Here is a 57,671-nt window from a genome sequence, read left to right on the forward strand (position 1 = left end):
TGATGAAAGAAACTTGAGGAGATTTATTTTTTCAGTGCCAAAGTCAGTGTATGAAAAGAAGGGGCTTACATTACACTATGGAGCAGCTATAGGACAAGGATATATGGATATAATTGAAGATATTATTAGCGTACATATAGAAATAGATGTTGTAACGATAATAGGGCATGTGAGCGGTTAAATGGCTATTTAAAAAGGTTGTAGGTGATTTAGCTAGAAGTTATGATAAAGAAGATTACAGACAAGTATAGTGACGAAGGGAGTCTAAAATGAAAATCAAATCAATTTTCTTAGTATGTTTAGTTTCAATTGGTTTAATGGGATGTTCACTAGTAGAGCAAGGTAAGAACTCCATAGATTATGCTCAAAAAGCGACAGACTATGTAAATGAAATAAGTGCATTTGCAAATGATGCACCAGCATTAGCTGAAAAGGCCATTAATGATAGCGAAGCTCGAAAAGAATTAGAAACGAAGCTTAGTGAAATAAAACAAGATATACCTGCATTCAATGAATTAACGCCACCGGATGTAGCAAAGGATCTTCATCAGCAAATCGTCGGATATAACGAAAAATTAAATACATTAATTGATACGGCGATGACAAAGATAGAAGAAGGGAAAGTGGATGTAGAGCAATTTAAAAACTCTGAGCTTATGCAGACGATAGATCAAGTTCGTGATTTGAAAGACAAGGTTCAAAATTTAGGACAATAATAAAAAAGGCTCCGTGATGAACGGAGCCTTTTTTATGTTCCCTAATGGAAAAGTTTATAACATGTTCTTCCTATAATATAAGCGTCGTTTATATCTTCCATTTTTCTAAAATATGTATTGTTTTATTAGTTGCATCCATGTTCACTTGAACACCTATCGGCATAGTGATCATCGGATGGGTATGACAACAATCAAAGTCAGCAAGTAAAGGAATACTTTGGTTTTGCAGTACTTCTAATAATATTTCGTACGGTTTGCGCTTTGTACCACAATCATCAAATTGCTCATGTTTTCCAAGAAGTATACCTGAAACTTTATCAAATACACCGTTAATTTTAAGTAATGAAAAGCTTCTTTCAATAGTAGCTGCATCTTTTGAGCTATCTTCAATGAATAAAATATCACCTTCTTGAATGCTTGGCATATAAGGGCTACCAAAAATTCCTTCTATTGTATTTAAGTTACCGCCAATAACACGTCCGGTAGCTTGTCCATTTGTTACAGAAATCCAACTATTATGTCTACGTTCTTTTTCTTTCGTCTTCTCTTCCCAATTAATAAATTCATCTGACCAAAATAAAGGTTGTTTTATGTTGTAAGGAAGTGAATGATCATGTAGTAATGTTTCTACAAAATAGTTGTATGTATAATCTACAAAAGGCTCAAATTCTCCAAAGGAGGGGATGAGTGCCGGACCATAAAATGTAGGGATTCCTGTTTTGGCATAAATCCCTAGCAGTAAAGCTGTTGCATCTGAATAACCAATCATTATTTTAGGGTTATTTTGAAAAGCGTCGTAATCAATATAAGGTAATAATGAATTAGAATTCATACCGCCAATTGTTGACATAATACAAGATACATTAGGATTTCTTATTAAAGCATTGAGTTCCTCGGCACGCTCTTGTATACTGCCAGAACGATAATAATCATATCGACCTGTTAGTGAACCTTCTAATATGTGAAATCCTTTCTGTTGTAAGTAGGATTTCGCTCGTTCAAATCTTTTTGGAGAAGTGTAGGTTGCTGGTGAAGAGGGTGAATAAATGCCGATTGTGTCTCCGTATTTTAATGTTTTTGGAAGTAGCATCGTAAGAATCCTTTCTATTAAATAGTTAAATTACGATAATGCAACGTTTAATATTCTTATATTTCGGTATGCTGAGTGTAACATAAATGTATGAAATGAATAAATATGCTTTTTGCCTTGACGATATAAAGTAATTGTTGTTATGGTTACATGTGAGTGTATAAATGGTTTGCTAAAGGAGTTTTGAAATGAAGCGGTTAAAATGGGGAAGGCTGACGATCCTAGTAGTCATTATTTTAGGGATATGTTGGTTCTTATTCCAAGGAACTCAAAAGAGTGCAACAAATATAGAGGGACAACCTTTACAGGTGGCAGAACTACCTAAAACAGGATTAGCTGAAAAAGTAGTCCCACCAAAGTACATACCACCGGAAATTGATGCAAAAGCAGCTATGATTATTGATGCGAGTAATGGAGATATTATTTATCAACATAATGAGAATGAAGCTTTTGCACCAGCAAGTATGTCTAAGATGATGACAGCGTATCTTCTATTAGAAAATGTACACAATGGAAAAGTTCGCTGGGAAGATCCGGTGAAAATGAGTGCGAAAGCGGCACAAACAGAGGGTGCGAGAATCCCAGTTCAAGTTAATGATACATTAACTGTTAAAGATTTGTACCATGCATTAATGATTGAATCAGCAAATAATTCGGCTGTGGCTTTAGCTGAGCATATGGCAAAAACAGAGAAAGATTTCGTTCAGCGTATGAATGAAAAAGCAAAGCAGTTTAAAATGTCGGAGTATGCGAAATTCGCAAATGCATCAGGACTACAAGAACCTGATGGAAGTGAGACGAAGATGACAGCTGCTGATGTAGCAAACTTGGCGTATCATCTTGTAAAAGATTATCCAGAAATATTAGAAGTGACTCATTTACGTCAAAGTCAGTTAGCATTTAATAACATTAATGTTATAAGTACAAATGATATGTTAAACAAAAATAATAAAGCTTTATATATAGAAGGAATAGACGGATTAAAAACAGGATTTACAGATAGCGCGGGGTATTGTTTTACGGGTACAGCAAAACAAGGTGATACTCGTATTATTACTGTTGTAATGGGAACGAAAGGTAAAACGAAGCGTTTTACAGAGACGAATAAGCTAATGTCTTATGCATTTGGCTTAGTTAATTAAGTAAAATATTGACTTAGATCATCATTTAAGAAAGGTAATTTGTTGTTACTTATTATAGGTAACCATAAATTGCCTTTTTATTTTTATAATTAGGAAATAAAAAGGTAAAAAATGTGAGTGTTATTATTTGAGTTTATTATTGTTTGTTGATAGTCTAAAGTTAGAAACTTATTAATGATAAGTTTTAAGAGGCAGAATATGATGTGTACATATGAAAAAGCCTCAAATGAAAATTGGAGGGAATTATGATGGCAAAAGATTTTTACTCAGCAATTGAAGACAGAAGATCTATTTACGCGATTAGTAAAGAGCAAGTAGTTTCTGATGAAAAAATTCAAGAAGTGATTTATCATGCTGTAAAACATACACCTTCAGCTTTTAACTCTCAGAGCGCTCGCGTTGTCGTCTTGCTTGGAGAACAACATGATAAGTTATGGGATATTACGAAAGAAACGTTACGAAAAATTGTACCTGAAAATAACTTTGCATCTACTGAAGAAAAAATGAATGCATTTAAAAGTGGTTATGGAACGGTCCTATACTTCGAAGATAGTCAAGTAGTGGAACAACTGCAAGAAAACTTTGCCTTATATAAAGAGAATTTTCCGGTTTGGTCTCAACAATCCTCAGGAATGTTACAATTTGCAATTTGGACGGCTTTAGAAATTGAAGGATTTGGTGCTACATTACAGCATTACAATCCATTAATTGATGGAGAAGTGAGAAAAGAATGGGAAATTCCAGAAAACTGGAAACTTACTGCGCAAATGCCGTTTGGTAAACCGGTGGTAACTGCAGGTGAAAAAGAATACCAACCTTTAGAAAAACGTGTGAAAATTTATAAATAATGTAGGAATGATAAAGTGAAACTTTAATCCCACCCCTAATTTCTTTGCTTTCGCTGAATTTTGGGGTGGGGGTCATACTGTCCGTTAATGCGGGATAAAAGGTGAACAGAAATATAATCTGTTCACCTTTTTATAAGAAGTAAGGATTTTTTTGATAGGAATTTTTCATCTGATTTTTTAATTCGTTTTTACGTGTTTCAATAGTTGATATTTTTTGTAAGGTAATAATTGAAACGAATTGAAAAAAAGCATAGTACAGTTCTATATTTTTATTTATAGGATCATCTATTATGTTTTTCATAAATATACCTCCTTTTTTAATATTAAGACTTCCATATCAAAATTCAATGCTACGTGGAGAATACCGACCCGTAAAAGTTCGATTGGTTTCCCGGTAGGCCGGATAATACATGTATGGATTAAGACGCCACTCTATATATGATAATATAAATATCCTTAAAATTCCATATGTAGCGGAAAATAGTGAGTGGAATGTACATTTTCGTCAAATTAGAACAGAATTTTTGAAGTTAAATCTTACAAATCGTCAAATCTTTTACAAGCGATAGACAGTATCAAAAATAGTTTTCTAAAAATATTATACTATTGATAAAAAAAGTATTTTTTGTCATGATAAGAGTATGCTTCATGGAAGGAACTATACTAGGAAATACATTCTTTGCATTGTATTAGATTAATAGAGTTTTTCGGAGTGGATAGGAAAAATATATTAAGATAAGGAATAGAATGTCGAATTTTCAATGAAATACATAAGGAATTTGAAAAAAGCATTGCAAAAACAGTCAGTTTAATGGTAAAGTTCACATGAAGTTCACACGGAATTCACTTCATTCGTTTAAAATGAACTCTGTGTGAAAAATAAAACTCTTGTTAAAAAATGGAACTTAATGAATATTTTACTTTGATAATATTGTAAAGTATTAAGTTTATAAGTTTTTTTAAGAGGATAGTAGGGAAAGGAAGTAAAGACAACTTATGAAAAAAGTAATTGCAGGTTTAGCAGCAGCTTCAGTAGTGGGTGTTGCAGTTCCAGGTATGGATTCTGCTCAGGCACAAGTTTCAAACGAGGCGCTAAAAGAAATTAATGGACAAAATCAAACTCAAAATCAAACGACTGTAACTGAAACAAAAACTGTAGAAACAAAATCTGACTTAAAATACACAGTAACTGCTGATGTATTAAATGTTCGTTCAGGTGCTGGTACAGGACATAACGTGATTTCTAAAGTGAAATCAGGTCAAGTACTACAAGTAATTGGACAAGAAAACGGTTGGTTCAAAGTAACTGTAAACGGTCAAACTGGTTATGTAAGTGGTGACTTCGTAACGACTGGTGGTAAAACAGGAACTACTGTTCAACAAGGAACTGGTACTTACACAGTAAACGTTTCTTCACTAAACGTACGTACAGGCCCAAGTGCATCTCATACAGTATTAGGCTCTGTAAATAAAGGTAAAACAGTACAAGTTGTTGGAGAAGTACAAGATTGGTTTAAAATCAATTTCAATGGTGGAACTGGATACGTAAGCAAAGACTTCGTAACAAAAGGTGGTTCTGCTGTATCTAACGAAACAAAACAACCAACTACAAACAACAATACTACTACAGTTCAAACTGGTGGTTCTTATGTTGTTAACACTGGTGCATTAAAAGTACGTACAGGCCCAGCTACATACAACGCTGTAATCGGTGGCGTAACACAAGGTAAAGTATTAAACGTTACTGGCGCTGAAAATGGTTGGTACAAAATTAACCATAACGGCCGCACAGGTTATGTAAGTGCAGACTTCGTTAAGTTTGTAAAAGGCGGAGTAAACAACGTTACAAATAACAATAACAATAACAATAACGTTACAAATAACGTTCAACAACCAGGTAAAGACGTACAAAAACCAACAACAGGTGGAGATACATCTTCAATCGCTGGATTCGCTAGATCTTTAAATGGTTCACCATACAGAACTGCTGGTACAACACCTGCTGGTTTTGATTGCAGTGGATTCATTCACTACGTATTAAATCAAACTGGTCATAAAGGCGCTCGTCAAACAGTTGCTGGATACTGGAGCTCTAAAACAAAAACTAGCAATCCACAACCAGGTGATTTAGTATACTTCCAAAATACTTATAAATCAGGTCCTTCTCACATGGGTGTTTACTTAGGAAACGGTCAGTTCATTAGTGCAGAAACAGATGCAACTGGTGTACGTATTAGTTCTGTAAGTAACTCTTACTGGAGCAAGCACATGTTAGGTTACACAAAAGCATACTAAGAAAAAGTAGTTTATATACTTTTTGTATAGAGAAAAGGCTTTCCAGGGAAACTTGGGAAGCCTTTTTATAGTTGAATAAACTAGGAATGTAGTAGCTTTTACTGTAACTTCCCATTTAAAAATCGAGCGTATAGGTCATGGAAATAGTTCGGGCGAAATAAGTTTGCTGCATGTCCTGCAAGCGGTATTTCTTTATATAAAACGTTTGGAAGAATGGACTTTAAATCAAAAAGACAAGATTTATAGAGATGATCATGTTCGCCCATTACCCATAGAATAGGGTGGGGAAGTGATTTTAATTTAGATTTTAAATCGAATTCTAAACGATGCCGTAATGATTGGGCAATAATTGATGAATGTAATTGCAATCCGAAACGGTAATAAATATTTCTTGAAATGACTGCGAACGGATTTGCCTTTAGTATGCCACTTGGAAAAATGGTATTTGCGTATTGAGAGAGCCATTTAGAGTAATCGTCTCCTCGCTTCTCCCAAAACTTTTGAAATACGTTATATAAAAGGGATGGATTATTATAATGTCCACCAATGTGACAAATACTCAATACTTTTTCTGGATGCATTTGTGCAAAAATTGTAGAAATATAACAGCCGTAACTTAGAGCGCAAATATGAGCTTTTTGAATGCCTTCTTTTTCATATAAATTCAATAATTGATCTACGAGGCGCTGTAATGAAAATTCGATATCTGCACCTTTATCATCGCCATGACCTAATAAGTCGTAAGTTATAATATTATAGGTGGCTGAAAATCGTTTATGCTCTTTTTTGAAGGCGCGACGATTGCCGACTAAGCCATGAATAAAAATAATTGTTTCCTTTTCGGAATGTATATTTGTTTGCAAAAAGGATACTCCTTTCAATAACGGGAGATTTATATAGTATCGTAAATTGGTTATTTATAATTCACATAGAATAATATTTAGCACTAGGTAATAATATCAGATGTTTATATCTGTTGTAAAGATGCGTTTGTATGTATATTTTGTAAAAACAGAAAAAGTGTGTTTACATTCAGTTTACATTTGTATTGTATTCTATTTTTAGAAAGAACAGTTTGGTTTAACACGAGGAGATGAACAGGAATGGAAGTTAGAAATGAGATGAAGAAAAAAGGGAGCTGGAGGCAGTTTTTACGCCTTATTCAAGATACAAATCCTCCGAAAGGGATTCTTGCTTTTGCGTTATTAATGAGTTTGCTTTCTACAGGAGCGAGTTTATTTATACCGATGTTAACGAAAGGGTTAGTAGATAATTTCTCACTTTCGTCAATAAGTACAGGACAAATTGTTGGGCTAGTTGCATTCTTTATTATGCAAACTATAGCTGCAGGATTATCTATATATTTATTAAATTATATTGGGCAGAAGATTGTAGCTGGACTGAGAGAACGCTTGTGGAAAAAGGTGCTTATATTACCAGTAACTTATTATGATCAAAATAGAACAGGCGATACAATTAGCCGTATGACAAATGATACAGGAGTTGTGAAAACATTAATTTCTGAGCACTTGTCAAACTTATTAACAGGTGGTATTTCAATTGTTGGATCATTAATTGTATTATTTGTTTTAGATTGGAAAATGACACTTTTACTTTTAACAGTTATTCCATTATCGGTACTTATTTTAGTTCCACTTGGACGAAAAATGTATAAGATTTCAAAAGCACTTCAAGATGAAACGGCTTCTTTTACTAGTGTATTAACGCAAGTATTATCAGAAATTCGTTTAGTAAAATCTTCGAACACAGAAAAAAGGGAATATGAAACTGGAAATAAAGGTATTGAAAAGCTATTACAATTTGGTTTGAAAGAGGGAAAAGTGCAAGCGTTAATTTCACCAGTTATGTCGTTTGTTTTAATGGCATTGCTTGTTATTATCGTAGGATATGGTGGAATGCGAGTTTCTAGCGGTGCATTAACAACAGGAGAACTAGTAGCGTTTATATTATATTTAGTTCAAATTATAATGCCGATGAGTCAATTATCTATGTTCTTTACACAATTCCAAAAGGCAATTGGTGCAACGGAAAGAATTAATACAATTTTAGAATATGAAGTAGAAGATCATGAAACTGGTGTGAAGGTCACAAATGCTAAGCAGTCAATCGTTCTTGAAAATGTACATTTCGAGTATAACGAAGAAGAGCAAGTTTTAAAGAATATTGATTTCACAATTGAATCAGGAAAAGTAACAGCAATCGTAGGACCAAGTGGTAGCGGGAAAACGACGCTATTCTCATTATTAGAACGTTTTTATGAGCCGACTAGCGGTGCCATTAAATTGGGAAAAGATTCAATTAAGAATTACTCACTACAATCATGGCGACGTCAAATTGGTTACGTTTCACAAGATAGTCCGTTAATAGATGGAACGATTCGTGATAACATTTGTTACGGTGTTGAGGGAGAAGTGACAGATGAAGAAATTGAAAAAGTAGCAGCGATGGCGTATGTTGATGCATTTATTCATGATTTGCCAAATGGTTATGCAACAGAAGTTGGCGAACGTGGCGTGAAGCTTTCTGGAGGGCAAAGACAACGAATTGCCATTGCTCGAGCGTTACTTCGAAATCCACAAATCCTTATGTTAGATGAAGCAACTTCAAGTCTAGATAGTAAATCAGAGTCTGTCGTTCAAAAAGCGTTAAATAACTTAATGAAAGGCAGAACAACGTTAGTTATTGCACATAGACTTTCTACTGTTGTAGATGCAGATAAAATTATCTTTATAGAAAAAGGGAATCTTACAGGAAGTGGTACACATGATGAATTGTTACGCACACATGATATGTATCGTGAATTTGCAACGCAACAATTGAAAATTAAAGAGGGTGCATTATAAAATGAATAATCAGTGGGGCTTATACTCCGCTGATTATTCATTTTTAAAAGCTTTATAAAGGATGCTAATTAGAAAGGAAATGGTTTCTTTGATACCTAATATTTTAATAGTGGATGATGATCCGCATATTAGAGAACTTGTTTCTGTTTTTTTAGAACGCGAAGGCTTTCAAACATATGAGGCAATTGATGGTCTAGATGCACTTAAGAAAATAGACGAAGTAAAAGTTGATATGGTTATTCTTGATATCATGATGCCGAATATGGATGGATTTGATGTATGTTTTGAATTAAGGAAGTACTATGATATTCCAATTTTGATGCTAACTGCTAAAGGGGAAACGTCTCAAAAAGTAAAAGGATTTCACCTTGGCACGGATGATTATCTTGTAAAACCATTTGATCCGATAGAACTAGTAGTGAGAGTAAAGGCACTACTGAAACGTTACCAAATTACAGTATCGCAATCGATTCAAGTTGGAAATGTACTGTTAAATCGTAAAACATTTGAAGTTACAATTGGAGAACAAATAGTTACATTACCGCTAAAAGAATTCGAATTGCTCTTTACTTTAGGTTCTAAAGCAGGAAGAACTTGTTCGAGAGAGCAGTTAATTGAAGATGTATGGGGATATGATTTTGAAGGGAATGAACGTACACTAGACGTTCATATTAATCGGCTACGTGAGAAATTTCAAGAAGAGAAGTCGAAGTTTAGTATTAAAACGATAAGAGGTTTAGGGTATCGCTTAGAGGTAAGTAAATGAGAAAAAGAAAAGAAATGAGTAAGTTGAAGATGTTGAAAGTAACGGGAGCGATAATAGCGCTCTTTTCTTTTCTCACTATAATTTGGTCTATCGCATTTTATGTAGCAACTAGTATATTGAATGCTCTTGAAATACATGTATCGTCGTTTGTTGCCTTTTTAATTAGTGATATGGTTGGTTTTGTATTTATTGTTCTTATTTGGACATTGTTTGGGATATTAATGAGGCCAAAACGACAGGCGATGATTTGGACTATTATTGAACCTATACAAAAAATTGCAAAAGGAGACTTCTCTGTAAAAATACGAAATGAAGAAAAGTATGATGGAGAAATTGGTGTACTCGTAAAAAGTATAAATGATATGACAGATGAACTAAATGCGATGGAGAAAATGCGTCAAGAATTTGTATCGAATGTTTCACATGAAATACAGTCACCATTAACATCTATAAAAGGTTTTGCTAGAGCATTACAAGATAACAATATTTCCGAGGAAAAAAGAACGCATTATCTTACCATTATTGAAACAGAAACGACGAGATTATCTAAACTAAGTCAAAATTTATTGAAACTAACTCTTTTAGAATCGGAAGAGTACACACCAGAAAGAGTGACTTATCAATTAGATCAACAGTTAAAGCAAGTAGTGTTAAATAGTGAACCGCTCTGGGCTGAAAAAGAAATTGAGTTAGAACTTGATTTGGATAAAGTGCATGTTACTGCCGATCAAGAAAGTATGAGTCAAGTGTGGATCAATTTAATTCATAATAGCATTAAATTCACGCCAAATGGTGGCACAATTACAATCCAGTTACAAGAACATGAGAAAGTAGTGGAAGTACGTATTCGCGATTCGGGAATTGGTATATCAGAAGAACAGAAACAACATATTTTTGAACGTTTTTATAAAGCGGATTCTTCACGAAATCGTGCGTATGGAGGAAGTGGCTTAGGTTTGGCCATCGTAAAAAAAGTACTCGACCTTCATCAAGGAGATATAAAAGTCGAGAGTAAGGAAGGGAATGGTACGGAATTTATTGTGCGTATTCCAAATTATGAAGAGAAATAGTGTTAGGAGGAAATTCTTCTAACACTATTTCTCTTTAAAAATACATTTCCCATTACTGCAACTATATTGATAAGCTCTCCCTTCGCTATTCATACGGTATGAGTAATCTGATTCTTTATCTTTCTGGAAGTCAACGTACGCTTCTGCACCACTTTTATCATCATCTATATCAATGAATTGAACGTTGCGTATAGAATAATCTTTCTTCTCACTTAAACCTCTTTCTTGTAAGTTTGTATGAATCCCGTCTACTAACTCGTCAAACAATGACCAGTTTAAATTAAGGTTTTCAAATGACTCAGTATGTCTTCCTAAAATGCCGTTGTCTTGTATTATTTTTTTATTAGTATCGTATGTATAAGCGTATGTAAAATAAGGTTCGTCTTTATAAACGACTTCTGCATAATAGCCGATATTATAAAGGGGAGTATATCTTCCAGTAATGCTTTGTATTTCTGCTTGCTTATATCTTTTTATAGTATGGAGATATTCGTTAGTATCTTTTTCTATTACTTTATAGTTTAGTGGATTACCAAATATAAAGTACATCGCAAACAATATGATACATAGTCCGACTGCAGTTAGTGACAAGAACCATTTTTTTCTTTTCATACACATACACTCTCCTATGCTAGATTTGTTTTTATTTTACATGAATAATGATGGAAATATGAGACTAATAAATAAAAACTTTCTATAGTTACTTACAAGTAACCTACGCACATGAAAGTGCATCATTGCCTTTTTACATAAACACAGATACAATTTTAATATAATACAATACATAACTGAGATGATTAAGGAGTGTTATACTTGGCAGAATTATTACAAGGTAAAAATGCTTTAATTACAGGAGCAGGTAGAGGGATTGGTCGTGCTGTAGCGATCGCGTTAGCGAAAGAGGGCGTAAATGTCGGTCTTTTAGCTCGTTCAGAAGAAAACTTAAAAGCTGTTGCGAAAGAAGTAGAAGCAGAAGGCGTAAAAGCTGTTATTGCGACTGCTGATGTATCTTCATATGAAGAGGTAACGACTGCAATTGAAACGTTAAAAAACGGTTTAGGATCTATCGATATTTTAATTAATAACGCTGGTATTTCTAAATTCGGTAAGTTTTTAGAATTAGACGTTGCTGATTGGGAAAAAATCATTCAAGTAAACTTAATGGGTGTATACTATGCAACTCGTGCAGCTTTACCAAGTATGATTGAACAACAATCAGGTGATATTATTAACATTTCATCTACAGCAGGACAAAAAGGTGCACCTGTAACAAGTGCATATAGTGCTTCAAAATTTGGTGTTCTTGGCTTAACAGAATCGTTAGCGCTGGAAGTTCGTAAACATAACATTCGTGTGACAGCTTTAACTCCAAGTACAGTAGCGACGGATATGGCTGTAGATTTAGGGTTAACTGATGGAAACCCAGATAAAGTAATGCAAGCAGAAGATATTGCAGAGTTTATCGTAGCGCAGCTGAAATTAAATAAACGTACATTTATTAAATCAGCAGGACTTTGGTCTACTAATCCGTAGGGGATAAATGTATAAACGAAAGAAGGGATATTTATTCTGTAATGGAGTAGATGTCCCTTCTTTATTTTTTGTTTATGAGACAGAAATTTCGGTATAATCAAATGTGAATAGTAGAAAAGTATTGAAAGGGATGGTATTTACATGAGTACGATTGAGAAGTGGATGGCTGTTGATCAATACGTGAGTGATGTATTAATACCGAAAGATTCTATATTAGAAGAAGTTCTTCAAGCAAACGCGGCAGCTAATTTACCAGCACATGATGTATCGCCAACGCAAGGGAAGTTTTTGCAACTATTAGTACAAATTCAAGGAGCTCGAAACATTTTGGAAATTGGTACTCTAGGCGGATATAGCACGATATGGCTTGCAAGAGGATTGCCATCGGAAGGCAGAATTGTTACATTGGAAGCAAGCGAAAAACATGCAGAAATTGCAAGTAGTAATATTAAACGTGCCAATTTGAATGATAGAATTGAAGTGCGAACAGGATTAGCTTTAGATTCTTTACAGCAAATTGAAAATGAGAAGTATGAGCCATTTGATTTTATTTTCATAGATGCTGATAAACAAAATAACCCTATCTATTTTGAATGGGCACTGAAACTATCACGCCCTGGAACTGTAATTATTGGTGATAATGTAGTACGTGAAGGAGAAGTTATTGACAATACGAGTAACGATCCTCGCGTACAAGGGATACGTCGCTTCTATGAATTAATAGCTGCAGAGCCACGTGTAAGTGCTACTGCGCTTCAAACTGTAGGAAGTAAAGGATACGATGGGTTTGTAATGGCGGTCGTAAAAGAGTGATCTGAGGAGGTAAATGGGATGAAAAAGAAATTTCAAAAATTATAACATGTATCGTGTACAACGCAGCTAGCTCGTGGACCTCCAACATACTTGGAAATATAAGTTTATATAAAAATTGGAGGTTAGGAATAGATGAGAAATGAAAAAGAAATGTTAGACTTAATAATAAATACAGCAAAAGAGGATGAGAGAACCCGAGCAGTTATCATGAATGGATCACGTGTAAATTCAAATGTGAAGAGAGATTGTTTTCAAGACTACGATATTATGTATGTTGTACATGATATACAATCTTTTACGTCTAATCATAATTGGATTCATAGATTTGGAGAAATAATGATTGTACAAATGCCAGAAGAAATGTTATTAATTCCAGCGGACGAAGACGGGAAATTTCCGTATTTAATGCAGTTTATGGATGGAAATCGAATTGATTTAACGCTCGTTCCATTTGATTTGATAAATATGTTCGTTGGACAAGATAGTTTAAGTAAGCTGCTTCTGGATAAAGATAATTGTATTGGTGAATTTCCACCAGCAAGCGATAAAGACTACTTAATAAAAAAGCCTACAGAAAAAGAGTTTTTAGATTGCTGTAATGAATTTTGGTGGTGTAGTACGAATGTAGGGAAAGGACTATGGAGAGAAGAACTTTCTTATGCGAAAGGGGTGCTTGATGGTCCAGTACGAGATATGTTCATTGTAATGCTAGAATGGCATGTTGGTATGAAAACAGACTTTACAGGTAATGCAGGGAAGTTTGGGAAGCATTTCGAGCAATATATTGAAAAAGATATGTGGGAGCAATTTAAACGTACCTATTCGAATGCGGAATATGAAAATATATGGGAGTCATTCTTTGTCATGGGGAAATTATTTAGGGAAGTGGCGAACGAAATTGCTAACACATTTGGATATCAGTACCCGCAAGGTGATGATGGCAGAGTGACAAGCTATTTAAAACATGTGAAAGCTTTGCCGAAAGATAGTACATCGATTTATTAATAATATAAAGCAATAAGACTATCCTAATTATGGACAGTCTTATTTTTGTTCATGAATAGGAATTTCCCTAACAAAGTGCAGAGGAATCACATATGAAATTTTAGGGAGGTTTTTATTATGTATTATTTTTATTCGACAGAAATGTTTGCCCCATATCAATGGGGGTTAGAACGAGATGTTTCGTATGCTTATATGCCATATAACTCATTTTATTATGGAGAATATATAAGCTCATTGCCATACGCATATATCCCTCAAAATTATAAGGTACTAATGGAAGCAGATGAGCGTGGATCGTGGACGCCATTTTCGTGGGTCGAAAAATATGCGTACGCATTTTCAGGCCCATACAATAAAGCGGAAGTCGCTCTTACATTTGATGATGGACCAGATTTAGAATTTACGCCGAAAATTTTAGATAAGTTAAAACAACATAATGTAAAAGCGACTTTCTTCTTGCTTGGTGAAAACGCAGAGAAGTATCCGAATGTAGTAAAACGTATTGCGAATGAAGGGCATGTAATTGGTAATCATACGTATAGCCATCCGAATTTAGCGAAAGTAAATGATGCTGAGTACCGTAATCAAATTATAAAAACAGAAGAAACATTAAATCGTTTAGCTGGTTATGCACCGAAGTTTATACGTCCACCGTACGGTGAAATACTTGAAAATCAATTGAAGTGGGCGACAGAGCAAAACTTTATGATTGTACAGTGGAGTGTTGATACGGTTGATTGGAAAGGCGTAAGCGCTGATACGATTACAAATAATGTGTTAGGGAATTCATTTCCTGGCAGTGTTATCCTTCAGCATTCAACACCAGGTGGGCATTTACAAGGATCTGTAGAGGCACTGGACAAAATCATTCCGCAGTTGAAAACGAAAGGGGCACGTTTTGTAACGCTGCCAAGTATGTTCCAAACATCGAAAGAGAGAAAATAAGGTGGAGTGTTGGGTATTGTCAATCATCCACTATTAAGAATAGGACTCCTAAGTACTTTAAAATGGGAGTCCTATTTTATTTATAAATTATTATTTTCTAGTAAGTCTTTTCCTTGCTCTATAACAAATTCATAGTATGCAAGATCGTATGGATAAATATCTTCAAATGTTATCGTTATCGGTTTATTGCTTAAAACAGAAATAGCCGTAAAAGATGAAATCTCTCTTTGTAATAGTTGTAGAAAAGAAGTTGCATGTATTTTCATCACATCGTCTACTTCTTCACCTGGTGCAAATGGAAGTGGATTGATGACATTGTGGAAATACATATGACAAAATTCACGATCCGTAAGATTTGAAATTTCATAATCTATTTTAAAGATTCCTTTGTATGCTAAATCAGTCGTTTGAAAAGAAAGACCCAATTCTTCTTCAATTTCACGAAGACCACCAATTTGTACATCTTCATCATGCATAATATGTCCGGCTGAAGTAATATCCCATATACCCGGAGCTTCTTTTTTATTTTTAGAGCGTAATTGGAAATATAAAAACATATCTTCATCATCTTTTTCTACAAACCAACAATGAAATGTTTCGTGCCAATCACCGTCACGATGCACTTCATCACGCAATTTCTTCCCAAGTGTATTTCTTTCAGGATCAAATATTGTTAACCACTCTGTCATTTAAATTCCCCTTTCTGCAAATTTTATTATACAATATTTGTATTGAATTTTGGGAAAATAAAGAAAAATGGAGTGGTTAATAGTGGGGATAGAGAGTAAAGAAATAAAATCGATTATTTCAACAGAGGAAGAGTTACGGAAAATATTGGGGCAACCAAGTGAGCGAGCATTGAAAAAAGTTATTTCATCATTAGACCATCATTGTGTAGATTTTCTGTCTAAATCTCCGTTTCTAGTATTATCTACTGCAAATAAATTGGGAGAGTGTGACGCCTCGCCGAGAGGAGACGCACCTGGATTTGTATACGTATTAAATAATAATAAAATTATCATTCCAGAAAGACCAGGCAACCGTCGTATAGATTCCATTTTGAATATTATTTCAAATCCGCACGTAGGGTTACTATTTTTTCTTCCCGGACTTGGGGAGACGCTCCGAATAAACGGCCGAGCGTATATTACAAACGACGAAGAGATATTGCAAGAAATGCAGGCGAATGGACGCAATCCGTTACTTGGAATTGTTGTTGAAATAGAAGAGTGTTATATTCATTGTGCAAAAGCTTTTATCCGATCTAAGATGTGGGATCCAGAATCTTGGTTACATAAAAAAGAGTTACCTTCAGCTGCTAAAATGTTACTGGAACATGCGAAAGTAAATACTTCTGAAGAAGATGTTGCACGTTCTTTAGAAGAAAGTTATACGAAAAGATTGTATTGAAAAAGTTTTATAGATATAGTTTTGTGAGGTGAATATGTACACATTTTAGAATGGGGTATTCATATAAGAATCGTTGATTTACAAACTGGAAAAATAACGAAATAGGTAAATTGAGCGGCCATTGCATAATGTTATTGTGAAATACAATAAAAAATGATTTTGAAAATGGTTAGTAAAAATAGGCTTGCTTTTTAAAAAGTTGATCACTATAATAAGTTAACAAATAGACATGAACGAAAAAGTAACGATAAGGACACGAAATCATTTTTACGGTTTACAGAGAGGGAAGTCAAGGGTGTGAGCTTCCTAACACGAGAAATGATTTTACCACCTTTGAACTTCAATAGTGAACGAGTAATCTAGTAATTATTGACGGAATCAGCCGTTATCTGAACTTGAGCAATCTAGAAGGAAATACGTCTAGATTGGAACAAGGGTGGAACCACGAAAACACATTCGTCCCTTTCCTAGGGATGAGTGTGTTTTTTTATGAAATAAGAGATTGAAAATTAAAAATAATTAAAAAATAGTATTGATTTTGTTTTTTATGCGAGTATAATGAGTTAACAAATAAACATGAGCGAAAAAGTAACGATAAGGACATGAAATCATTTTTACGGTTTACAGAGAGGGAAGCCAAGGGTGTGAGCTTCCTAACACGAGAAATGATTTTACCACCTTTGAACTTCAATAGTGAACGAGTAATCTAGTAATTATTGACGGAATCAGCCGTTATCTGAACTTGAGCAATCTAGGGAGAAATACGCCCTGGTTGGAACAAGGGTGGAACCACGAAAACACATTCGTCCCTTTCCTAGGGATGAGTGTGTTTTTTTATTACTTTGAAAGGAGGTGCTGTAACATGAAACGATTTGTACGTACGGAAATAACCACCACCTGCATGATTAAAAAGCAGAGTAAGGTGATTGATAAAGATAAAAAATAAAATTGTAGGAGGAGATTAGAAGATGAATAACGTTATTAATGTTGGGGTGTTAGGCTTAGGTACGGTCGGAAGTGGTGTTGTCCATATTTTGAAAGAACATTATAAAAAAATTGCACTTGATACAGGGTATGAAGTGAAGGTAAAGACAGTCGTTGTACGTGATGTAGAAAAAGAACGTGATGTTTGTATTGATGGAATCGTAGTAACAAGTCATGTCGATGAAGTTCTAAATGATTCAAATATTGATATTGTAGTAGAGGTAATGGGCGGAATTGAAGAAGCGAAGCAGCATATTGTTAAGGCTTTACGAAATAAGAAACATGTCGTAACAGCAAATAAAGATTTAATGGCTGTATACGGTGCAGAGCTTCTCCAATTAGCGAACGAAAATGATTGTGATTTATGTTACGAGGCAAGTGTAGCGGGCGGTATTCCGGTGTTAAGAGGATTAACAGACGGATTAGCTTCAGACCAAATTGAAAAAATTATGGGAATTGTAAATGGCACAACAAATTACATGTTAACAAAGATGAGTCAAAATGGATGGTCGTATGAAGAGGCATTACAAGAAGCCCAAAAATTAGGTTTCGCAGAATCGGATCCAACAGCGGATGTAGATGGGCTAGATGCGGCGAGAAAGGTAGCCATTCTTGCAAACTTAGGTTTTTCGATGAATGTTTCTTTAGATGATGTGCAAGTAAGAGGGATTCGAAAGGTCGAAAAAGAAGATTTACTAATGGCTGAAAAGTTAGGATTTACTATGAAATTAATTGGGAAAGCAGAGAAACAAGGATCAGCCATTCATTTGAGTGTAGAACCGACACTTTTACCAAGTCATCATCCATTATCGAATGTAAATAATGAATTTAATGCAGTATATGTTCACGGTCAAGCGGTAGGAGAAGTAATGTTTTACGGACCTGGAGCTGGTAAGTTACCGACTGGTTCGGCTGTAGTAAGTGATATTATTTCAATCGTTAAAAACATGAATCAAGTTCAGAAAAATAAAAGTGCGCTAAAAGAACCAGAGCCATATGAGTTACAAGGAGATGAAGAAGTTGTTTCGAAATATTTCTTACGTATTTCATTACGAGATGAACCTGGGATGTTGCAAAAAATAACAGAATGTTTCGTTAATTGCTCTGTAAGTTTAAAAGAAGTTATTCAATTACCTTTAAATCGTGAACTTGCAGAAGTCGTTGTTGTGACACATCAAACTTCAAAGTATCAATTCGAACGAGTGCTAGGAGCGATAGAAGATGTCGCAAGTGAAATAAACAGTTATTACATTATCGAGGAGGAAAAACAATATGTATAAAGGATTATTAAAACAGTATGCTTCTTATTTACCGGTGAATGAAAATACACCTGATGTGAGCTTAATGGAAGGAAACACACCGCTTATTCCGTTACTAAATATATCAAAACAATTAGGAATTCAGTTATACGGTAAGTACGAAGGAGCTAATCCGACAGGTTCTTTTAAAGATCGTGGTATGGTAATGGCTGTTGCGAAGGCGAAAGAAGAAGGTTCGGAGGCAATTATTTGTGCATCAACAGGTAATACTTCGGCATCGGCTGCAGCATACGCGGCACGCCTTGGAATGAAATGTATAATCGTAATCCCAGAAGGAAAGATTGCACATGGAAAATTAGCGCAAGCAGTCGCTTACGGGGCTGAAATCATTTCAATAGAAGGAAATTTTGATGATGCACTTAAGGCTGTAAGAAATATTGCTGCGGAAGAACCGATTACATTAGTAAACTCAGTGAATCCTTATCGAATTGAAGGGCAAAAAACAGCGGCGTTTGAAATTTGTGACCAGTTACAAAGTGCACCAGATGTTTTAGCGATTCCTGTTGGGAATGCTGGAAATATTACAGCGTACTGGAAAGGTTTCTGTGAATATGAAAAAGAAAAAGGCTATAAGAAGCCGAGAATTCACGGGTTTGAAGCGGAAGGAGCAGCAGCAATTGTAAAAGGACATGTAATTGAAGAACCTGAAACAATTGCAACAGCGATTCGCATTGGTAACCCAGCAAGTTGGTCATATGCAGTAGAGGCTGCTGAACAGTCTCATGGTGAAATAGATATGGTATCGGATGAAGAAATTTTACATGCGTATAGATTATTAGCAAAAACAGAAGGGGTTTTCGCTGAGCCAGGATCAAATGCTTCATTAGCTGGCGTTATTAAACATGTTCAATCTGGGAAAATCAAAAAAGGAGAGACAGTTGTTGCAGTTTTAACTGGAAATGGCTTGAAAGATCCTGATATCGCAATTTCTTCTAATACATTGGACATTGCAAGTGTTTCAAACAATATAGAACAAATTAAAGAGCATATTAAAGGGGTGATTATGTCGTGATACCATTAAGTATTCGTGTTCCTGCTAGTACAGCAAATGTTGGACCTGGATTTGATTCAGTAGGAATAGCTTTGTCATTATATTTAGATGTGGTGGTAAAAGAAAAAGCTGATAAATGGCAAGTAATCCATTCCTTTGAAGAGTCAATTCCGACAGACGATAAAAATTTAATCGTTAGCACGGCATGTAAAGTGAGTCCTTCTTTATCATCCCATATAATAGAAGTTACTAGTAATATCCCACTAACAAGAGGTCTAGGAAGTAGTGCATCAGCCATTGTAGCAGGGATAGAGCTTGCAAATCAACTAGGTAATTTGAACTTAACAACTGATCAAAAAGTTCAAATTGCTACAAATTTTGAAGGACATCCTGATAATGTGGCTGCTTCTATATTAGGAGGAACTGTAATCGGAGCACTGGATGGAAAAAATGTTTCGGTTGTAAGAATTGAAAGTAAGGAATTAGGTGTAATCTCTCTTATTCCAAATGAAGAGTTAAATACGGAGGAAAGCCGATCTGTATTACCAGATGTGTTTCCGTTTCATGAAGCAGTTAAGGCTAGTGCAATCAGCAACGTATTAGTAGCTGCGTTTTGTCAAAAGAAGTGGGAAGTTGTAGGAGAAATGATGGAAAGAGATCATTTTCACGAGCCATTTCGTTTAGAACTGGTCCCGTTATTACCATCTATTCGTAAATGTGCAAAAGAATTTGGAGCATACGGCACAGCGCTTAGTGGTGCAGGCCCATCCATTTTTATATTAACGCCATATGATAAACGACAAGAAATTGGTGAGCAATTAGCGAGAGTATTTACGTCTATGAAAGTGTGGGAGCTAGAAATCGACCATAAAGGTATTATTGTAAATAAGGAAGAGCATATTGGATTATAAAGAAAGCTGGCATGGCTAGCTTTCTTTACGTTGCAAACCAATTTTAAATTAGGTTTTTTCGGAAAAAATATAAAACAAATGTTAATTTTGAATAATGTAGCAAAGAGTGCATTCATTTTGGAGGTGATTAAATGAATAAAGAGTCACCAGAAGAAAAAAGAGAGCGTATGAGACAAAGTGAATTAAAAAGTAATCCTACTGGTTCTTTACACGACGGACTCAATAGAGCGGAAACAGGTAGTCCAGTTGATATAGCAGGCGGTATGAATTGGAAAGGTACAGGGATAATCATTTTAGTACTACTTTTAGGATACATTGTATACACTTATTTTTTCAGTTAAAGAATGCTTGTTAAAATTTTGATTTGTTTAGTTTCATAATTGTTGAGAAAAAATGCAGTTACTGTATTACATATCTTCTAAGCGAATTATAGTTGTTCATATCAACTTTTAATACTCCAAATAGAGCTAGCAAAATGCTAGCTCTATTATTTTTTGCCACATTCCTGTAACAAACCACCTGTATATTCATTGGTGGAGGTGCAGAGGATGAAAAAAATGATAGCGATATGTCTTCTTACAACTATGTCATTTTCGACTTTAGTCGGTTGTGACGTAAAAGGTAGTAATGCTGTACAAGAGTCTAAAATAAAGAAAGCGACGTATAAAGATTTTACTTATGATGTAAATCCAGAAACATTCACATTAACTGTAGAACATGAGGGGGTAAAGGAACAGGCATCACAACCCCTACCGAAAATGAAGGTATCGAATGTAAAAAAAGAAAAGGATCGTACATCGTGGGAATATCCAGATCAAAAAGTAAAAATAAAATTAGAAAAGAAAAAAGAACACTTAAACATTGAAGTGGAATCGACTGGTGCAGAAAGCTTTACATGGCCGAAAGTAGAAGCTGAAAATTATACACTTCCGTTATGGGAGGGTAAGCAAATTCCGAGCAATGATGAAAATTGGAAGAAGTTTTTAAAGGATGATGCATATTCATTTGCTGAATCATTTTCTATGAAGTTTTTCGCATTAAATGGTTCGAAATATTCAATTGTATATATTGCAAACAATATGTTTAATAATGAATTGAAATTTCATTCGGATCCGAAAATAGGATTTGATTTTACACATGAATTTCCGAGCATAAATAAAAATAAAACATATGAATTTCAATTATATGTGACAAATAATGATGCGGTAAGCATTGCTAAACTGTATAAGGATGATATTGTTCGAAAAGGTGAATTTAAAACATTACAAGAAAAGGCTAGAAAAAATAAAGAAATCGAAAAGTTATATGGAGCGGCGCATTTTTATTTTTGGAATCAAAATGGTTTATCAGAAAGTAATATAAATTGGCCAAAACTAAGAGAGCAAATAAATAGCCCACTGTTTAGTCATATAAAAGAACTTATTCAAAAGAATAGTTCAGAGCCTGGGGAACTGAATGTATTAGATCAAGTAAGTAAACAAGATTTCATTGATAAGTATCAAAAGAATGTTATTTTACGTTATATAAACGAAGTATTATCAATGAAGGAATTGTATAAAGAGGATATTTTCCAAAAAGTTGATCAGAACGCTAGTGAGTTATTAAGCAAAGGTGTAGATCATTTAACGCAGATGGAGTTATATAACTTAAATAAGCATGTATTAAAATCAGCGCTCGGTGATGCGGTTGAAGACGTAAGTAAATGGGGTAACGCAGATGGAACGGATATTATAAAGGGAATGAAAGCGGCAGGAATAGACAATGCGTGGATTGGGTTACCGAACTGGGAACAAGGGTATATGCAGCCTGATTTCGTGACAGAAGCTAAGAAAATGGGATATTTAGTTGGTCCGTATGATTCTTACCATTCTATTCACGAAAAGGCTGATAAAAATTGGAATACAGCTTCTTTTCATGATCCATCGTTATATGAAGAGGCAACTGTGACGAAGAAAAATGGAGAAAAGGTGCAAGGTTTTTTAGGTAGAGGGCGAAAATTAAATCCAACTTTATCTCTTCCTAGTGTAAAAGAGCGAATGAACGATATATTACAAAATGGACCTAAATATAATTCATGGTTTATTGATTGTGATGCAACAGGGGAAATTTACGATGACTATTCGGCTAAACATATAACAACACAAGAACAAGATTTAAAAGCAAGGTTGCAACGAATGGATTATATTGCACAAGAAAAAGGTATGGTAGTTGGCTCTGAGGGCGGAAATGACTTTGCGAGTAGCACGATTGCATTTGCTCACGGCATTGAAACGCCAGTTATTAAATGGGACGATGAAGATATGAGGAAAAATAAAACAAGTCCGTATTATGTGGGCGGATATTGGTCACCGAATCAAAATGTTCCAGAAAAATATGCAAAACAAGTACCGTTAAAAGAAGAATATAAACAAGTATATTTAAATCCAGTATATTCGGTACCGTTATACAAATTAGTATACAACGATTCTGTAATTACAACGCATCACTGGGAATGGGGAAGTTTGAAAGTAAAAGATGAGGTAGGAAACCGTATGTTATATGAGTTATTGTATAATATTCCTCCGTTGTACCATTTAGATGAAGTAGAGTGGAACAAACATAAACAAGAGATTACGCAGCATCTGAAAGTTTGGAATGAAGTTCATGAAAAGGCAGTAAAAGAAGAAATGACGAACTTTGCATATTTGTCAGAAGATAAATTAGTCCAATCTGCTTCATATGGAAAAGATATTAAAGTTATTGTGAATTTCTCAAATGAAGAGATAGAAATAGATAAGGTGAAACTAAAAGCAAAATCCGCTGTTATTTATAATCATGGGGAGAAAACAATATATACACCGCTTGAGGGATAATATGAAATGTATTGTTGCATTACTAATTTTTTAGGTGAAAATTGAAGGATTCGAAACGAATAAATTTATAAATCTGTAATTTAGGATGTTACGAAGTGTTAAATTTTTGAAGATGAAAAATAGTGACTTGCCAAAAATAAGCACGAGAGTATAATGTGAAATGGAATACATATTGGATTCATCATGTAACCTTACAAAAATGTAAGGTGTTTGAAAGGAAATTCAATATGAAGATTGCTAGACATACATTATACTAGGGAAAGAGAAAGAGAGGCGAATGAAAATGAGCTCTGAATTAGAACAAAATACGAGAAGCAGTAAAAAACGTTCTAAAAGAAAGTCAATAAAATGGTTCATTTTAATTCCATTTTTCCTACTTATTTTTGGAGGAGTAGGATATGGATCATTAATATATAATAAAGCAAAAGCTGTTGTAAGTGATGCGTATGCACAAATTGATAAGTCATCGAAGCGTGATAAAGAAGTTGAACCTTTAAAGGATAACATTTCAATTTTAATCATGGGTGTAGATGGTAGTGAAATGAGAAAAAGTCAATACGGAGAAGCTGTTCGAACAGATGCACTTTTATTAGCAACAATTAATAAAGATGATAAATCAGTTAAATTAGTGAGTATTCCGCGTGATTCACGTGTATATATTCCATCTAGAAAGAAATTAGATAAAATTACACACGCACACGTATTTGGTGGTGTTGAAAGTACACGAGATACAGTGGAAAGATTTTTAAATGTTCCTGTTGATTATTATGTGAAGTTTAACTTTGAATCATTCGTACAAATTGTCGATTCACTTGGTGGTATTGATATTGATGTACCTGTTACTTTCACAGAGCAAGATAGTAAAGACCAAGCGGGTATGATTCATTTGGAGAAAGGTTACCAACATTTAAATGGCGAACAAGCACTTGCACTTGCAAGAACGCGTAAAATTGACAGTGATGCAATGCGTGGTCAAAGACAACAACTTGTAATAGAAGCAATTGCTAAAAAAGCGATGTCTGTCCAATCTATTAGCAAAATGGGTTCTTTACTTGATGCGGTTGATAAAAATATGAAAACGAACTTAACTTTCGATGATATGCTTGCTATTACAAAAAATATGGCAGGATCTAATTTGGAAATGGAAAAAATGCAAATAGAAGGTACGGATAAACGTATCGGAGGTATTTATTATTACATTCCAAATGAAAAAAATGTGAAAGATATTTCAAAAAAATTAAATGATCATCTAGGTGTAACACCAAAACCAGTTCGAAACGAATAATAAAAAAAGATTGGCTTTCGCCAATCTTTTTTTAATCGGAATGGATTTGTAACTTTTCTGTAACGATTTTTTATTTTAGAAAAATTATACTCATATGTATGAGAATATTGGAGAAGCAAAAAGTAAAGAAAAATAATTAAAATCTGTAATAAGGAAAGATATCATATGCAGAAATGGATAGGCATTATGGGAATCATTTTTATGTTGACTGGATGTAAAATGTCTGAAGCTCCAACAAGTTTAATGGGTGCTCCTGCCAATGAAAAATGGATTAATGAACTAAAAGAGCAAATAGATAAAGATTTGCCTGTAAATTATCGATTGCTTACTCCAATGTCTAATAAAGATAAACAGATGATTTGGTCAATGGATTTTAAACAAGATAATAAGAAAGAAGCCATCTTATTTTATAAAGTGCCGAATGAAGATCATAGCGTATATTTAGCTGTCTATGAAGAAATCGCAAATGGCTGGAGAATAAAGTCCACACATAGATTTGATGGTGGAGATGTAGATATCGTTGAAGTCGGTGATTTTACAGGGAACGGGAAGCGAGAGTTATTAATCGGAATTTCTGTCAATCGTGAATCGTTAGAACATATTATGTATGTTTTTTCGGAAGAAAATGAAGATATGAAGGAAATATATAATCGAAGTTATACGAAGTTATTCATAGAGGATTTAAATGAAAATGGACTGAAAGATATAAGCCTTGTTACATATGAAAAGGATAAAAAATTGACAGTTGAGTTCATGGAACAATTTAAGACTTTATCTGAAGTGTCATTCGATCCATTTATAAATAGCATCCAAAGAATACAAATGGGCCGCATTTCTAAATCACTAAAGGCGGTTGTAATTGACGCAGGTGTTGGCGCTCATTCAGGGATAACGTATGTAGCAAAATTTGATACGGGTCATTATGAGCCACTTCCTATAGATGGAAAAGAAGACTTATTCAATGATTATGTAGTCGAAAGTAAAGATATAAATGAAGACGGCATTATTGAATTTGTTCGTACAGTGCGTCCAAAAGGTTGGGAAGAGGTATCGTACGGAGAGAGTACGATGTTTGAACGTTATATTCAGTGGAGTGAAGATGGAATTAAACCGATAGAAGAAAGATATGTAAATATAGAGAAAGGTTATTTTGTGAAAATCCCGCAAGCTTTAATTGGGAAAATAACTGTTCCAGTTCAGCAAGAAGCATCAGATGTTCAAAAATTTATAGATACTACGACAAATGAGCTATGGCTTGAAGTCCATATATTTAAGCGGAAAGAATGGTTCAAAATAAAAGGATACGAAGCAGCAGTGAAAACGGCCTCTCACGTATACGCCGTACCGAAACAATCACATTTTGAAAAAGTGAAAGCATATGTAAAACCGCTAGCGGATTATCAACAAGAGTAGGGAGGTGGAAATTATGCCAACAATTTTAGTTTTAGAAGATGAAATGCCAATTCGTAGTTTTATCGTCTTGAATTTGAAACGTGCTGGATTTTATGTGTTAGAAGCTAGTACGGGAGAAGAAGCGTTACAGATTTTATGTGAACATACTGTTGATGTAGCATTGCTTGATGTAATGTTACCAGGAATTGATGGTTTTCAAGTTTGTAAATCTATCCGGGAAGAAAATAAAAAAATAGGTATTATTATGTTAACCGCACGCGTACAAAATGAAGATAAAGTACAAGGACTAGGAATTGGTGCAGATGATTATATCGCAAAGCCGTTTAGTCCAGTGGAATTAACTGCACGTATACAATCGTTATTAAGAAGAATAGAAGTACATGATGAAAAAGCGAATACGATCATATCTGGCCCGTTTTCGTTAAATGTTATAGAAGAAAGATTATATAAAAGTGGACAATTAGTTGATTTAACCCCTACAGAGTATATGATATTACAGTATTTGATGAATCAGGCTTCAAAGCCGGTTTCACGTGATGAAATTTTAAATATGATTTGGGGAACGAATTATGTAGGTGAGACGAAAGTAGTAGATGTAAATATGAGGCGGTTACGCCAAAAGATAGAATGTAATCCATCAGAACCTGAATTTATTCTTACTGTGTGGGGAAAAGGATATGTGTGGAAGGAAAGTATAAGATGAAAAGAAAAGTGACTTTATATTTTATGACGGTCATTATACTTATGCTTGTATTATTTGAAGTCGTATTTTCAGCCTCCATTTATCGTTATTATTATAATGGTATTGTGCAATATATAGAATCTCATGCGAAGACAAGTACACGATTTTTCTCTGAATACAATTCACTCTACTTTATTCGTTTGCAAGAATACAGCGGTGATATAATTGAGAGCTTTCAGTTAGAAGGAACAGAATTGCAATTAATTGATCGACATGGAACGATTATACAGTCGTCAAGTGGAAGAAAGGTAGAAGGTAAAATAGTTATTCCGTATTCGTTACTAGAAGGAGAAATGTATCATCAAGTGACTGCTACGAAAGATAATGTGAAACAATTAGAAGTGATTAGTCCGCTTATTCATCAAGGACAAACGATAGGTGTTTTGAAATATACAACTGTTTTAACGAATGTAAATGCAAAGATTATCGAAATCATTATGTTTACTATTTCTGTAGGCATTGTTATTTCAGGAATTGTCTTCTTAATCAGTAGAAGATTAGCGAATTCGTTTGTTAAACCGATCGAATCTATTATTCATGCTTCTTCACAAATTGCAGAAGGTACATTAAAGAAGAAAATTAAAGAGGATTATCCTGGCGAATTAGGTGATTTGGCACATAGTTTAAATCATATGTCTAATAAAATAGAAAAAGCGGAACAGATGAAAAATGAATTTATTGCTTCGATTTCTCATGAAATACGAACGCCTTTAACGGGGATTAAAGGTTGGAGTGAGACGTTAAAAACGGTAGATCATTTAACGGAAGAAGAGATAAAGCAAGGTATGGGAATTATATCAGGTGAAACAGACCGATTGATTCATTTAGTAGAAGAATTGCTAGATTTTTCAAGATTACAATCAAATCATTTCAATTTATATAAACAAAAGGTGCAAATATACGATATACTAGAGGAGACGATTTGGCAATTAACTCCTAACGCTGAAGAGAAACAAATTCAATTTATGAATACGATAGAAAGAATTGAATTGATGGGAGATCGAAATAGGCTAAAGCAAATTTTCTTGAATATTGTTCAAAATGCTATAAAATATTCACATGAAAAAGGTACAATTCACATTGAAGTGACTAAAAATGAAGGACAAGTAGTGATCAAGGTGAAAGACGAAGGGATTGGAATTGCTAAAGAGCATTTACCATATATAGAACAGTCATTTTACCAGATTAATAACCATGCTACAGGTGCCGGTCTTGGTTTAGCTATCGTTAAAAAAATGGTAGAGCTTCATGGAGGTACACTTAGTTTTATAAGTAAAGAAGGAATAGGAACAACTATTTTGATAAAACTCCCATTATAATACATATATAGGTCTGTTTATATAGTGTAATAAAATAAATAGATGTATAATTATATTGGGTGATTTATATATAAGATTAATAGGGAGAGGAATTCGATAGAATGGAAAAAGCTTTTAAAATTAAACGAGTAGTAGTCGTTTTAATAGCGATTGCAGCAGTAGCTATTGGGTATTTCATGTTTCAATCCATTACTTCACCAGCAAAGGCTGTTGCAAAACAAGAAAACGTAGTACAGCTTGCAAGTGAACAACCGAAAGTAGAAATGAATAAAACGGCACCAAGTCGTTTTAATGGGAAAGAAAGAAAAGTTGCTTATCTTACATTTGATGATGGCCCAGGGAAATATACGGCTGAATTGTTAAATATGTTAAAACAGCATGATGCGAAGGCGACTTTCTTTTTAATTGGCGCGAATGTGAAACAGTTTCCGGATTTAGTGAAACGTGAAGATGCAGAAGGGCATTATGTTGGAATGCATAGTATGACACATAATTTTGCAAAGTTATATGTAAATGGCGAATATGTTAATGAAATGAAAGAAGATCAAGGATTAATTGCAAATATTATCGGGAAATCACCTAAATTAACACGTCCACCATACGGATCGAACCCTGGTTTAAATGAAGGCCTTCGCAATAAAGTAGTAGAGGGCGGTTTAAAAGTATGGGACTGGACAATTGATTCTTCAGATTGGAAATATAATAAAATGCAGGTTGATGCAGCGGCAGCACAAATTGCTCAAAATGTAATAACAAATGCAACAAAACCACAGGAAGTTATTTTAATGCATGACATTCACCCACAATCAGTTGCTGCTGTGCCAGCAATTTTAAAAGGGTTAAAAGAAAAGGGTTATGAGTTTGAAGCTTATCATGAAGAGAGTCACTTCCCAGTGAATTTCTGGCATGATAACCGTATGTAATGGAGGAATGAACGTTGAAGTATGGAAAAGTAGCAGTAGTTGGAGCACTATCAGTAGGACTATTAACAGGTTGTTTCGGTGAAAAACCTGAAGAAAATCTTTATACAGCTTTTGAAACAGCGGCAACACAAGAAAAATCATTAGTTGATGAAGCGAAGAAGTTAGAGAAGTTAGAGAAGGAAGGTCAAGAGCTATATTCTCAAATTTTACAAGAAGGTAAAGATCATAATGATGCTGTTATGAAGAAGATAGAGCAAGCTACTGCAAATGTAGATGACCGTGAAAAAGTATTAAAAACGGAGAAAGAAATGCTGGAAAAAGCTCAGAAAGAAACAAAATCTGTGCAAGGAAATATAGAGAAGCTTGAAGATAAGAAGTTACAAAAACAAGCGAAAACAGTAGAAGAGTCGTATAAAAACCGTTATGATGCATTCCAAAAGATGAATGAAAATTATACGAAGGCGTTAGCGACTGAAAAAGAACTGTATGAAAAATTAAAAGTAAAAGAAACGAAATTAAAAGAAATTGGTGAAAAAGTTAAAGCTGTTAATGAATCAACTGTGGAAGCGCAAAAATCAAAAGAGCAATTTAACAATTTTACAAAAGAGTATAATGACAGTAAATTAGCATTCTACAAAGATGCAGAGATTAAGATTAAAGATCAAAAATAAAGAAGAATTTTAAGCGTAATAAAAAGCCGAAGAAACATCGTCACAAATGTTTTTTCGGTTTTTTACGTTAAATGAATAGAAAAGACTGGAATTGATATCATAAAAGAGTTATAGTGAATTATTCCAAGGGAAACATTGTAAAGTAAGGAGAATGGAAATATGTCATATGAATTTTTACTCAAATTAGGTTTAGCACTCTTTTTAGGATTATTCATCGGGATAGATAGGCAGCTAAAGAATAAACCGCTTGGTGTGAAAACAAGTATGGTTATTTCTGTAGCAAGTTGTTTAATTACGATGGTTTCAATTGAATCCGTACATGTATATTCTGTTCCAGGGCATACAAATATGGATCCAATGCGTTTAGCTGCTCAAATTGTGAGCGGGATTGGTTTTCTTGGGGCTGGTGTTATTTTACGAAGAAGTAATGACGTTATTTCCGGATTAACGACAGCTTCTATGGTGTGGGCTGCTTCAGCTTTAGGGATAGCAATTGGGGCAGGATTTTATTTACAAGCGACGGTTGCTATGATTTTAATCATTTTAGCGATTAATGTACTTCCGCAACTTGTGAAAATTGCAGGTCCGTATTCATTAAGACAAAAGGATTTATCTATAAAAATTACTGTAAAAGAGCATCATGAGTTAGATGGTATATTTAAGCAAATTAAAAATTTAGGTATGCATGTGAAACGAGTGAAAATAAAAGATATAGATGGTGGAGCATTTCAGCAATTGGAGATGGTTATTTTAGCTCCAGAAGATTTATATACAACAGAGTTATATAGTTCCCTAAAAGAGATTGATCGAGTAGTTTCAGTTGAAGTGGAAAGTAGATAATTGTGAAAAAAAGAGTGAAGTGAAATTCACTCTTTTTTTATTTGGGTTTTGAAGGGGATAAATTGATATAATGATGAATAAACAAGGGGGAGAAATGATGGAAGTACATATTAGAAGAGCAATTAAAGAGGATATATCAGGTATAGCAAAGGTGCATGTTGATAGCTGGAAAACAACGTATAAAAGGATATTCGCTGACGAAATTTTAGAAAATATAACATATGAGCAACGAGAAAAACAATGGAAAAACATTTTTCAGCAAGAAGATAAATACCAATATAGATTTGTAGCAGAGACGTTAGATGGAACAATAATTGGATTCATCGACGGGGGAGTGGAAAGAAGTGGTGCATATAATTGTGATGGGGAATTATATGCGATCTATCTTTTACAAGAGTATCAAGGAATGAAAATAGGAAAAAAGTTATTTCAAGCTTTACTATCGGAATGTATAAACAATGATATGCAATCACTTTTAGTTTGGGTTGTTACGAATAATCCTTCTAAAAAGTTTTATGAAAAATTTAATCCAGAAAAAATTGATACGAAATTTTTAGAGAGACTAAATATAGAAGAAACAGCGTATTGTTGGAGAGATATAAATAATATTATTATGTAAACTTTATGTTTGAAAGAGGTATACCAATTAAGGTATACCTCTTTTGTTTAACTATTTTGGATGGATTACTAATGAAAAATAGTAAGTATGTAGTTTGAAATTGAGTATTTTTTTCGTGTATTTTTAACTAGATTAAAGAAAAGAGAGAAAACAAGAAAAATTAAATTAGATAAAAAAATTCTGAAATATACTATTGAATTGAATATCGTTATCAATTAGAATCATAATTGATAACGATATTCAATTGTTGTTTAGTATATAAAATTTCGATAGCTTTAATATAAAGAGGAGGACCAATATGCAGCATGCGAAACAAATCGCAGAACATGCAACATTACAAAGTTTTTTAAACTGTTATTTAAGGGAAACAGGGAGTGGAGAATGGATTACAGAGGATGAAAAAATGAAAAGTATCTTCAGTAATACGTTGAATAGAGATATAGTCCCCACATATTTATATTGTCGGCTATCGGCGCAGAACGTTACTTTGTATGGAGAAGTTATATATAAATCAGCAACAGATCGCCATTTGTTTGGAGAACAATTTTATTATCAAATGGGAGAAAATAAGAATGTTATAAAAGCAGATTACGTTACAGTTATTACATTCTTAATAAAAGAGATGTCTATCAACTACGGAGAAGGGACGAATCCTGCTGAACTTATGCTTCGAGTTATTCGTAGTTGTCAAAATATTGAAGAATTTACTAGGGAGAGAAGAGAAGATACATCTGCATTATACGGTTTCCATACAACTTTTATAGAGGCAGAGCAATCCTTATTATTTGGACATTTAACCCATCCAACTCCAAAGAGTAGACAAGGTATTTTGGAATGGAAAAGTGCAATGTATTCTCCAGAATTAAAAGGAGAATGTCAGCTTCATTATTTTAGGGCACATAAAAGTATAGTAAAGGAAAAATCATTATTATTAGATTCTACAACAGTAATTCTAAAAGAAGAGCTAAGTAATGATGAGATGGTTAGTAAAGAATTTATATCGAAGTATTGTAGGGAAGATGAATATTCATTACTTCCAATACATCCGCTTCAGGCAGAATGGCTATTACACCAACCACACGTACAGGATTGGATAGATCAAGGAGTACTTGAATATATCGGTCCTGCCGGTAAGTGTTATATGGCAACATCATCACTTAGGACGTTATATCATCCCCAATCAAAGTATATGCTTAAGTTTTCATTTCCAGTAAAAGTAACAAATTCAATGCGCATTAATAAATTGAAGGAACTAGAGAGTGGTCTTGAAGGAAAGGAAATGCTAAATACAGCAATTGGTGAAGTGTTAGAGAAGTTTCCAGGGTTTGATTTTATTTGTGATCCAGCATGTATTACATTAAATTACGGGGCAAAAGAATCTGGATTTGAAGTAATTATACGAGAGAATCCTTTTTATGGTGAACATGCAAATGACGCTACTTTAATTGCTGGATTAGTTCAAGATGCTATACCTGGGGAACGTACTCGTTTATCGAATATTATTCATCGACTAGCAGATGTAGAAAGTAGAAGCTGCGAAGAAGTAAGTTTAGATTGGTTTAGACGATATATGAATATTTCTTTAAAGCCAATGGTATGGATGTACTTACGTTATGGTGTTGCGTTAGAAGCTCATCAGCAAAATAGTGTTGTGCAGCTAAAAGACGGTTACCCAGTAAAATATTATTTCCGTGATAATCAAGGGTTTTATTTCTGTAATTCAATGAAAGAAATGCTTAATAACGAGTTAGCGGGTATTGGAGAACGTACTGGAAATTTATATGACGATTACATTGTGGATGAAAGATTTCGTTACTATTTAATTTTCAATCATATGTTTGGACTCATTAACGGATTTGGTACAGCTGGATTAATTAAGGAGGAAATTCTTCTCTCGGAATTAAGATCTGTACTGGAATCATTCCTTCCTTATAACCGTGAACCTTCGACCTTTTTAAGAGAATTGTTAGAAGAGGATAAGTTGGCATGTAAAGCCAATTTATTAACGAGATTTTTCGATGTCGACGAGTTAAGTAATCCTTTAGAACAAGCAATTTACGTACAGGTACAGAATCCGCTCGTTAGAGAAGTGGCTGTCCGTTCATAAATAACGTTAAAATTTCACGTAATACAAATAATGGTATTTTTATAAGGTGGAGGGGTTTATGAGAGTGAACATGTATCATACAAAAATATTGAAAGCGCTTGAATCAAAAGATTACGTTTCAGTGCGAAGAAGAGTGTTACGTCAATTAGTAGAATCGTTAATTTATGAGGGAATCATTACGCCAGTTCGTATAGAAAGCGAAGAACAAATTCTTTTTCTTATACAAGGACTTAATGAAGACAACAAAAGTGTCACGTACGAATGTTACGGAAGCGAACGAATGACATTTGGACGTATTTCTATAGATTCATTAATAGTAAGAGTTCAAGAGGAAAAACAAGAAGTACAATCAGTTTCGCGATTTTTGGAAGAAGTTTTTCGAGTTGTTAACGTAGAACAAACGAAATTAGATTCTTTTATTCACGAATTAGAACAAACGATATTTAAGGACACGATTGCACAATATGAAAGACATAATAAGGTGAAATATACTCAAAAATCATACGATGACTTCGAAAGCCATTTAGTAGATGGCCACCCATATCATCCTATCTATAAAGCGCGCATTGGATTTCAATATCGTGACAATTTTCAATATGGATATGAATTTATGAGGCCAATAAAACTTATATGGATTGCAGCCCATAAGAAATATGCGACTGTAGGTTATGAAAATGAAGTGATGTATGACAATATTTTAAAAGGTGAGATAGGCGGACCTATATTAGAAGCTTATATGGAACGAATTTACAGTACGGGATGTGATGCAAAGCAGTACGTGTTTATACCTGTTCATCCTTGGCAGTGGGAAAATTTCATCATTCCCAATTACGCTGATCATATACAAGATAAAAATATTATTTATTTAGGAAAATCAGCGGACGATTATTGTGCGCAACAGTCGATGAGGACGTTAAGAAATGTTACGAATCCAAAGAGACCATATGTAAAGTTATCACTGAACATACTTAATACTTCAACACTCCGTACGCTGAAACCATATTCAGTTGCGAGTGCACCAGCTATATCGAATTGGTTAAGTGATATCATAAGTCGGGATTCTTATTTAAGGGATGAATCACGCATCATTTTGTTAAAAGAATTTTCGAGTGTAACGTATGATGCGAATAAGAAAGCCACATATGGTTCATTAGGGTGCATTTGGCGTGAAAGTGTTCATAAATATTTGGATAGACAAGAGGATGCTGTTCCTTTTAACGGTGTATATGCAAAAGAGAAAGATGGCACACCAGTTATTGATACGTGGTTAAACAAATATGGGATAGAAAATTGGCTACGATTACTGATTCAAAAAGCAATTATTCCAGTTATACATCTTGTTGTAGAACATGGGATCGCGTTAGAATCACACGGACAAAATATGATTTTAGTTCATAAAGAAGGGCTACCTGTCCGTATTGCATTAAAGGATTTCCATGAAGGACTTGAGTTTTATCGTCCATTCTTAAAAGAAGTTAATAAATGTCCGGACTTTACTAAAATGCATAAAACGTATGCGAATGGAAAAATGAATGATTTCTTTGAAATGGATCGTATTGAATGTTTACAAGAGATGGTATTAGATGCACTGTTCTTATTTAATGTAGGAGAATTAGCTTTTGTACTTGCGGATGAATATGATTGGAAAGAAGAAAGTTTTTGGATGATAGTGGTCGAAGAAATTGAAAATCATTTTAGAAAATATCCACACTTGAAAGATAGATTTGAAAGTATTCAGCTATACACTCCTACATTCTATGCTGAGCAATTAACGAAGCGTCGATTATATATGGATGTGGAATCGCTCGTTCATGAAGTTCCAAATCCATTGTATAGAGCAAGACAACTTAACAAACAAAAATCAGTTGTTACAGGGGGAAATTATGCTAATCGTTAATAAAGAAGAGTATAGCAAAAGTGATTTTGATTTGAGGTTTCAAGTTTATGAGGAAATGGAACATTTTCAAGAAGCAGCAGGAAATAGATTTGCGCTTTGTCTGAAAGATCCATTCGATATTATTACGCTTGTGTTTTTCTTAAAAGAAAAGAAATCATCAGTATTACTTATACATGAAGATACACCAAAAGAAACAGCTATTGAAATGGCAAAGCGTGCAAATTGTATCGGGATTTTATATGGAGAATTTAGCGGTTTTACGAAATTAGAAGTAGTGAACTCTTTACTAGAAGAGCCTTCTTTATTGCAATATAGTTCTGGAACTACAGGTGAACCGAAACTGATTCGTAGAGCATGGACGGAAGTGGATACAGAAATTACTGCTTATAATGAGGCTTTAAACTGTGAAGTAGATGAAGTACCAATTGTTATGGCTCCTGTTTCACATTCATACGGACTCATATGTGGTACGTTATCTGCAATTACGAGGGGAAGCAAACCTATCATCATTACGAATAAAAACCCTAAATTCGCATTAAATATAGTTCGTCATACAGAAAAACATATCATATATGCAGTACCACTTATGTTACATATTATGGGGAGTTTCCCACAAGGAACGTTTCAGTTTCATAAAATTATGACATCCGGAGCACCTTTACCAGAAGCATTGTTTTATAAACTAAAAGAAACGACAACATATATGATGCAACAATATGGTTGTTCTGAAGCAGGTTGTATTAGTATATGTCATGATATGAAAAGCCATTTAGATTTAGGAAACCCACTATCTCATACGAGTATAAGCATAGGTTCAGATGAAAATATGCCTGAAGAGATCGTAGTGAAAATGAACGATAAAGAAATTTTCACGAAAGATTTGGGGTATAAATCTGAGCGCGGGCTTCATTTTATGGGTCGCATGGATGATGTGATTAACGTTTCAGGATTAAAAGTCTTTCCGATAGAGGTAGAAGAAACGATGCTTCGACTAGAAGGCGTTCAAGAGGCAATTGTATATCGAGGGAAACATCCTGTGATGGGCGAAATAGTGAAAGCGAAAGTAATCTCTCATATTGATCCGGTTCGAATAAGAGAATGGTGTATACAGCATTTACCAGCTTATAAAGTTCCGTATGAGATTGAAAGTGTAACTGAAATTCCGAAAAATAAAACTGGAAAAGTAAGTAGAAAGCTACTAGAGATGGGAGAGGTTACAACATGAGACGTGAAACATTAAAAAATGAAGTGTTGAAAATTATGATAGAAAAAATGGAACTAAAAAATGTAACGCATTTAGAAGAAACGATGCGTTTAAACCAAGATTTATATATAGATTCGGTAATGATGTTACAACTTATAGTTTACATAGAAATGGATGTAAAGCTATGCGTTCCAGAAGATGAGGTAGACCCTAAAGCATTTCTTACTGTAGGATCTTTACTTGATTTTATGGAGGAGTTACAGCCGGTATAAGATGTAAATGTGAATAATTAAACTTTAGGAAAGTGGATGAGAATATGACTTCAATTAAAGTTCACTGTTTAGTGAGTTGTTTTTGCGAAATTATAAAAAGGCGTAGCGATATTGATTTTCGTCCCTTTTATTTTGGACTATGGGACGGTGATTTTGATATAACGGAAGGCGGTATTATATCGTATCACTCCGAAAATATTAACCATGATAATTATTTATTATGGTATGAAAAGTTGTATGGCGTAAAAGTGAACGAATGGTATGATCATGCAAAAGATAAGGATAACAATGTAGAAACGTTTTTACAATTAGTAGAAAACAAGCCGGAGAATCGCTATGTCATTGTAATGGTAGATATGTCTCTATTGCCAGAGAGGGAAAATAAATTCCATCAAAAACCGTTTCCGCATTATTTAATGATATCAAAGACGGAGAAAGAAGAAGAATGGTTCATGCTAGATCCTGACTTTCGCTGGGAAGGGAATATGGAAAGAGAAAAAGTGATTCACTCTGTTCAAGATAACCCATTTGGTGGAGGATATTACATTGATATAGAAGAAATTCAGGAACCAACAGAAGAAATGGTAGCAAGTTATTTCATAGAAACTTTCAAAAGAAATGACAATGAACTGACTATGGAGCTGAAAAATTTAATTATAAAAATGGCAAATGAAGAAGAAGGGTATTCGCTTTCTGGTCTTATAGCGGCAGTAAAACAAATACCAGTACTTGCGATTCGTAAATATAGTTATGAACATGCCTTTGCATACTTCCGTGAAACGTTGCAATATTCGGAGCAAGAATTTGATTATTGGTGTGATCGAGTAGAAGATATTGTACAAGGATTTACAAATGTACAGTATCGTGCAATTAAAATGGCAATGACGAATAATAAAAGTATGCTATTATCAATTGTTGAAAAGCTGGATGAAATGAATGCAATTGAACTGCAAATAAAGGCTGAATTAGAGAGACAGTTTTTATTATGGAAAGAAATGAAAACAAACGAGTCTGTCTTAGCATTAAAAAAACCTAACTGAATTTAAGATAAGGGAGTTCGAACCTATGAAATATTCATTATGTACTATTTCCTTTCGTCATCAATTAATTTCATTTACTGATATTGTTCAATTTGCATATGACAACGGTTTTGAAGGGATTGAATTGTGGGGCACTCATGCACAAAATTTGTATATGCAAGAGTATGAAACGACAGAACGAGAATTGAATTGTTTAAAGAATAAAAACTTAGAAATTACGATGATAAGTGATTACTTAGACATATCATTAACGGCAGATTTTGAAAAAACGATAGAGAAATGTGAACAACTTGCAATACTAGCTAATTGGTTTAAAACGAACAAAATTCGTACGTTTGCTGGACAAAAGGGGAGCAAAGATTTCTCGGAACAAGAGAGAAAAGAGTATGTGAATCGTATTCGCATCATTTGTGAAGTATTTGCTCAGCATAATATGTATGTACTTTTAGAAACACATCCAAATACGTTAACGGATACGTTGCCTTCTACTTTGGAATTATTAGGAGAAGTAGATCATCCGAATTTGAAAATAAACCTGGATTTTCTTCATATATGGGAGTCGGGAGCAAATCCAATAGACAGCTTCCATCGACTAAAGCCGTGGATACAACATTATCATTTTAAGAATATATCGTCAGCAGATTATTTACATGTGTTTGAACCTAACAATGTATATGCAGCAGCGGGAAGTCGAATTGGTATGGTTCCATTATTTGAAGGTATCGTAAATTATGATGAGATTATTCAGGAAGTGAGAAATACTGACCATTTCGCTTCACTCGAATGGTTTGGGCATAATGCGAAAGATATATTAAAAGAAGAAATGAAAGTATTAAGAAATAGAAATTTAGAAGTAGTAACTTCTTAATATAAAATGATGTAAGAGTCTCTCATTGAAGAGACTCTTTTTTTATAAATAAAAATAACCAAAAATTACCATGTATTTAAATTGAAATTTAACACAATTTATATATAAATAAGGAGGTGATTGGTAATGGCTAGAAATCGTAATTCTAATCAATTAGCATCACATGGAGCACAAGCAGCTTTAGATCAAATGAAATATGAAATTGCACAAGAATTTGGTGTACAACTTGGAGCTGACACTTCTTCACGTGCAAACGGTTCTGTAGGCGGTGAAATTACAAAACGTCTAGTAGCGATGGCAGAACAACAACTTGGTGGCGGATATACTCGCTAATTGTAGAAGGTTATAGGAGAAAGGAAGGATTCTTCCTTTCTTTTTTTTTCAATTAATTGGTATGGATATATTGCGAACTGGATTCAAAGAATAGGAATAATACTATATTTTCCCCAATTTCTTTTGTTGTAAATGGGAAGTAGTAAAGATGTAATAGCCCTGGTGGAATGAAAAATTACGTTCCAGCAGGGCTATTATATGGTAAGAAATATACGATGAAAGGGTTCCGAAGCCAACATGTTAAAAAAAGAAAACTGTTGTTTAATTGCGCTTGCATCAGTTCCACTTGTTATGACATTAGGAAATTCAATGCTCATTCCAATCCTACCGACTATCGAAAAGAAATTACATATTTCATCGTTTCAAGTATCCATGATTATTACAATTTACTCTATTGTAGCCATTTTACTTATACCGATTGCTGGTTATTTATCAGATAGATGGGGACGAAAGATGGTAATGGTTCCGAGTTTGCTGATTGCGGCTATAGGAGGAGCGATAACTGGTTGGGTATCTTGGAAAGTTGATAATCCCTACACTTGGATATTGATTGGTAGAGCAATTCAAGGTATTGGTGCTGCTGGTGCAATGCCAGTTGTTATACCGTGTGTTGGTGATTTATACAAAGATGAAAAACAAGTGAGTACAGGTTTAGGAATCATTGAAACATCCAATACATTTGGAAAAGTATTGAGCCCTATTTTAGGATCTGCTCTTGCTGCCATTGTATGGTTCTTACCATTTTGGGCGATTCCAGTTTTATGTGTAGTATCAATTGTTTTATTACTTGTTCTAGTAAAGGCAAAGAAACAAGAAGGAGAAGTACCTCCACTTAAAGAGTTTATAAAATCTATTCTCTCTACGTTTCGAGAAAAGGGAAGATGGTTGATTGCCATTTTTGTATTAGGTGCAATTATTATGCTTATTTTATTCGGAATTCTCTTTTATTTGTCGACTATACTGGAATCAAAGTATGACATTCATGGTATATGGAAAGGGTGTGTACTCGCTATACCGTTACTTGTACTCTCACTTAGTTCATATATGGCCGGTAAAAAAATTGGAGATAATCAAAATGTGATGAAGAAGTGTATTTATATTGGATTTTTAATGGCTGCTGCTTCAGTCATTATTCCTTTATTTATAAAAGGAATTTATTTACTACTCTTTTGTCTCGTTATTATGGGAATCGGAATTGGTATGGCACTCCCATGTTTAGATGCTTTAATTACACAAGGGATTGAAAAGGAGCAAAGGGGGACAGTTACGTCATTTTATAGTTCTATGCGATTTATCGGTGTAGCAGCTGGGCCACCTCTATACTCTTTTTTCATGAAAGGTGCTGACCATGAAGTGTTTTATGTAACAAGTATATTCGCTGGTATTGGTGCTGTTATAGCAATCATTTGGATTAAACCAGCAAAAGATGCAAAGAACGTAAAACAGGAACCGGAACCTACTTCATAATTTGTAAGAGAATTGCACGATGTTTTATAGATCATGCAATTCTCTTTCGTTCATTAAGAATAAATCACTTGTGTTAACATATAAAGTGCGACACCCCAAATGATGAGACCCGAAAACTTATTTAATAATCCGATTGTCTTTCCAGTTGAGTCTATTCTTTTTAGAAATTTCCCCGCTAAAGCTAAGCTTATAAACCAAATCCAAGAAACGATAATAGTTGCCAGTGTGAAAGCCCATTTCTCACTTCCTATGTATTGAATAGAATTTGTTCCAATTACACCGATTGTATCTAAAATTGCATGTGGATTTAATAACGAAACCGACGCAGCGAAAAGGATTTGCTTTTTTAATGGCATACTGTTTTCTTGTTTTATATCGTTAGAAGGGTTACTTCTCCAAATAACAAAGCCCATATATAGGAGAAAGAAAAATCCAATTATGTATAACGTGTTAGTTAACCAAGAAAAAGTAAGGAGTACAAGGGAGACACCCTGCACCGCAATTAATATGAGTAACGTATCACATATAGAGGCAGTTAATACTACAGGAGCTGCCCTCCAAATGTTTGGTTGGCTCGCACCTTGGTTAAAGACGAAAACATTTTGGACACCTAATGGAATGATAAGCCCAAATGCAAGAATGATACCATGAATAATTGCTTCACTCATCATATTACCTCCTATTTAAATTTATTATGATAGTGTATATTGTAAAGAAGAAATGAAAATTTGTATCCATCCATATGGTTGGGGTGGTTACCAACCAAAAAGAATACAAGGTGATATGATGGAAAGATTCGTTTGGAAACCGAATATGTCTCTAGCGACACCCCTGTATAAACAAATAGAAACGTATATAAAAGAAAGAATCGTTAATGGAGAATGGACTGTTGGAACGAAATTACCTTCACAAAGAGATTTGGCACATACATTTGGTGTGAACCGGAGTACAATTGTAATGGCTTTCGATGAACTAGTAGCAAAGGGATACATTGAAGGGAATGGCAGGAAAGGAACAATTGTTGTAAATAATAATGAGAGTGCTTCTACATATGCACCCCCGCCTAATTGGCAGTCCTATGTAGAAACAGGACTTCATTATCCGAACCTTCCTGCTATTCAAGAGATTAATCAAGCTGAATTTTATCCGCATGTAATTCGTTTAGGAACAGGTGAGCTCGCACCAAGTCTTTTACCTGAAAAAAAGATGAAAGATATTATGAATAAGCTTTTAAAATCGAGCATGATACTTGGGTATGAAGAACCGAAAGGGAATTTCTATTTAAGGAAGAAAATTGCGGACTATTTAAAAGGACATGGTGTATATGTAACTCCTGATTCTATATTAATTGTTTCAGGAGCAATTCAAGCTTTGCAACTTATTTCTATGGGGCTTCTTCCAAAAGGGGCATCGATCTTATTAGAAAAACCATCTTATTTATATTCACTTAATGTTTTTCAATCAGCAGGAATGCGCTTAATTGGAATACCGATGGATGAGAATGGTTTACATCCATCATATATTAAGAAATATAAGAAGCAATTTAATGCATCTATTTTATATACAATCCCGTCTTTTCATAATCCGACGAACTTTAGTATGAACGAAAAGAAACGAATAGAAGTTATGGAAATATGTAACGAAATTGGATTGCCTATTATAGAGGACGCGGTGTATCAAGACTTATGGTTTGATGAACCTGTTTCAAAGCCTTTAAAAGCATATGATAAAAACGGAATTGTACTACATATCGGGAGTATGTCTAAAGTCATTAGTCCAGGATTAAGAATTGGATGGATCATTGGATCTGAGCCAGTCATTCAAAGATTGGCAGATATAAAAATGCAAACAGATTATGGTTCAAGTTCTATATCCCAACAAATTGCAGCGGAATGGCTTACAGATGGATTGTATGATGAACATTTACAGTTTGTAAGAACTAAGTTGAAAAAGCGCAGAGATTTTATGATACAAATGTTAGAGAAATATTGTCATGATATAGCAACTTGGTATGAACCGTCAGGTGGTTTTTATATTTGGTTACATATGAATGTATCCGTTTCGAACCGTAGCTTATTTGACAAAGCATTGAAAGAAAAGATTTTATTAAATCCAGGTGCTTTGTATGATAGAAGTGCAAATCAATTTTTGCGTCTATCCTATTCATACGCAACGTTAGAAGAAATTGAAATAGGTATCAAAAAACTTGCACAACTAATGACAAAGTAAGAGGGGAACGTAATGAAACAATATGTAATTTGCCAAATTATTAATGGAGAAAAATATTTAGCTGCTTATGCGGAAACGATGCAGGATGCAATTGAAAAAGCAGAATTGTTAGGATTACGAACAGGAAATCGATACACCGTTATTACTGCGGAGGAAGCGGAAGGGTTAACGTATCCTTAAGAAACGTATAATAATGATGCAGAAAGTAAATAAGCCTAGTAATATCATATATTACTAGGCTTATTTTTTTTGAAAGCGTTACGTGTTCTCGTATGAAAAATAATAGTATTATGAGTCAAGTTGACGGAAATAACGATTCGTTTTTCGGTCCTGATTTCCGTTTCTATAGTCATCAATATATTGTCTGAAGTTCCAAGATTGTAAAAACTTATTTGCGGCGTTATAACCAGAATTGTAAAGCCACTCTTTTTCTTCCTTTGTTAACTCAAAGTTTGTACTTGTAATAGACCCAGTCGGAATTGTAATCGTTCTTGCTTTTGATTCTTTATCTAAATGACGTAAATCATGGGCTTGCATCATAGTTTTAAATAGTCCTTTGAACATCGAGATAGGTTCGTTATAGTGAGCAGGATCAGCTTGAATCTCATCTTTTACGAAGTGAAACCCAAAAGTCGGCCAGCGAGGAGAGGAAGGTGAGTCGAAAATCCAAATTGGGTAATTGCTTAAAATCCCTCCATCAACCATATAACAAGGTTGCTTCCATTTTGGAGTTCTCCATTTTACCGGTTCAAAGAAGAAGGGGATTGTACTACTCATTCTTACAGCTTTAGCAATAGAGAAGCGATAATTTAAAAATCCGTAGTTTGGTAAGTCGTCAGGAAAGATAACCATTTTACCATTACTTATATCAGAAGCGATAATTTTAAGCTTATTTAAATCAGGTAAATCAGTAAATAAGTGAACTCCTTTTTTTCGAAGTAATTCTTCAATCCATTCTTCTATAAAAATATTAGAGTAAATACCAAGAGTAGTCCATGCACTTAATCCTTTACCGATAAACGGAATTCTGTCAATAAAGGTTTTTTTCGTAAATTTATTATAATCAATATCAGTTATAATTGTTTTTAACTCTGAACAAGAATATCCTGCTGCTAGGAGTGCAGCGATAATGGAACCAGCTGATGTTCCAGCTACACGCTCCCATTCATAGCCTTTTTCAGCTAACGCGCAAATTGCCCCTACATGCGCAATTCCGCGTACACCGCCTCCTTCAAAAACACCATCAATTTTCATTAAACATACTTCCTTTCGAATAAAAGATTTGGAAATGGCAAAAAAGCACGTATTGTACGTGCTTTTTTACAATAGTTTTTAAATTTACTAGCAGCCTACAAAGCCGCCCCAACAGCTAGCTCCGATGATGATTAGAAGGATAAATAAAACGATTAGTAAAGCGAAACCTCCATAACCACATCCACCACAACTACCGCCATAACCGTAACCGCCGCAACTATATCCGTAACCCATGTGGAATTCCTCCTTAAATTAAAAATAAAAATGAACGAGGGGAAAATGTACTGGAAGAAATAATAAACTATCGTGTTTGTAGGAACAATGTATACTATGCTTTTTTAAACTTGTTCGCGTATGATGGAAGAGCCCGTTTTTGAAGGCTTGTTGTTTTTACAAAGAATGGAGTATAATCTTTGTGCGATGATACAAATAAGTATGTAAATGTAAGGAGAATTTATGAAAAATAAAATTGAAGTATTAATTGATAAATATGGGCTGACACATTTGAAAGAGGAACTTATTCATACTGTATTTCCGTGTGTGAAAGTTGTGCCAAAGCAGGAGGAAACAGTAGCGATAGGTAGTTCGAAAATGGGAGGCGTTCCTGATTTACCAGATTCATTTGAATACCCAATGCAAAAAGGAAATCCGTTACAGTTTATCGCTCAATTTAATTTAAATGATTTACAAAATGTTGGTATGGATCATGACCTTCCTAATACGGGGATGTTATATTTCTTTAGCATTGAAAATTATTTTGAAGAAGATGTGAACCCAACTGAAGCGGGATGTGTACTTTATTATGATGTTCCAGTAGAACAATTACGAAGAGCAGAGGGATTCCGAACGAATTATAGCCAGTGTGCAATTACTTTTGAAGTGACATATAAATTGCCAGAGCTTTTCATTGAAGATGAGTCTGATTCAGATCGATTCTTACAATTGCTTGAAGAACTAATCCCAGACAACTACGATAACCATCAAATGTTTGGTGAGCCATTCTCTGTACAAGATGAAGTATTGCACGAGACTGGACAATATATGGATATAAACCCGCAGCAAATGACGCTTTTACTCCAAATTGATTCAGATACTAAAAATTGTAATATGATGTGGGGAGATTTAGGTATGCTTTATTTCTGCATTGGAAATGAAGACTTAAAAAATCGACGTTTTGAAAATACATGTTGTGTATTACAAACTTGTTAATCAAAAAGGTTGTTCTTGTAAAAAGAACAACCTTTTTACAATGTTAAATATGCATAATCTCATATGACCTATACGAAAAAGTATTGTATACTCTGAAACTATACGACACTTTTTTCGTATAGTTATAGAATGTAAGGAGTGACGAGATGGGAAAGACAAGTAAGTATGTGACAGCTACCCTGCTTTGTTCAACTATAGTAATGGGAGGCTTACACGCGTCATCAGTATCTTATGCAGCTACGAATCCGACTGTAGCGACAACACAATTAGATACAAAGCTATTAAATGATTTCAGAAAAGAATTAAAAAAACAGGTTGATAATCGAGAAGAAAATATTACAATCACATATAAAACGAAAGATAGAAATGCTAGAAATGTTATGGACCAATTGTATGGCGAGTTTAATAAAATTGTAGATGCAGATGAGTATGTAAAATATAATGTAGCCTCTACTAAATATTCTATTAAAGGGTTACCAGGAAACTATACGTTTACACTGCAAGTGAAATATCGTGAATCAAAAGAGCAAACACAATATGTAAAATCGCAGGCAAAAGCAATTATCGGTTCAATTGTAAAACCTGGAATGGATGAGCATGAGAAAGTAAAAGCGATTCATGATTACGTTGTAAAACATGTATCTTATGATACGTCTTATAAAGCTTATACAGCATATGAAGCATTAGCGAATCGTTCTGCCGTTTGCCAAGGATATACGTTATTAACATATGAATTGCTAAAAGAAGCGGGTATCCAAAACCATATTGTAACAGGTACAGGAAATGGACAAGCTCACGCATGGAATATAGTGAACATTGAAAACAAATGGTATCATCTTGATACAACATTCGATGATCCAGTACCGGATAAAGCTGGGCGCGTAACATATTCATATTTTAATATGTCTGATGAGCAATTAAGTAAAGATCACGAATGGGATCGCAGTAAATATCCAGCAGCAACTACAAGTTACTTTGGTGAATTAACAAGCAAAATAAAAGCGGGTAGTTCAAAGACTACTGCATATGAACAAATGTTAAAAGAAACAAACTTAAAATACTTATCTGCACAATACGGGGCAGACAATTACAGTGAATTTAAGAAGAAATTACAGCAACAATTCGCTTCTAAGCCAGAAAAGGTAGAAGTACGATATAAGCAATCTATGGATGGAACAATGCAAGATATAAAGAAAGTGTTAAATGAAATAAATTGGCCAAAAGGTGCAAAGCGTGTATCTTATGAAGTAGCACCTTATAGTGCGATGGCAGATTATTCATTAGCGACAATTACATTTACCTATTAATCAATGAAAAAGAGCATCTGTAAAAGGTGCTCTTTTTATTATGTATCACTTTAAAAAACAGAATTGTGTGATAAAATATAAAAAGGAAGGATGTGGAATCTGAATGAATTTGTTCGAAAGTAATATTTTTACATCGATATATACTTGTTTAGTAATCGGACTTATCGTTTTGTTTTTCCTATCATTTACTTTGTTTGTTAGAAGGTTATTGCAAAATAGCGCTGCAATAAACCAACATGTAATTCATATGAATAAGAAGCTCGAGCGAATTATTGAATTGCTTGAAAAAGATAAGAAATAATGATAGAAGATGTATGAAAAGGGGAAGAGGATGGCTAATTATATAAAAGAATTACGTGAAAAAGTAGGACACGATTGTGTTCTTATAAACTTTGCGGGTGGTTGTGTGTTGAATGAATATGGAGAAGTTTTATTGCAAAAAAGAGGTGACTTTAATGCTTGGGGATTTCCTGGCGGTGCAATGGAAATCGGAGAATCTGCCGCAGAAACTGCGATTCGAGAAATAAAAGAAGAAACAGGCTATGATGTAGAAATAAATGAACTTCTCGGGGTGTATACAAAATATTTTCAAGCGTATCCAAATGGAGACAAAGCCCAGTCCATTTTAATATTCTTTTCATGCTCAATTGCCGGAGGAGAGCAAAAAATAGACGGTGATGAAACGTTAGATTTGAAGTTTTTCCCGCTAAATAAAATGCCACCATTGTTTAATCAACAACATGAGGATTGTTTACAGGACTTACTAGAGAAAAGAGTAGGGGTGTATCGTTAACATAAAAAAGAAGCTAATGAGATTAGCTTCTTTTTTATGTTTTATTTATTTCCACCAATCATCAAACATTGATGCTGGAACTTGTCTTTTATGTTCGCTTACTGCGTAACGTTTTTCAATTTTTTCTGCTACGTCAGCTGGAACTGCTTTACCTTCTAAATAATCATCTAGTTGATCATATGTAATACCTAACTCAGTTTCATCAGCTTGACCTGGTTTTTCATCTAATAAATCAGCTGTTGGCATTTTTAAGTATAGTCGCTCGTCTGCACCTAATTCTTGTAATAGAGCGCGTCCTTGGCGTTTTGTTAATCCTGTTAATGGTAATAGGTCTGCACCACCATCTCCGAATTTTGTAAAGAATCCTGTAACAGCTTCTGCCGCATGATCAGTTCCAATCACAAGTAGCCCTTGTTGACCACCGATTGCGTACTGCGTAACCATACGGATACGTGCTTTCACGTTACCTTTATTGAAATCTGTTAATGCTTCACCTAATACGTTTTCGTATTGATTTGAGAAAGTATCAACTGTTGACGCAATATCAAATGCAACAGATTGGTCAGGTTGAATAAATTGTAATGCTAATTGTGCATCATCTTCGTCTTTTTGCACTTTATAAGGAAGGCGTACGGCGATAAACGTTGTGTTACCACCTTCATTGCGAATTTCTTCCACTGCAAGCTGAGCTAAACGTCCAGCTAATGTAGAGTCTTGTCCGCCACTAATGCCAAGTACAAATCCTTTTGCACCTGTTTTTTTTACATAATCTTTTAAGAAATCTACACGTTTACGGATTTCTGCTTTCGGATCAATTACAGGCTGAACATGTAATGCTTTCATAATCTGTTCTTGTAATGTCATTATGTTTTCCTCCTATTCATATTAAAGCGGTAAATAAGTTTATATGTATATTGGTACATACTTCTATCCTTTATTATTTCGCAAAACTAACGAATATACAATAGGATGCGTGTATGAATATGAATGTAGTCATTATAATGAAACTGCTTCGTTTAAGCAATTTTTTTGAAACCTTTCAATAATGTAAGGTTTTTGTCATTTGAATCGATGGAAGGTATTTCCGTACTTTACTAATATTAAGAACATAGTTAGCAGAAGGGCGGAGAAGTAATATGAACATTAGAGAACTCGCATACAGGAATGTAACGCGAAATAGACGAACATACTCAGCATATTTTTTAAGTAGTGCATTTGCAATTATGGCCTTTTTTGTGTACTCATTTTTTGCGTTTCATCCGGCATTAAGCGCTGGAGAATTGGGACAGTATGTTTTCGTAAGTATGTCTTTTGCACAGTCCATTATTTACTTATTTACGTTTTTCTTTATTTTATATTCGATGGGAATGTTTTTAAAAACGAGAAAGCGTGAATTAGGAATTTTAATGATGTTAGGTATGACGAAATATCAATTAAAGCGTCTTATCTTCTTTGAAAATATTATGATTGGGATAGGGGCAATTATTTTTGGGATACTTGCAGGTATGCTATTTTCCGGAATATTACTATTTGTAGCTCCGATGATATTAAAATTAGATATTACTTTAGCTTATTACATACCAATGAAAGCTATTGTTGTAACGAGTATTATGTTTTTCATATTATTTATGATTATTTCATTATTTAGTGCAGGAATGGTTCGTAAAAATAAAATTATGAAATTGTTTAGAGGATCAGCAGAAGCGAAGCCAGAACCGAAAGCATCTATTATTTCTTCTATATTAGCAGTCATATTGATTAGTGCGGGATATGCAGGAGCGCTTCTGTCACATGGTGCAATGGTATTTGTTATGATGATTCCTGTTACAACGGTAGTCATTATTGGTACGTATTTGCTGTACAAGCAGTTAAGTGTCTTTATTATTAGACTATGTAAAAAAAGTAAACGTTTCTATTGGACACAGACAAATATTATTACGTTATCAGATTTAGCTTACCGCATGAGAGACAACGCAAGAATGTTCTTTATTGTAACTATTATTTCAACTGTAGCATTTTCAGCAATCGGTACATTAGTTGGTTTCGCATCAATGACGAAAGGAATTATGGAGAGACCAATTGCGTTTCAGTATCATTCTAAGCAAGGAAATAGTAATGAATCACAGCATTTGAAGATGATTGACGAAGGATTAAAGAAATATAATATAGCAGCTTCTAAAACAAACATTTCAACGAAAAAGACGGAGGAGCAGTCGTTAAGAAGTGCTATTTTCATAAAAGAATCAGATTATGAGAAATATGCGAAGTTAACAGGCGAACCATTTCAAACTGTAGCAAATAAAGAAGCTTTATTTTTGGCGGTGGATATACCAGGCCCACCGATGAAGGATAGAAAAGAAATTACGTTACCAAACACGAATGAAGCTTTAAAAGTGAAAAAAGTTAATACTTCTTCGTTAAGTAAAATACTACGAGGTAACGTTTATGTAATCTCTAAAACTCAGTATGATGCATTACAAGATGGCTTTAAAGAGGAAAAAGATTATGTGTACAAAACAGAAGGAACGAAAGATGAAATTGAAGTTGGTAAAGAACTTACGCATCAGATGAAGACTTATGAAGAACATGCAACGTTTAGTGCAGAAGAGTACGAACAAAACCAAAGTTTACAAATCGCAGGACCAATTTTATTTGTAGGCTTCTTCATTGGTATAGTATTTTTCGTATGTGCAGGAAGCTTCCTTTACTTCCGTTTGTTTTCTGATTTGGAGGATGATACTCGTTTGTTTGAAATGATTCGAAAAGTAGGCTTAACGAGCGGGGAATTATCGAAAGTAGTTACAATCAGGTTGGCACTTTTATTCTTCGTTCCAATAGGTGTTGCAACATTACATGGGGCAGTAGCGTTAACTGCACTGGGACAGATGTTTGAGTACTCACTATTTAAAGAAAATGCGATTGTATTAAGTATTTTCGTAGGAATTCAAGTTGTATATTTCTTACTGATACGATCTCGTTATTTAAAACAACTGAAAGAGAGATTACGTATTCGTTAATTGTGTTATTTTAACTTGAGTACAAAATTTTCTAAAAAGAGACAAGTATTACCAAAAAGTGATAAAATGGAAAGAGCGAGGTGGAAAAAATAATAGAAAGTAAGGGGGGAGTAATATGAAAGCAACAGGAATTATTCGAAAAGTAGACGAATTAGGACGAATTGTTATTCCTAAAGAGTTACGAGAAGTATTAGGAATCCAAATCAAATCACCACTTGAAATTTTCGTAGAAGAAGAAAAAATCATTTTACAAAAATATCAACCTTACAATGCTTGTCAAATAACAGGTGATGTTTCAGATCAAAACATATCATTAGCAAATGGAAACATTACTGTTAGTATAGATGGAGCGAAACATTTAATAAAAGAAATAGAGAAGTTTTTAAATAAGAGTGAGGCTTAGTCTTAATTTATATTATTTTTAAAATTTCATATCATTCTTTCAAAACTATAAAAGGACCATTAAATCGGTCCTTTTATTTTTGTTATTGGTTGTACCAATCGGATGTTTGGTTCCTAAAAATTACGAGATTAATCAAAGAGTAGTATAAAATTAGTAAGCTATATTGAGAAATATTTTTAAGGAAGGAAAATGAAACGAATAAAACGAATGTTACATTTAAACCTTTTCAAAAGTGGTCTGAAATGAAAATAATATATTTTCAGGAGGGATTACGATGAATAGTAGTACAGCGAATAAACAAAAAGGTATACAATTGATTCCTTTTACAGTAGATAAGGTGGTTGAACAAGTAAATGAAATTCCACCAGGTGTACAACTTATTCATGCTCCACAAGTATGGGAGAAGAGTGCGAAAGGAAAAGATATTGTTGTTGCCGTATTAGATACAGGTTGTGATGTAAATCATATAGATTTAAAGGATCGCATTATCGGTGGAAGAAATTTCACGAAAGATTATGAAGGGGATCCGAATATGTACCTTGATAATAACGGACACGGTACTCATGTAGCGGGGACAATTGCAGCGACTGAAAATGGTGTCGGTGTTTTAGGAGTCGCACCACTTGCTAAAATGCTAGTGTTAAAGGTTTTAGCGGGAGATGGTTCTGGAAGTTATGAGCAAATTATTGAGGCGATTCATTATGCTGTAAATTGGAGGGGACCTAATAAAGAAAGAGTGAGAGTCATTTCAATGTCACTTGGTGGTCCGCAAGATGTTCCAGAATTACATGAAGCAATTCAAAACGCGGTAAAGCAAGATGTTCTCGTCGTATGTGCTGCTGGGAATAATGGAGATTGTAATGATAATACGGAAGAACTAGACTTCCCAGGTGCGTATGCAGAAGTGATTGAAGTCGGTGCTGTCAATTTAGAACGGAAAATCGCATGTTTTAGTAATTCCAATCAAGAAATTGATTTAGTGGCGCCAGGTGATGAAATATTATCTACGTATCCTGAAGGGAAATATGCGGTATTAAGTGGAACTTCTATGGCGACACCGCATATTGCTGGAGCGCTCGCATTGCTCATTAAGCAGTGTGAGAGGGAATATGGTAGAAAGTTATCAGAGCCAGAAATATATGCACAACTTATTAAAAGAACTATACCTTTAGGGTATGAACGTACATCTGAAGGAAATGGATTAATAGATTTATTAAAAGAATAGTAAATACGAAAAAACATCTCATATGAATATGAGATGTTTTTTTGTATGGTTCTGTCGCATATAGTGGGGAATCTAGTATTTAATTCTTTTTCGTGAAATGTTGGGCACAGTTATATTTGTTTTTTCTGAAATAGAAGCTATGCATATAATTAAAAAAGAAGAGTTTGATATAAGGAAGTAATTTGTTCAAAATCAGAAAAATTCATCCATTAATTATTACGAATACGTTGTTCGGTGGCGATATCGAAAAAGTGTGCTTTCGCTAAACTAAAAGCTAATGGAAGTGTATCGGTAGCTTTAATCTCGGAACGAGCATTAATTCGCGCAACAAAGTTTTGATTTGAAAGTTTTCCATGAATCATCGTTTCAGCACCTAATAATTCAGCAACTTCTACTGTAATTTCGACTGTGGATTCAGGCGAAGATTGAAGAACGATTGGTTCATCATGAATGTCTTCAGGGCGAATACCGAGTATGATTTTTTGTCCATTATACCCTTTACTCTTTAATGTTTTTAGTTGGCCATCTGGTACTTTAAAGCGAATATTTTCTATATAGAAATAGTTCTCTTGTAATGTCCCGGTAAAGAAATTCATAGCGGGAGAACCAATGAATCCACCAACAAATATGTTTTCAGGCGTATCATATACTTCTTTTGGAGTACCAACTTGCTGGATGAGCCCATCTTTCATAACAACAAGGCGTGATGCCATTGTCATAGCTTCTGTTTGATCATGCGTTACATATATAGTGGTCGTATTTAAACGGCGGTGAAGTTTGGAGATTTCTGAACGCATACTGACGCGTAATTTTGCGTCTAAATTCGATAGAGGTTCGTCCATTAAAAATACTTTTGCGTCACGGACGATAGCTCTTCCTAGTGCAACACGTTGGCGTTGTCCACCTGATAATGCCTTCGGTTTTCGTTGTAAGTAATCTTCAAGCCCTAAGATTTTCGCTGCCTCTGTTACTCGGCGACTAATTTCATCTTTTGGAAGTTTGCGTAGTTTTAAGCCGAACGCGATATTATCATAAACAGTCATATGTGGGTATAGTGCGTAATTTTGAAATACCATCGCAATGTTGCGATCTTTTGGAGCGACATCATTCATACGCTCTCCATCAATATAAAACGAACCATCGGAAATATCTTCTAGACCTGCGATCATGCGTAGAGTTGTTGATTTGCCACATCCCGAAGGACCGACAAATACGATAAACTCTTTATCTTCAATATGTAAATTAAAATCAGAAACAGCAGTGGTTTTATTATCGTAAATTTTAAAAATATGATCTAATACTAGTTCGGTCATATTTATTCACTCCTTTTTGTAATTGATTGAATTATAAGATTATTAAAAGCGTAAGTAAATCGGCATTGTGCACAAAAGAATGAGAGGCTTTTATGCAAGTTTACAGATTTAAGAAACGAAAAAGCAAATGTAGGATGTACTTTCAACTATAGATATGGGATGAAAGTATTACTTCCTCGTAGAAAAATATGTTAAAAGGGTTTCAAAGTCATAAAACAATGATGGTATGAGAAAATGAATATTGTAACGTCTTTCAGGAGAATTTTATGAGATATCTAAAGAAAGAAACGCCATATAAACTGCTACTGCACCTTCAAAAGTTTTTATATTAATTCCTGTTTTTTCAATGAATTTATCAATTCGATATTGTAAAGTATTACGATGTAAATATAATTGTTTCGCTGCAAGAGATACATTTAAGTTACATTGGAAGAATACTTTAACGCTATCAATTAGTTCTTTGTCATTTGAAATGTGTGCCAATAATTGATTCGTGTATTTTTTTCTTTCTTCTTTCGGTAATGAAATCATTAATTGATAAGGGAGCAGTTGTTCAATATATGTAATTTTTTTTGATAAATAAGGAGAAAGAATAGAAAATAAATTTCTCTCCCATTGATACAGATAAGCAAATTCAGCTGTTTGCGTATAGCGTCTGCCAATAAAGAAGGATAGGGATATAAAAAAATCTGTTTCTAGTGTATCTAATGCTGTTTGCAATGCAGATTCCGTTATGTTTTCTTCTAAGATGAGGACGCCAGCTTGTGAAGTTTCCCATATCAATGTTGTAGTAAAAGAAAACATAGATTGTAAAGCATCTTGAAATTCTTCTCTTTCTACAATAGATTGTGTTGTGAAGAAGTGTAAAAAACGAACTGATAGTATAGAGATATTGTTATTTTTATATAGTGCTTCATGCCACAATTTTTCTTTTTCTGTTTTATAAAATGTATCAGTCTGAATGGGTGTTAAGATGGATGAAAGTAATTGATGCTCCCTTTGATGTAATCGGATTTTTCGAATCCCGACTTTGTTTCCTTCAACTAAAAACCAGCTATAATCTTCTGACAACACAGCTTCATTGATTTTTATATCCTCACCATAATATGTTTTTAATTGTTGAATCATAGGAACACTCCACTTTCTAAATCTAAAATAATAATAACTACCCTTAAATTTTCGCACTAGAATCTGACATATTTTTGCTAGAATTGATAGCGTTTCTGTATTGTGAAGGAGATAGATTCGTTTCTCGTTTAAATGATTGTGCAAAGAATGATTGGGAAGAAAACCCGGTAATAGTTGAAATGTTAGAAATCGAATAATTGGTAGTTTCTAATAATATTTTACTTTCTCTAATACGAGTTTGAATTAAGTATTCAATAGGCGAAACGCCGACGAATTTCCTGAAAGAATGGGATAGATAATATTTATTTATATGACTAATGCGTGCTAATGTATCTAGGCTAATATTTTCGTGAAAATGCTGCTTAATATAGTTTTTTATAAATTCAATATCTTTATTGATTTTTTGAGTAGATGTTTTTTCTACATTAAAAGATTTTTTCCTCATCATTTTAAGTAGTAATATTTCCAGAATATTTTGTATAATTAAATCGTAATCCTCCTGATGGTTTTCCACTTCTTCGATTAGTTGTTGAAGATAGAAGAGAAAGTTTTTTTGATCCTGGCTATAATTATGGATAGTGACTGGACTAGGATTTTCTATGGATGAAAAGGACAGACCTTGAATACCAAGTGCGATGTATTCGAGAGGGTGATTCATATCAGACTTTTCTGTGTGCTCGATATTTGGGTTGATGATAATCAAATTGTGCTCTTGGACGGGGATTTCTTCTTTGTAAAAGATAAAAGTTCCTTTGCCCTTGGTAATATACAATAGCTCTGTAAAGTGATGCGCATGAATGGTACTATGCCAATCTTTATCGTATTTTGATTTTGTTATATAAAGAAGCTTTACTGGAAGATGGTTTCGTTGAATTTGTGGAATCTCATATACTTCATTGGACAAATGAATCCCTCCTTCGTAGACTTTTTATCTATTTTATAAAGATTTTAGTGGGATATTCAGTAAAAAGCAAGATATCTAAAAAACAGAACAAGATGTTTATTGTGAAAGCGTTGTCTATTTTGTATTCTTTAATTATGAAAGACAGATTAGGAGATGGGGGTAAGATAAAGATGAAAAAAAAGTTATTGTTGTCTGGAATGACAGCTTTGTTATCTCTTAGTTTAATAGCATGTCAGAGTAATACTACAAAAGTTGATAATTCTAAGGAAGGTACAAACTCTAATAAAAAACAAGTTCTTCATGTGGCAGCACTTGAATCGGCTTATGGTAAAGAGATGTGGACCAAAGTGATTGACGCATATGAAGCTGCTAATCCAAAAGTTGATGTTAAATTGACGGTGGACAAAAATCTTGAGGATGTCATAGGATCGAATATGAAAGCGGGAAACTATCCGGATGTTGTGTTGTTGGCAACTGGGAGAAAACAGGCGCTTACAGAAACATTGATTAAAGATAAAGCTTTAGAAGACATTACAGATGTTTTAGATAGGAACGTTTATGGTGAAGAGGTTAAGGTGAAAGATAAGCTAATACCGGGGCTTACAGGTACATTGGCAACTAATCCTTATAACGATGCCAAAACTTACATGGCCCCGATGTTCTATAGTCCAACTGGATTATTTTATAATGCTAGTTTATTAAAGGAAAAAGGTTGGGAAGTACCAAAAACTTGGGATGAAATGTGGACTTTGGGAGATAAAGCGAAAGCAGAAGGAATTTCTTTATTTACTTATCCTACTACTGGTTATTTTGATACATTTTTCTATACTTTATTATTAGGGATGGGGGGACCGGAGTTTTACAATAAAGCTATGAAATATGAAAATGGTATTTGGGAAACCCCTGAAGCAACAAAGATCTTTGAAATTTTCGGAAAATTAGCAAAATATACAGAACCAACAACTGTTGCGAATGCCAATGACAAAGACTATAAGAAAAATCAACAATTGATTCTCGATAATAAGGCGCTGTTCATGCCAAATGGTACATGGGTTGTTGGTGAAATGGAAGAAGCACCTCAATCGAAAGGTTTTGAATGGGGCATGATGACTTTACCAAGCTTTGATGCTAACAGCGACCGATATGCGTTTACTTATTTTGAACAAATGTGGATTCCTTCTGCAGCTAAAAATAAACAAGCTGCTAAAGATTTCTTGACGTTTGTTTATTCGGATAAAGCCGTTGAAAAATTTGCAGAATCCAGTGCGATACAGCCTATCAAAGGCATTTCTAGTAAACTGACAGGTAGTAATAAATTATTCTATGGTATCTATGATAACGGAGCGAAAGTGGGGACAGGTGGATTTGCGGCAACGAAAGCCGTTGAAGGTGTTAGCATGGCAGATACATTATTCAGAACGATAGACAGTGTTATGTCTGGTGATAAAAAAGTGGAAGATTGGCAAAAATCCGTTGAAAAAACGAGTGACCAATTACGGTCTGCATTAAAATAAAATAGTTTTTTAGTTTTCACTACGTACAATGGTGAATCGCTAGTCTCACCATTGTACTTATTAACTGAGGTGATGGCATGAATAAGACAACCGAAAAAAGAATTTTTATTTTTGTTTGTACTGCACCCGCACTAATCCTGTTAGCCATTTTTATGATTGTTCCTACGATTGAGGTATTCAGGATGTCCTTATATAAATGGGGAGGGTTTTCTAATAATAAAGTATTTGTTGGATTAGAAAACTTCAAGATTTTATGGAATGATATGAATTTCTTTCGATCTCTTCAAAACAGTATCGTATTAATTGTTATTGTTACACTTATCACGATGGTGATGGCAATCTTATTTGCCACTTTGTTAACGAGAGAAAAAATAAAAGGTAAAAGTTTCTTTCAAATTATTTTTTATCTCCCTAATATTTTATCCGTTGTAGTTATCGCGGGAATATTTTCTGCAGTTTATGATCCGACTACAGGATTGTTAAATAATATACTTGCTTTATTTAACCTTGAAAACCTTCAAAAGATGTGGCTCGGTAATCAAAAGATTGCCATTTACAGCATTGGCGGGGCACTCATTTGGCAAGCGATTGGTTATTATATGGTCATGTATATGGCGGCAATGGCAAGTATTCCGGAAAGTTTTTATGAAGCATCTGCTTTGGAAGGTGCTGGACGGATCAGACAATTTTTTAGTATTACGTTACCGTTAATTTGGAATAACATTCGGACGACGTTAACTTTCTTCGTTATTAGTACGATTAATTTAAGTTTTCTACTCGTTCAAGCGATGACTGGCGGGGGACCTGACGGATCGACGGAA

At 34.2% G+C, this 57,671-nt stretch carries 57 protein-coding genes and 2 other annotated features (1 of these 59 running past the window's edge); of the genes, 45 read left to right on the forward strand and 12 right to left on the reverse strand.

Translation table 11 applies throughout. From position 1 onward, the window contains the following. Positions 1–181 (forward strand): hypothetical protein (locus MR113_RS11460; protein ID WP_242254293.1); only part of this gene is annotated, 181 nt, incomplete at its 5' end. Between the two features lie 88 nt (positions 182–269). After that, positions 270–716 (forward strand): DUF6376 family protein, encoded by a 447-nt coding sequence (locus MR113_RS11465; protein WP_242254295.1) that lies wholly within the window; start codon positions 270–272, stop codon positions 714–716. Between the two features lie 88 nt (positions 717–804). Here the strand turns inward: MR113_RS11465 and MR113_RS11470 are convergent, their stop codons facing one another. Next, positions 805–1,806, reverse strand: a complete 1,002-nt coding sequence (locus MR113_RS11470) for a S66 family peptidase (RefSeq protein WP_242254297.1) — start codon at positions 1,804–1,806, stop codon at positions 805–807. A 188-nt stretch (positions 1,807–1,994) separates the two neighbouring features. Between MR113_RS11470 and MR113_RS11475 the strand changes: the two genes are divergently transcribed. Continuing rightward, on the forward strand, positions 1,995–2,948 hold the full coding sequence (locus MR113_RS11475) for a D-alanyl-D-alanine carboxypeptidase family protein (protein WP_242254299.1): 954 nt from the start codon (positions 1,995–1,997) through the stop codon (positions 2,946–2,948). Between the two features lie 245 nt (positions 2,949–3,193). After that, entirely contained in the window at positions 3,194–3,796 is a 603-nt protein-coding gene (locus MR113_RS11480) for a nitroreductase family protein (RefSeq protein WP_242254301.1), read from the forward strand. Positions 3,797–3,926: 130 nt separating this feature from the next. Here the strand turns inward: MR113_RS11480 and MR113_RS11485 are convergent, their stop codons facing one another. Further along, positions 3,927–4,097, reverse strand: coding sequence for a DNA mismatch repair protein MutT (locus MR113_RS11485; RefSeq protein WP_242254303.1), 171 nt, complete (start codon positions 4,095–4,097; stop codon positions 3,927–3,929). A gap of 695 nt (positions 4,098–4,792) precedes the next feature. On the opposite strand from MR113_RS11485, the gene entFM reads away from it, so the two are divergent. Continuing rightward, entirely contained in the window at positions 4,793–6,091 is a 1,299-nt protein-coding gene (entFM, locus tag MR113_RS11490) for an enterotoxin EntFM (RefSeq protein WP_242254305.1), read from the forward strand. A 98-nt stretch (positions 6,092–6,189) separates the two neighbouring features. Here entFM and MR113_RS11495 read toward each other — a convergent pair whose 3' ends face one another. After that, the gene (locus tag MR113_RS11495; protein WP_242254308.1) at positions 6,190–6,954 is read right to left on the reverse strand and encodes an alpha/beta fold hydrolase; all 765 of its coding nucleotides are present in this window, start codon (positions 6,952–6,954) and stop codon (positions 6,190–6,192) included. Positions 6,955–7,194: 240 nt separating this feature from the next. Here MR113_RS11495 and MR113_RS11500 point away from each other — a divergent pair, with 240 nt between their 5' ends. The 3 genes from MR113_RS11500 to hitS all read left to right on the forward strand — a co-directional run bounded on the left by MR113_RS11500 (position 7,195) and on the right by hitS (position 10,791). Further along, positions 7,195–8,955 carry an ABC transporter ATP-binding protein gene (locus MR113_RS11500; protein WP_242254310.1) on the forward strand — a complete coding sequence of 587 codons (1,761 nt, stop codon included), beginning with the start codon at positions 7,195–7,197 and terminating at the stop codon, positions 8,953–8,955. Between the two features lie 88 nt (positions 8,956–9,043). Further along, on the forward strand, positions 9,044–9,721 hold the full coding sequence (gene hitR, locus MR113_RS11505) for an envelope stress response regulator transcription factor HitR (protein WP_242254312.1): 678 nt from the start codon (positions 9,044–9,046) through the stop codon (positions 9,719–9,721). Continuing rightward, on the forward strand, positions 9,718–10,791 hold the full coding sequence (gene hitS, locus MR113_RS11510; protein ID WP_242254314.1) for an envelope stress sensor histidine kinase HitS: 1,074 nt from the start codon (positions 9,718–9,720) through the stop codon (positions 10,789–10,791). Before hitR ends, hitS begins: the two co-directional genes overlap by 4 nt. A gap of 24 nt (positions 10,792–10,815) precedes the next feature. Here hitS and MR113_RS11515 read toward each other — a convergent pair whose 3' ends face one another. Continuing rightward, on the reverse strand, positions 10,816–11,403 hold the full coding sequence (locus tag MR113_RS11515; RefSeq protein WP_242254316.1) for a DUF3139 domain-containing protein: 588 nt from the start codon (positions 11,401–11,403) through the stop codon (positions 10,816–10,818). A 201-nt stretch (positions 11,404–11,604) separates the two neighbouring features. Between MR113_RS11515 and MR113_RS11520 the strand changes: the two genes are divergently transcribed. The 4 genes from MR113_RS11520 (at position 11,605) to MR113_RS11535 (ending at position 15,087) form a co-directional block, all read left to right on the forward strand. Further along, a complete protein-coding gene (locus MR113_RS11520) occupies positions 11,605–12,324 on the forward strand; it encodes a 3-ketoacyl-ACP reductase (protein WP_242254317.1) in 720 nt (239 codons plus the stop codon). A 141-nt stretch (positions 12,325–12,465) separates the two neighbouring features. Beyond that, a complete protein-coding gene (locus MR113_RS11525; protein WP_242254318.1) occupies positions 12,466–13,137 on the forward strand; it encodes an O-methyltransferase in 672 nt (223 codons plus the stop codon). Between the two features lie 132 nt (positions 13,138–13,269). Beyond that, a complete protein-coding gene (locus MR113_RS11530) occupies positions 13,270–14,142 on the forward strand; it encodes an aminoglycoside 6-adenylyltransferase (RefSeq protein WP_242254319.1) in 873 nt (290 codons plus the stop codon). A 117-nt stretch (positions 14,143–14,259) separates the two neighbouring features. Continuing rightward, entirely contained in the window at positions 14,260–15,087 is an 828-nt protein-coding gene (locus MR113_RS11535; RefSeq protein ID WP_242254321.1) for a peptidoglycan-N-acetylglucosamine deacetylase, read from the forward strand. A gap of 80 nt (positions 15,088–15,167) precedes the next feature. On the opposite strand, the gene MR113_RS11540 is transcribed toward MR113_RS11535, so the two are convergent. After that, positions 15,168–15,776, reverse strand: a complete 609-nt coding sequence (locus MR113_RS11540) for an NUDIX hydrolase (protein WP_242254322.1) — start codon at positions 15,774–15,776, stop codon at positions 15,168–15,170. Between the two features lie 82 nt (positions 15,777–15,858). Here MR113_RS11540 and MR113_RS11545 point away from each other — a divergent pair, with 82 nt between their 5' ends. The 22 genes from MR113_RS11545 (at position 15,859) to MR113_RS11650 (ending at position 40,554) form a co-directional block, all read left to right on the forward strand. Further along, positions 15,859–16,497 (forward strand): pyridoxamine 5'-phosphate oxidase family protein, encoded by a 639-nt coding sequence (locus MR113_RS11545; RefSeq protein WP_242254387.1) that lies wholly within the window; start codon positions 15,859–15,861, stop codon positions 16,495–16,497. Between the two features lie 235 nt (positions 16,498–16,732). Then, positions 16,733–16,964: a binding site (T-box leader), on the forward strand. A 115-nt stretch (positions 16,965–17,079) separates the two neighbouring features. After that, positions 17,080–17,311 (forward strand) — a binding site (T-box leader). Between the two features lie 154 nt (positions 17,312–17,465). Continuing rightward, entirely contained in the window at positions 17,466–18,761 is a 1,296-nt protein-coding gene (locus tag MR113_RS11550) for a homoserine dehydrogenase (protein ID WP_242254327.1), read from the forward strand. Beyond that, positions 18,754–19,812, forward strand: coding sequence for a threonine synthase (thrC, locus tag MR113_RS11555; RefSeq protein ID WP_000276442.1), 1,059 nt, complete (start codon positions 18,754–18,756; stop codon positions 19,810–19,812). The genes MR113_RS11550 and thrC overlap by 8 nt, the downstream gene beginning before the upstream one ends. Continuing rightward, positions 19,809–20,702: a homoserine kinase gene (gene thrB, locus MR113_RS11560; protein ID WP_242254328.1), complete on the forward strand. Its 894-nt coding sequence runs from the start codon at positions 19,809–19,811 to the stop codon at positions 20,700–20,702. Before thrC ends, thrB begins: the two co-directional genes overlap by 4 nt. 131 nt (positions 20,703–20,833) lie before the next feature. Further along, the gene (locus MR113_RS11565; protein ID WP_001031479.1) at positions 20,834–21,043 is read left to right on the forward strand and encodes a DUF6366 family protein; all 210 of its coding nucleotides are present in this window, start codon (positions 20,834–20,836) and stop codon (positions 21,041–21,043) included. A 207-nt stretch (positions 21,044–21,250) separates the two neighbouring features. Further along, a complete protein-coding gene (locus tag MR113_RS11570; RefSeq protein ID WP_242254329.1) occupies positions 21,251–23,554 on the forward strand; it encodes a glycoside hydrolase in 2,304 nt (767 codons plus the stop codon). A 283-nt stretch (positions 23,555–23,837) separates the two neighbouring features. After that, positions 23,838–24,839 (forward strand): LCP family protein, encoded by a 1,002-nt coding sequence (locus tag MR113_RS11575; RefSeq protein ID WP_242254330.1) that lies wholly within the window; start codon positions 23,838–23,840, stop codon positions 24,837–24,839. 165 nt (positions 24,840–25,004) lie between these two features. Continuing rightward, a complete protein-coding gene (locus MR113_RS11580; protein WP_242254331.1) occupies positions 25,005–26,252 on the forward strand; it encodes a hypothetical protein in 1,248 nt (415 codons plus the stop codon). 13 nt (positions 26,253–26,265) lie between these two features. Beyond that, positions 26,266–26,955: a response regulator transcription factor gene (locus tag MR113_RS11585; protein ID WP_001142160.1), complete on the forward strand. Its 690-nt coding sequence runs from the start codon at positions 26,266–26,268 to the stop codon at positions 26,953–26,955. Continuing rightward, the gene (locus tag MR113_RS11590; protein ID WP_242254332.1) at positions 26,952–28,313 is read left to right on the forward strand and encodes a sensor histidine kinase; all 1,362 of its coding nucleotides are present in this window, start codon (positions 26,952–26,954) and stop codon (positions 28,311–28,313) included. The genes MR113_RS11585 and MR113_RS11590 overlap by 4 nt, the downstream gene beginning before the upstream one ends. 101 nt (positions 28,314–28,414) lie before the next feature. Beyond that, a complete protein-coding gene (locus tag MR113_RS11595; RefSeq protein WP_242254333.1) occupies positions 28,415–29,236 on the forward strand; it encodes a peptidoglycan-N-acetylglucosamine deacetylase in 822 nt (273 codons plus the stop codon). Positions 29,237–29,250: 14 nt separating this feature from the next. Further along, positions 29,251–29,907, forward strand: coding sequence for a YkyA family protein (locus MR113_RS11600; protein WP_242254335.1), 657 nt, complete (start codon positions 29,251–29,253; stop codon positions 29,905–29,907). Positions 29,908–30,066: 159 nt separating this feature from the next. Then, positions 30,067–30,747, forward strand: a complete 681-nt coding sequence (locus MR113_RS11605; RefSeq protein ID WP_242254337.1) for an MgtC/SapB family protein — start codon at positions 30,067–30,069, stop codon at positions 30,745–30,747. A 70-nt stretch (positions 30,748–30,817) separates the two neighbouring features. Then, complete coding sequence (locus MR113_RS11610) at positions 30,818–31,366, forward strand: GNAT family N-acetyltransferase (protein WP_242254339.1); 549 nt, start codon at positions 30,818–30,820, stop codon at positions 31,364–31,366. Positions 31,367–31,664: 298 nt separating this feature from the next. After that, positions 31,665–33,473: an IucA/IucC family protein gene (locus MR113_RS11615; RefSeq protein ID WP_242254341.1), complete on the forward strand. Its 1,809-nt coding sequence runs from the start codon at positions 31,665–31,667 to the stop codon at positions 33,471–33,473. A 58-nt stretch (positions 33,474–33,531) separates the two neighbouring features. Next, positions 33,532–35,370: an IucA/IucC family protein gene (locus MR113_RS11620; protein ID WP_242254343.1), complete on the forward strand. Its 1,839-nt coding sequence runs from the start codon at positions 33,532–33,534 to the stop codon at positions 35,368–35,370. Continuing rightward, the gene (gene asbC / locus MR113_RS11625) at positions 35,357–36,595 is read left to right on the forward strand and encodes a 3,4-dihydroxybenzoic acid-AMP ligase AsbC (protein ID WP_242254345.1); all 1,239 of its coding nucleotides are present in this window, start codon (positions 35,357–35,359) and stop codon (positions 36,593–36,595) included. Before MR113_RS11620 ends, asbC begins: the two co-directional genes overlap by 14 nt. After that, positions 36,592–36,846 (forward strand): petrobactin biosynthesis protein AsbD, encoded by a 255-nt coding sequence (asbD, locus tag MR113_RS11630; RefSeq protein WP_097817566.1) that lies wholly within the window; start codon positions 36,592–36,594, stop codon positions 36,844–36,846. Before asbC ends, asbD begins: the two co-directional genes overlap by 4 nt. Positions 36,847–36,890: 44 nt before the next feature. Further along, a complete protein-coding gene (gene asbE / locus MR113_RS11635) occupies positions 36,891–37,886 on the forward strand; it encodes a petrobactin biosynthesis protein AsbE (protein WP_242254346.1) in 996 nt (331 codons plus the stop codon). 25 nt (positions 37,887–37,911) lie between these two features. Beyond that, a complete protein-coding gene (locus MR113_RS11640; RefSeq protein ID WP_242254348.1) occupies positions 37,912–38,754 on the forward strand; it encodes a sugar phosphate isomerase/epimerase family protein in 843 nt (280 codons plus the stop codon). A 126-nt stretch (positions 38,755–38,880) separates the two neighbouring features. Beyond that, positions 38,881–39,087: an alpha/beta-type small acid-soluble spore protein gene (locus MR113_RS11645; protein ID WP_000113545.1), complete on the forward strand. Its 207-nt coding sequence runs from the start codon at positions 38,881–38,883 to the stop codon at positions 39,085–39,087. 237 nt (positions 39,088–39,324) lie between these two features. Continuing rightward, positions 39,325–40,554, forward strand: coding sequence for a bacillibactin exporter BcbE (locus tag MR113_RS11650; RefSeq protein ID WP_242254350.1), 1,230 nt, complete (start codon positions 39,325–39,327; stop codon positions 40,552–40,554). A gap of 53 nt (positions 40,555–40,607) precedes the next feature. On the opposite strand, the gene MR113_RS11655 is transcribed toward MR113_RS11650, so the two are convergent. After that, the gene (locus MR113_RS11655) at positions 40,608–41,222 is read right to left on the reverse strand and encodes a LysE/ArgO family amino acid transporter (protein WP_242254352.1); all 615 of its coding nucleotides are present in this window, start codon (positions 41,220–41,222) and stop codon (positions 40,608–40,610) included. Positions 41,223–41,340: 118 nt separating this feature from the next. On the opposite strand from MR113_RS11655, the gene MR113_RS11660 reads away from it, so the two are divergent. Then, positions 41,341–42,783 (forward strand): aminotransferase-like domain-containing protein, encoded by a 1,443-nt coding sequence (locus MR113_RS11660; RefSeq protein ID WP_242254389.1) that lies wholly within the window; start codon positions 41,341–41,343, stop codon positions 42,781–42,783. Positions 42,784–42,795: 12 nt separating this feature from the next. Beyond that, complete coding sequence (locus tag MR113_RS11665; RefSeq protein ID WP_061676491.1) at positions 42,796–42,963, forward strand: DUF3933 family protein; 168 nt, start codon at positions 42,796–42,798, stop codon at positions 42,961–42,963. A 108-nt stretch (positions 42,964–43,071) separates the two neighbouring features. Here the strand turns inward: MR113_RS11665 and MR113_RS11670 are convergent, their stop codons facing one another. Beyond that, complete coding sequence (locus tag MR113_RS11670) at positions 43,072–44,037, reverse strand: patatin-like phospholipase family protein (RefSeq protein WP_073518656.1); 966 nt, start codon at positions 44,035–44,037, stop codon at positions 43,072–43,074. 87 nt (positions 44,038–44,124) lie between these two features. Continuing rightward, on the reverse strand, positions 44,125–44,271 hold the full coding sequence (locus tag MR113_RS11675) for a YjcZ family sporulation protein (protein ID WP_000540425.1): 147 nt from the start codon (positions 44,269–44,271) through the stop codon (positions 44,125–44,127). Between the two features lie 222 nt (positions 44,272–44,493). Between MR113_RS11675 and MR113_RS11680 the strand changes: the two genes are divergently transcribed. The 4 genes from MR113_RS11680 (at position 44,494) to MR113_RS11695 (ending at position 47,346) form a co-directional block, all read left to right on the forward strand. Then, positions 44,494–45,246: a YwqG family protein gene (locus tag MR113_RS11680; protein WP_242254354.1), complete on the forward strand. Its 753-nt coding sequence runs from the start codon at positions 44,494–44,496 to the stop codon at positions 45,244–45,246. A gap of 146 nt (positions 45,247–45,392) precedes the next feature. Further along, complete coding sequence (locus MR113_RS11685; protein WP_242254356.1) at positions 45,393–46,553, forward strand: transglutaminase domain-containing protein; 1,161 nt, start codon at positions 45,393–45,395, stop codon at positions 46,551–46,553. A gap of 103 nt (positions 46,554–46,656) precedes the next feature. Further along, positions 46,657–46,854: a DUF4083 domain-containing protein gene (locus MR113_RS11690; protein ID WP_242254358.1), complete on the forward strand. Its 198-nt coding sequence runs from the start codon at positions 46,657–46,659 to the stop codon at positions 46,852–46,854. Between the two features lie 30 nt (positions 46,855–46,884). After that, positions 46,885–47,346, forward strand: coding sequence for an NUDIX hydrolase (locus MR113_RS11695; RefSeq protein ID WP_242254359.1), 462 nt, complete (start codon positions 46,885–46,887; stop codon positions 47,344–47,346). Positions 47,347–47,391: 45 nt separating this feature from the next. Here the strand turns inward: MR113_RS11695 and nadE are convergent, their stop codons facing one another. Continuing rightward, entirely contained in the window at positions 47,392–48,210 is an 819-nt protein-coding gene (nadE, locus tag MR113_RS11700) for an ammonia-dependent NAD(+) synthetase (protein WP_242254360.1), read from the reverse strand. A 272-nt stretch (positions 48,211–48,482) separates the two neighbouring features. Between nadE and MR113_RS11705 the strand changes: the two genes are divergently transcribed. The 3 genes from MR113_RS11705 to MR113_RS11715 all read left to right on the forward strand — a co-directional run bounded on the left by MR113_RS11705 (position 48,483) and on the right by MR113_RS11715 (position 51,991). Beyond that, complete coding sequence (locus MR113_RS11705; RefSeq protein WP_242254361.1) at positions 48,483–50,363, forward strand: FtsX-like permease family protein; 1,881 nt, start codon at positions 48,483–48,485, stop codon at positions 50,361–50,363. 115 nt (positions 50,364–50,478) lie between these two features. Further along, positions 50,479–50,766: an AbrB/MazE/SpoVT family DNA-binding domain-containing protein gene (locus MR113_RS11710; protein WP_000648284.1), complete on the forward strand. Its 288-nt coding sequence runs from the start codon at positions 50,479–50,481 to the stop codon at positions 50,764–50,766. Between the two features lie 274 nt (positions 50,767–51,040). Beyond that, on the forward strand, positions 51,041–51,991 hold the full coding sequence (locus MR113_RS11715; RefSeq protein ID WP_242254362.1) for a serine protease: 951 nt from the start codon (positions 51,041–51,043) through the stop codon (positions 51,989–51,991). Positions 51,992–52,200: 209 nt separating this feature from the next. On the opposite strand, the gene MR113_RS11720 is transcribed toward MR113_RS11715, so the two are convergent. The 3 genes from MR113_RS11720 to MR113_RS11730 all read right to left on the reverse strand — a co-directional run bounded on the left by MR113_RS11720 (position 52,201) and on the right by MR113_RS11730 (position 55,336). Continuing rightward, positions 52,201–53,304 carry an ABC transporter ATP-binding protein gene (locus MR113_RS11720; RefSeq protein WP_242254363.1) on the reverse strand — a complete coding sequence of 368 codons (1,104 nt, stop codon included), beginning with the start codon at positions 53,302–53,304 and terminating at the stop codon, positions 52,201–52,203. Positions 53,305–53,568: 264 nt separating this feature from the next. Further along, a complete protein-coding gene (locus MR113_RS11725) occupies positions 53,569–54,432 on the reverse strand; it encodes a PucR family transcriptional regulator (RefSeq protein WP_242254364.1) in 864 nt (287 codons plus the stop codon). Between the two features lie 43 nt (positions 54,433–54,475). Continuing rightward, complete coding sequence (locus MR113_RS11730) at positions 54,476–55,336, reverse strand: AraC family transcriptional regulator (RefSeq protein ID WP_242254365.1); 861 nt, start codon at positions 55,334–55,336, stop codon at positions 54,476–54,478. 170 nt (positions 55,337–55,506) lie between these two features. Here MR113_RS11730 and MR113_RS11735 point away from each other — a divergent pair, with 170 nt between their 5' ends. Both MR113_RS11735 and MR113_RS11740 read left to right on the forward strand, forming a co-directional pair. Continuing rightward, positions 55,507–56,850, forward strand: a complete 1,344-nt coding sequence (locus MR113_RS11735) for a carbohydrate ABC transporter substrate-binding protein (protein ID WP_242254366.1) — start codon at positions 55,507–55,509, stop codon at positions 56,848–56,850. A 77-nt stretch (positions 56,851–56,927) separates the two neighbouring features. After that, positions 56,928–57,671, forward strand: partial view of a carbohydrate ABC transporter permease gene (locus MR113_RS11740; RefSeq protein ID WP_001044588.1) — the 5' portion only. The gene runs 147 nt beyond the window's last position; only the first 744 of its 891 coding nucleotides appear in the window; its start codon is at positions 56,928–56,930; the stop codon falls past the right edge of the window.

It is taken from the genome of Bacillus cereus group sp. BfR-BA-01379, assembly GCF_022663605.1.
Taxonomy (GTDB): domain Bacteria; phylum Bacillota; class Bacilli; order Bacillales; family Bacillaceae_G; genus Bacillus_A; species Bacillus_A mobilis.

Bases quoted from the DNA above. Each gene is read 5' to 3' on its own strand.
- MR113_RS11650 (WP_242254350.1), top strand. From the start codon at position 39,325: ATGTTAAAAAAAGAAAACTGTTGTTTAATTGCGCTTGCATCAGTTCCA.
- MR113_RS11590 (WP_242254332.1), top strand. From the start codon at position 26,952: ATGAAAAGAAAAGTGACTTTATATTTTATGACGGTCATTATACTTATG.
- MR113_RS11715 (WP_242254362.1), top strand. From the start codon at position 51,041: ATGAATAGTAGTACAGCGAATAAACAAAAAGGTATACAATTGATTCCT.
- MR113_RS11535 (WP_242254321.1), top strand. From the start codon at position 14,260: ATGTATTATTTTTATTCGACAGAAATGTTTGCCCCATATCAATGGGGG.
- MR113_RS11605 (WP_242254337.1), top strand. From the start codon at position 30,067: ATGTCATATGAATTTTTACTCAAATTAGGTTTAGCACTCTTTTTAGGA.
- MR113_RS11580 (WP_242254331.1), top strand. From the start codon at position 25,005: ATGCAGAAATGGATAGGCATTATGGGAATCATTTTTATGTTGACTGGA.
- MR113_RS11710 (WP_000648284.1), top strand. From the start codon at position 50,479: ATGAAAGCAACAGGAATTATTCGAAAAGTAGACGAATTAGGACGAATT.
- MR113_RS11595 (WP_242254333.1), top strand. From the start codon at position 28,415: ATGGAAAAAGCTTTTAAAATTAAACGAGTAGTAGTCGTTTTAATAGCG.
- MR113_RS11660 (WP_242254389.1), top strand. From the start codon at position 41,341: ATGGAAAGATTCGTTTGGAAACCGAATATGTCTCTAGCGACACCCCTG.
- MR113_RS11530 (WP_242254319.1), top strand. From the start codon at position 13,270: ATGAGAAATGAAAAAGAAATGTTAGACTTAATAATAAATACAGCAAAA.
- thrC (WP_000276442.1), top strand. From the start codon at position 18,754: ATGTATAAAGGATTATTAAAACAGTATGCTTCTTATTTACCGGTGAAT.
- MR113_RS11685 (WP_242254356.1), top strand. From the start codon at position 45,393: ATGGGAAAGACAAGTAAGTATGTGACAGCTACCCTGCTTTGTTCAACT.
- MR113_RS11585 (WP_001142160.1), top strand. From the start codon at position 26,266: ATGCCAACAATTTTAGTTTTAGAAGATGAAATGCCAATTCGTAGTTTT.
- MR113_RS11655 (WP_242254352.1), bottom strand. From the start codon at position 41,222: ATGAGTGAAGCAATTATTCATGGTATCATTCTTGCATTTGGGCTTATC.
- MR113_RS11550 (WP_242254327.1), top strand. From the start codon at position 17,466: ATGAATAACGTTATTAATGTTGGGGTGTTAGGCTTAGGTACGGTCGGA.
- MR113_RS11465 (WP_242254295.1), top strand. From the start codon at position 270: ATGAAAATCAAATCAATTTTCTTAGTATGTTTAGTTTCAATTGGTTTA.
- MR113_RS11690 (WP_242254358.1), top strand. From the start codon at position 46,657: ATGAATTTGTTCGAAAGTAATATTTTTACATCGATATATACTTGTTTA.
- MR113_RS11645 (WP_000113545.1), top strand. From the start codon at position 38,881: ATGGCTAGAAATCGTAATTCTAATCAATTAGCATCACATGGAGCACAA.
- MR113_RS11525 (WP_242254318.1), top strand. From the start codon at position 12,466: ATGAGTACGATTGAGAAGTGGATGGCTGTTGATCAATACGTGAGTGAT.
- MR113_RS11515 (WP_242254316.1), bottom strand. From the start codon at position 11,403: ATGAAAAGAAAAAAATGGTTCTTGTCACTAACTGCAGTCGGACTATGT.
- MR113_RS11615 (WP_242254341.1), top strand. From the start codon at position 31,665: ATGCAGCATGCGAAACAAATCGCAGAACATGCAACATTACAAAGTTTT.
- nadE (WP_242254360.1), bottom strand. From the start codon at position 48,210: ATGACATTACAAGAACAGATTATGAAAGCATTACATGTTCAGCCTGTA.
- MR113_RS11680 (WP_242254354.1), top strand. From the start codon at position 44,494: ATGAAAAATAAAATTGAAGTATTAATTGATAAATATGGGCTGACACAT.
- MR113_RS11480 (WP_242254301.1), top strand. From the start codon at position 3,194: ATGATGGCAAAAGATTTTTACTCAGCAATTGAAGACAGAAGATCTATT.
- MR113_RS11675 (WP_000540425.1), bottom strand. From the start codon at position 44,271: ATGGGTTACGGATATAGTTGCGGCGGTTACGGTTATGGCGGTAGTTGT.
- MR113_RS11720 (WP_242254363.1), bottom strand. From the start codon at position 53,304: ATGACCGAACTAGTATTAGATCATATTTTTAAAATTTACGATAATAAA.
- MR113_RS11725 (WP_242254364.1), bottom strand. From the start codon at position 54,432: ATGATTCAACAATTAAAAACATATTATGGTGAGGATATAAAAATCAAT.
- MR113_RS11570 (WP_242254329.1), top strand. From the start codon at position 21,251: ATGAAAAAAATGATAGCGATATGTCTTCTTACAACTATGTCATTTTCG.
- asbE (WP_242254346.1), top strand. From the start codon at position 36,891: ATGACTTCAATTAAAGTTCACTGTTTAGTGAGTTGTTTTTGCGAAATT.
- MR113_RS11575 (WP_242254330.1), top strand. From the start codon at position 23,838: ATGAGCTCTGAATTAGAACAAAATACGAGAAGCAGTAAAAAACGTTCT.
- asbC (WP_242254345.1), top strand. From the start codon at position 35,357: ATGCTAATCGTTAATAAAGAAGAGTATAGCAAAAGTGATTTTGATTTG.
- hitS (WP_242254314.1), top strand. From the start codon at position 9,718: ATGAGAAAAAGAAAAGAAATGAGTAAGTTGAAGATGTTGAAAGTAACG.
- MR113_RS11485 (WP_242254303.1), bottom strand. From the start codon at position 4,097: ATGAAAAACATAATAGATGATCCTATAAATAAAAATATAGAACTGTAC.
- MR113_RS11705 (WP_242254361.1), top strand. From the start codon at position 48,483: ATGAACATTAGAGAACTCGCATACAGGAATGTAACGCGAAATAGACGA.
- MR113_RS11620 (WP_242254343.1), top strand. From the start codon at position 33,532: ATGAGAGTGAACATGTATCATACAAAAATATTGAAAGCGCTTGAATCA.
- MR113_RS11735 (WP_242254366.1), top strand. From the start codon at position 55,507: ATGAAAAAAAAGTTATTGTTGTCTGGAATGACAGCTTTGTTATCTCTT.
- MR113_RS11610 (WP_242254339.1), top strand. From the start codon at position 30,818: ATGATGAATAAACAAGGGGGAGAAATGATGGAAGTACATATTAGAAGA.
- asbD (WP_097817566.1), top strand. From the start codon at position 36,592: ATGAGACGTGAAACATTAAAAAATGAAGTGTTGAAAATTATGATAGAA.
- MR113_RS11665 (WP_061676491.1), top strand. From the start codon at position 42,796: ATGAAACAATATGTAATTTGCCAAATTATTAATGGAGAAAAATATTTA.
- MR113_RS11565 (WP_001031479.1), top strand. From the start codon at position 20,834: ATGAATAAAGAGTCACCAGAAGAAAAAAGAGAGCGTATGAGACAAAGT.
- MR113_RS11540 (WP_242254322.1), bottom strand. From the start codon at position 15,776: ATGACAGAGTGGTTAACAATATTTGATCCTGAAAGAAATACACTTGGG.
- MR113_RS11470 (WP_242254297.1), bottom strand. From the start codon at position 1,806: ATGCTACTTCCAAAAACATTAAAATACGGAGACACAATCGGCATTTAT.
- MR113_RS11475 (WP_242254299.1), top strand. From the start codon at position 1,995: ATGAAGCGGTTAAAATGGGGAAGGCTGACGATCCTAGTAGTCATTATT.
- MR113_RS11695 (WP_242254359.1), top strand. From the start codon at position 46,885: ATGGCTAATTATATAAAAGAATTACGTGAAAAAGTAGGACACGATTGT.
- MR113_RS11500 (WP_242254310.1), top strand. From the start codon at position 7,195: ATGGAAGTTAGAAATGAGATGAAGAAAAAAGGGAGCTGGAGGCAGTTT.
- entFM (WP_242254305.1), top strand. From the start codon at position 4,793: ATGAAAAAAGTAATTGCAGGTTTAGCAGCAGCTTCAGTAGTGGGTGTT.
- MR113_RS11670 (WP_073518656.1), bottom strand. From the start codon at position 44,037: ATGAAAATTGATGGTGTTTTTGAAGGAGGCGGTGTACGCGGAATTGCG.
- MR113_RS11640 (WP_242254348.1), top strand. From the start codon at position 37,912: ATGAAATATTCATTATGTACTATTTCCTTTCGTCATCAATTAATTTCA.